The following is a 57,671-nucleotide window of genomic DNA, read 5'->3' as shown; positions in this document are numbered from 1 at the left end:
CCCACATTGTCGAGGTCATTGTGCTTGCCGCCGGCGCGCACACATTTCTGTGCCGAGGTGGCGCGTTTGTAATCGCGATGCTCAACCCCGGTGAACAGGTTCTTGAACTGAACCATGCCAGCATTGGTGAACATCAGTGTGGGATCATTGCGCGGCACCAGCGGGCTGCTGTCCACGACTTCGTGGCCCTGCTTGGCAAAATAATTCAGGAAGGTCGATCGGATGTCGTTCAACGTGGGCATTGCATGTCTCTTGACGGGCTATGGGGGTGGCCGGGAAATCCCGTTTGCGCAGGTTTATCCCCCCACCCGGGCACTGTCCACCGCCCTCGCGCCGGGCAAGATGCAAACAGGGCGCGCCATCTGGCACGCCCTGTTTGCATCTGCAGTCGTTTTGGCCAATACTGCGGGGAGGATCCCCCCACCGGGTCAGGCCTCCAGAATATCTTCGCCGCCCTCGTCGCGCGCGGTCAGGTCGAAGTCGAGCCCATGCGAGGCGCGGATCTTGTCCTCGATCTCCAGTGCAATGGGCTCATGCTCGCGCAAGAACACCTTGGCGTTTTCGCGCCCCTGGCCGATCCGTTCATCGCCATAACTGAACCAGGAGCCGGATTTGTTCACCACCCCGGCCTTGACGCCCAGATCCAGCAATTCGCCGGTCTTGGAAATACCTTCGCCATACATGATGTCGAATTCCACCTGCTTGAAGGGCGGCGCCACCTTGTTCTTGACTACTTTGACCCGGGTGGCATTGCCAACGACCTCGTCGCGGTCCTTGATGGCACCGATGCGGCGAATATCCAGCCGCACCGAAGAGTAGAATTTCAGCGCATTGCCGCCGGTCGTGGTTTCCGGGCTGCCGAACATCACACCGATCTTCATCCGGATCTGGTTGATGAAGATCACGATGCAGTTGGAGCGGCTGATCGAGCCGGTCAGCTTGCGCATCGCCTGGCTCATCAGCCGGGCCTGCACGCCGACGCTGGAATCGCCCATGTCGCCTTCAAGTTCGGACTTGGGGGTCAGCGCGGCGACCGAATCGACCACCACCATGTTCACCGCGCCGGAGCGCACCAGCGTATCGGTGATTTCCAACGCCTGTTCGCCGGTGTCGGGCTGGGAAATCAGCAACTCATCCAGATCCACCCCGAGTTTGCGCGCATAGAGCGGATCGAGCGCATGTTCGGCATCAACAAAGGCGCAGACACCGCCCTTTTTCTGCTGCTCGGCGATGCAATGCAGGGTCAGCGTCGTCTTGCCCGAGCTTTCCGGCCCGTAAATCTCGACGATCCGACCCATCGGCAATCCGCCGATGCCAAGCGCGATATCCAACCCCAAGGACCCGGTTGAAGTCGACTCGATCTCAGGCAGCGGATTGTCGCCCCCCAGTTTCATGATCGATCCCTTGCCGAACTGCCGTTCGATCTGGGCCAAGGCGCTGTCCAGTGCTTTTTGCTTGTCTGCGCTGTTCTTGTTTTGCTTGCTGCTCATTGTCAGAAGATCCGCCATAGCCCCGTTCACCTTCCTTAGTGTCACACCCGATCCCGGGCGGCAATCATCGGTTTGTTCCCTACCTGTTCTTTATGAGATCAAAAAGAGAACATATCAATCGAAAACTTGCGCCTCCAACCCTTTCGCAATTGAGTTAAATTTGAGTTTACGGCAGTCTTGGCTTGGCTGGGACAGGAAGGTAAAAGTCTAAATGCTTGTTTTCTATAAAGAACGACTGGTGTTCCTCTCGGTGCCGAAAACCGGAACAACCGCGTATGAAACCGCCCTGCGGGATCGCGCCGACATCGTCGTTTCCGATCCGCCCGAGCTGAAGCACGCGCCGGTCTATCGCTACAACAGATTCTTTCGCCCGATGTTCGAAAAGGCCTGCAAGACCGAGATGGAGACTCTCGCCGTGATGCGAGAGCCGATCAGTTGGCTGGGCAGTTGGTACCGCTATCGCCGCCGCCCCTTCATGGCGGGCAAGCCCAACTCGACCCATGACATCAGCTTCGATGCCTTTGTCGATGCCTATCTCAAGGGCGAGCGCCCGGGCTTTGCGAATGTGGGCAGCCAGGCGAAGTTTCTCGAACCGCGCCCCAACGGGCTGCGCGTCACCCATATGTTCCGCCATGAGGCACCGGACAAACTCAACCGCTTTCTCGAAGAGCGGCTCAAGACCCGGATCGAGACCGCGCGCGAGAATGTCTCGCCGGAAATGGTGCTGGAACTGTCCGCCAAGACCGAGGCCCGCTATCGTCGCAAATGCGCCGAGGAATTCGCGCTGTACGACAGCATCGACTGATGCCGTCGTCAGTGCATCTGCTGAAAGTCAGTGCATCTGCTGAAAGACCGTCTCGGCCAACTGTGTGAGAGAGAAGGGTTTGGGCAGGAAGACCGAATTCGGAACCTCTGGTTCGGCCTCGCCAAAGGCGCCCTCGGCATAACCCGACACGAAAACCACCCGCACCTCGGGCCGGTCCTTGCGGGCCGCGCGCACCCAACTCGGCCCATCCAAGCCTGGCATCACCACATCGGTGACGAACACATCCACCAGCAGCGCCGGATCTTCCAGCATTTTCAGCGCATCCTCGGCTGATTCGGCCTCCAGCACCGTATACCCGCGCAGGCGCAACGCACGGGCGGCAAAGGCCCGTACCGGCGCCTCGTCTTCGACCAACAGGATCACCCCGTCGCCCTGAAGCGGGGGCCCCTTGAGCGGTGCGGCGACGGGCCGCGCGGTCTCGCCCGTCTGCTCAAAGACCGGCAGAAACAGGGTGAACTCCGTCCCGCTGCCCTCGACGCTATCGACAAAGATGAACCCGCCGGTCTGCTTGATGATGCCATAGGCCGTCGACAGGCCCAGCCCGGTGCCCTCGCCGGTGCGCTTGGTGGTAAAGAACGGCTCGAACACCTTTTGCAGATCGTCCTGCGGGATGCCGGTGCCCTCGTCACACACCTTGACGGTCACATATTCCCCCGGGGGAACCGTCGCGCGGTCGCGTTGCAGGGTCGCGTCCAGCGTCACCACCTCGGTTTCGATGCGAATCTCGCCGCCCTGTGGCATCGCATCCCGCGCGTTGACCACCAGATTCATCAACACCTGTTCCAGCTGCCGCTTGTCGGCCCGGATCGGGCGCAGCACCGGTTCATGGCTCAAGGTCAGGGTCACTTTTTCGCCCACCAAACGGTTCAGGAGATGGGTCAGATCCGACAGCGTATCGCGCAGATCCAGCACCTCGGGGCGCAGCGTCTGCTTGCGCGAAAACGCCAGCAATTGCCCCACCAGAGAGGCCGCGCGATTGGCATTCTGGCGGATCTGTTCAAGATCTCTGAAATCCTGATCGCCGCGATCATGACGCAACAGCAACAGGTCGCAATGCCCCGAAATAGCAGTCAGCAGGTTGTTGAAATCATGCGCAATACCGCCGGCGAGTTGACCGATCGCCTGCATCTTCTGGCTTTGGACGAACTGCGCCTCCAGCGTCTTCAATTCGGTCGCGTCATTCAGCACGGCGATCATGATCGGCTCGCCCTGTTCGACCACGCGGCTCAGGGTGACCTGAACGAAAACCTCCCTGTCCTTGCGGGTCAACCGCAGGAATTCCGAATTCTTCCCGATCTTGCCCTGCGCCGTCTCGCGCAGCCAGTCCATGATCGGACGACCCAGCCCCTGCATCAGCGACTCGAGCGTTGCCTCCGGATCCGGAGCCGCGCCCAACAGGCCGGCCGCCTGCCGGTTTGCCGACAGAATGCGCCCGGTCGCCGCCACCTTGAGCATCGCCACCGGCAAGGTATCAAAGCCCGACGCGCGCCCGCCCCCCTCCTGCCCGTCCACCGGTAGGCAGAACAACTCGCGCCGACCGGCACCACCGTCGAACTCGGATACCAGCACATCGCGCAGCCCGTCCTTGGTCGAAATCACGTTGACCTGCCCCGCTCGCAGCGGCAGCGCCGGGAACAGACGGTCCAGCGATTTCACCCGCTGCCCCACAAGCGAGCGGGCCGCCTCATTCATGAACAGCACCGTGCCCGACCGCCCCAGCGAGATCAGCGGCACCGGCAGCGCCGCGCCGCTTTGGGCTGCTTGCGGCCGCTCGGACATATCCTCGACCCGCCACAAAAAGCCTTGCCGCCCCATCTGATGCACCGCCAACCGCACATGGCCGCGCCGCGTCACCACATCTTCATAGGTCGCACCGTCTTTTTCCGCGTGCATCTGCAACCGGTACAGCAGCGCCGAGGGGTTGGCAAAGATCGAGCGTAGCGTCCCGGCCAGGGTATCGCTCGCGGTTTCGGGAAACAGCGCCTCTGCGGCGGCGTTGCGCGCAAGAACGCTACCATCGGCATCGGTCACGAAACTTGCCGAGGCATCCTTTTCGATGAACCCTTCCAACAGTTCGTTGGCCACGTCCAGCCCGCGCCGCATCACCAGACGGCGCAGCGCCATCCCCACGAACACCAGCCCCAGCGTCGCGCCCGCCGCGATCATCCCCAGCGACGCCAGCCCGGCCGGCGCCAGCCACACACCGCCGACGACCAGACTGATTTCCAGCAGCAAAACCGCAGCAACCCGCGCACGGGCAGGTGCCGGAACCGGCAACAAGGATTTCACGGTGATTGGGCGGCTTGTGATCGGGCGGCTTGTCACGTTTGGGGGCTCCGTCCGCAGGGGGAATCGCTACCGCCCATTTCGCGGCATAGCGGTTAAGCCCGCATTAACGCTCTGATTTTCCACCCAAGAAAGATTATGACGGCGTGGGATCGCGAGTCAACTGCGCCGAAAAGAACCCATCGGTTCCCGCCACGACAGACCAGGCGTGTTGCCAACTGTTGTGCCAGCCTGAGTGCCGGGCGAGGAAGGCGGCGATCTGATCGCCGTTCTCGCGCGCCAGCACGGAACAGGTGGCATAGGCTAGCACACCGCCCGGGGCCACCAGCGTGGCGGCCCGGTCGAGAATCTCGGCCTGGGTCTGGATCACCTCGTCCAGCGCCTGTGGCGTCAGTCTCCATTTGCCCTCGGGCGCGCGCCGCCAAGCCCCGCTGCCGGAACAGGGCACGTCACACAGAACCAGATCAAACGGGGCCGCGCCCTCCAGATCTTCCGGCTCCAGAATATCAACCTTCAGCCCTGCCCGCGCGGCACGTTCGGGCAGATCCTGCATGCGGTGCGGCAAGGCGTCATGGGCAAAAAGCGCAACCTCGGCCCGCGCGCCGATGGCCAGCGTCTTGCCGCCCCCGCCGGCGCAATAATCCAGCACCCGCATCCCATCGGTCAGCGGCAACGCGGCAACCACGGCCTGACTGGCCGCATCCTGCAATTCCACCAACCCGTCGCGATAGGCCACGCTGTTGCGGATGCGCCGCGCGCCTGTCACCACCTCAAGCGCGGTGTCGGCCGCCGGATGGGGACGGGTTTCGATCCCCTCCTCGGCCAGCGCCGCAACCGCACCGTCTACCCCGCCTTTACCCAGATTCACCCGCAGATGTACCGGCGCACGCGTTTGCAGGGCCCGGGCCGCCGCCTCATTGCTGTCGCCCAGACTGTCGCGGAACGCGGGCCAGAGCCAATCGGCGATATCCAGCGCCTCGGCCCCCGGTTCCGGGTCACGCCCCGCCGCACGCTCTTCCGGCGTGAGGGCGGGCGGACCATAGGCCACCCCGGAGAACAGCAGGTCAGGATCGGTGCCATCGCGGCGGCAGGCGCCTAGCATCAGCCCGCGCCCGGTCTCGCCCCCGCCCAGAGCGGCCAGCGACCGGCGTGCGCGCACCGCGTCAAAGACATGATCGCGCACCGCGGCCCGGTCCTTGGACCCGGCGAACCGGCTATGCCGTGCCCAGCCGGTCAGCGCCTGTTCGACAGGTTTGCCGGCCAACACCTCGTCCAGAATGTCGATCGCTGCGGCGACGCGGGCTGCCGGGGTCATGAAGGTTCTCCGTTTATCTCGTTATCAAGCGGGCCGCCCTGATCGAGCGGTCCGCCCGGGTTCATCCGATGCGGTAGTTCGGCGACTCGCGGGTGATCTGAACGTCGTGGACGTGGCTTTCGCTCAGCCCCGCGCCGGTGATCTTCACGAAATTGCAGTTCCGGCGCATCTCTTCGACGGTGCCGTTGCCGGTATACCCCATCGCCGCACGCAGACCGCCGACCAGTTGGTGAATCACGGTGCCCGCCGTCCCCTTGTAGGGCACCTGCCCCTCGATCCCTTCGGGCACCAGCTTGTCGCTGGCGGCATCCTTCTGGAAGTACCGGTCGGCGGAGCCGCGCGCCATCGCGCCAAGCGACCCCATGCCGCGATAGGATTTGTACGAGCGCCCCTGATACAGGATCACCTCGCCCGGGCTCTCGTCCGTGCCGGCGATCATGCTGCCCACCATGGCGCAGGAAGCCCCGGCGGCGATCGCCTTGGCGAAATCGCCCGAAAACTTGATCCCGCCATCCGCGATCACCGGCACGTCACCGGCGGCTTTGGAACAGTCCATGATCGCAGTCAGTTGCGGCACGCCGACACCGGCAACCATCCGCGTCGTACAGATGCTGCCCGGTCCGATCCCGACCTTGACCGCATCGGCCCCGGCATCAATCAGCGCCTTGGTGGCCTCGCCCGTCGCGACGTTGCCGGCGATGATCTGAACAGTGTTCGACAGCGACTTGGCCCGCGTCACCGCCTCAAGCACACCGGCGGAATGGCCATGCGCCGTATCAATCACGATGATGTCCACACCGGCATCGACCAGCGCACCAGAGCGTTCGTACCCAGCATCGCCCACCGAGGTCGCCGCAGCGACCCGCAGACGGCCCAGTTCATCCTTGCAGGCGGTCGGGTTCAGCACGGCCTTTTCGGTATCCTTCAGGGTCAACAGCCCCGTCAGCTTGCCATTGTCATCGGTCACCAGCAGCTTTTCGATCCGCCGCGACTTCATCTTGCTGATCGCCTCGTCGCGATCGGCCGGTTCGCGCAGGATCGCAAGGTTTTCGGTGGTCATCATCACATGCACCGGCGTCGCATCGCTGGTGGCAAAGCGCATGTCGCGGTTGGTGACGATGCCGACCACGCGGCCCTGCTCATCAACCACCGGAAAGCCGGTGAAGCCATAGCGAACACACAGCGTCTTGGCATCGGCCAGCGTCTGGTTCGGGGTCAGGGTGATCGGGTTGTAGACGATGCCGCTTTCAAACCGTTTGACGCGCCGCACCTCTTCCGCCTGCGCCACGATATCCAGATTCTTGTGGATCACGCCCATGCCGCCGGCCTGTGCCATGGCAATCGCCATGCGCGACTCGGTGACCGTGTCCATTGCGCTGGACAACAGCGGTATGTTCAGTCTGATTGTTTGGGTCACCTGCGTCGAGGTATCCGCCATGGACGGTAGAACCGAGGACGCCCCCGGAACAAGCAAAACATCATCGAAGGTCAAAGCCTCACGAATCTCCATCGGATATCTCCTGCGGTGGCATCGTTTGGCGCTTCCCTATTTCATGGAACTCCGCGAGAGAAAAGGTCAATTCGGCCCTTGTCGCTGCGACGCATTGGCCGCAGCCTGAGGACCAGACAGGACCAGCACCGGCCCGACACGGGGAGAGCCGAGCACACTGCCAAGCCGCGATCATGACTTTGGCAAGCGACCCTAGTTCAGAACTGACCGGCGATTGACGCCGATCTCGCACTTCCGGGCGCGCGGGTCTGGCCACATGACGCGCGCGGATCGAAAACTGCCGCATCCGCCCTTTCGCCTGCGCTGTAAACGTCTAAGTTGCCCCAGCGCGAACAACAATGATCCAGGCACATCATGAGCACAGATCCCCACGTCGATCCCCTCGTCGTCTTTACGCCCTCTGGCAAGCGCGGACGCTTTCCAAAGGGCACCCCGGTTCTGACCGCCGCCCGTCGGTTGGGTGTCGACCTCGATTCGGTCTGCGGCGGGCGCGGCATCTGTTCGAAATGTCAGATCACCCCCTCCTATGGGGAATTCCCCAAACACGGTGTCACCGTCTCCGAGGGGGCGTTGTCAGACTGGAACGCGGTCGAGCAACGCTATGACGACAAGCGCGGGCTGAAACCGGGCCGCCGGCTGGGCTGTCAGGCGACCGTTCAGGGCGACGTTGTCATCGACGTGCCCCCCGAAAGCCAGGTACACCGCCAGGTCGTGCGCAAGGCCGCCTCGGTCCGCGCCATCACCATGAACCCGGCCACAAGGCTCTATTTTGTCGAAGTGGATCAACCCGACATGCATTCGCCCACCGGCGATCTGGAGCGGCTGGAACGCGCCCTGCGCGAGCAATGGCAGATCGACGGCATCACCGCCGACCTGACCCTGCTGTCGAAACTCCAGCCCACCCTGCGCAAGGGCAACTGGGGGGTTACCGTCGCCCTTTTCCGCGACCATGCAGGTGGTGCCGCCCGCCTGACCGAAATTTGGCCCGGCCTGCATGAAAGCGGGCTTTTCGGCCTCGCCATCGACCTTGGCTCGACCACCATCGCGGCGCATCTGACCGATCTGGACACCGGCGAGGTTGTCGCCTCTTCCGGCATCATGAACCCGCAAATCCGGTTCGGCGAGGATCTGATGAGTCGGGTGTCCTACGCGATGATGAACCCCGGCGGCGACCGCGAGATGACGGCCTCGGTGCGCGAGGCGATCAACGATCTGATCCGCTCCATCGCCTCCGAGAGCGGCATTGATCCCAACCTCATTCTTGAAACCGTCTTTGTCTGTAACCCGGTGATGCACCACCTGTTGCTCGGGCTCGACCCGGTTGAACTGGGTCAGGCACCCTTCGCGCTGGCCACCTCCGATTCCATGCGCCTTGGCGCGTTGGAGATGGGGCTCGACGCGATGAATCCACGGGCGCGGATCTATCTTCTGCCCTGCATCGCGGGACATGTCGGGGCCGATGCCGCCGCCGTGGCACTGTCGGAACAGCCGGGCAAATCCGAGGATCTGGTGTTGATTGTCGATGTCGGCACCAATGCCGAATTGCTGTTGGGCAATACCGAACGCGTGCTGGCCTGCTCGTCGCCCACCGGCCCGGCCTTTGAAGGGGCGCAGATCAGCTCGGGACAACGCGCTGCGCCCGGGGCACTTGAACGGGTCGAGATCGACCCCGAGACCAAGGAGCCCCGCTTTAAGGTGATCGGCTGCGAGTTGTGGTCGACAGAGCCCGGCTTTGACGCCGCCACCGCGACCACCGGAATCACCGGCATCTGCGGCTCTGGTATCATCGAGGCGGTGGCGGAAATGCGGATTGCCGGGCTGGTCGATGCCTCTGGGCTGATCGGGTCCGCCGAACAGACCGGCACGCCGCGCTGCATCCCCGAAGGGCGCACGCATTCCTATCTGCTCCATGATGCCAGCGCCGAGGGCGGCCCGCGCATCACCGTGACACAAGGCGATATCCGCGCCATCCAGCTTGCCAAATCGGCGCTCTATGCCGGGGCGCGGCTGTTGATGGACGACATGGGCGTGGACAAGGTGGATCGCATCGTGCTCGCCGGGGCTTTTGGCGCCCATATCTCGACCAAACACGCCATGGTTCTGGGCATGATCCCCGATGCGCCGCTCAACAAGGTCACCAGCGCGGGCAACGCCGCCGGCACCGGTGCGCGCATCGCGCTGTGCAATATCGACTCGCGTGCCGAGATCGAAGCCACCGTGCGCGAGATCACCAAGGTGGAAACCGCGATTGAGCCGAAATTTCAGGAGCATTTCGTCGCCGCCAACGCCATCCCGCACAAGACCGACCCGTTTCCGGAACTGTCCAAGGTGGTGACGCTCCCCGATGTGTCGTTCAACACCCGTGGTGGCGAAGGCGAGACCGGCGGTCGACGGCGGCGGCGCAAGAGCAGCTGAACCGCCCGCCCGGCGGCAGCAAACAAACCGACAGTCCGGGCGTCTTCCCCCCTTGACGCCCGGCGGCGTCGCGATTATCCAAACGCTCCAGAGCGCGGGTATGGTGAAAAGGTATCACGCGAGCTTCCCAAGCTTAAGTTACGAGTTCGATTCTCGTTACCCGCTCCAAAACCTCCGAAACTTTGACATACCGTGACCCAATGCCGCCACTGCGCGGTAGCCGTTACGCGATGATCAATGTCAGCCCCTAAATCCATCCAGACACAAAAAAAGCGCCCCGTGGGGCGCTTTCTGGTCTGACACGCAGGGCAAGGGGCCAGTGGCCCCCTGCCCGGTCTTTGGCTGGCTTAGCCCACCAGTTCGGTGCCAGCGAAGAAATAGGCGATTTCGACAGCGGCGGTTTCCGGTGCGTCCGAGCCATGGACCGAGTTTTCGCCAACCGACTCGGCAAAATCGGCACGCACAGTACCGGCGGCCGCGTCTGCGGGGTTGGTGGCGCCCATCACTTCACGGTTCTTGGCGATGGCGTTCTCGCCTTCCAGAACCTGCACCACGACCGGACCGGACGACATGAACTCGCACAGTTCGTCATAGAACGGGCGGTCCTTGTGTACGCCGTAGAATTCGCCGGCCTGTGCCTTGGTCATCAGGATCCGCTTCTGCGCGACGATGCGCAGGCCGGCATCTTCGAACTTGGCGTTGATCTTGCCGGTCAGGTTGCGGCGGGTGGCGTCGGGTTTGATGATCGAGAACGTGCGTTCCAGTGTCATTGAAAATGCTCCTTGAGTACCCGTCCCAGCGGGGCTGCGGGACGGTGCTGACATTGCGCGCCGCCTAGCACGGGCAGGCGCGATTGAAAAGCCTTCCGCACCACGTCGCACCACGGCGCGCGCAAGGCACCCTCAGTTCAACGGTGGCAAGGGATCGCGCTGATCAACCCAACGCACGTAAAGCGCCGCGAGCAGCCCGAGGATGCTGGTCACCAGCATGATCGACAGCACGATATAAGGCGCGTGTTCCGGCGTCACCAAGGCCCCGGTAATGCTGGTCATCACCGCCCCCAGCCCCACCGTCATCGCCCCCGACAGACCCGAGGCACTGCCCGCCAGCCGCGGGCGCACCGACATCACGCCGGCGCTGGCATTGGCATTTGTCAGCCCGTTGCCGAATCCCACCACGATGGCCGAGCCGAAAAACACCCAGAGCGTCCCCATCCCGGACCAGAACAGCGCCAGCCCCGCCACCGGCCCCACGGTGGCAAAGATACGCCCGGCCAGAACCATGGTCACCAACTCGCTGCGTGCGCCGATCCGGCCAGAGACGAAATTGCCCGCCATGAAACCCAGCGTGATGATCCCGATCCCCAGCCCCAGCGCCGCGGGGCTCAGGTTGTACCACGCCGCCGCCACCAAAGGTGCCCCGGTGATGAAGGAAAAGAACCCCGCCACGGCAAAGGCGTAACACAGGCTGTACCCCCAGAACCGGCGCGAGCGAAAAAGCTCGGGGTAATCGCGCATCTGATCACGAAAACTCAGGCTTGCGCTGGTGGGATTTGTCTCGCCCAGATCGCCCCAAAGGATCACCAGCATGAAGGTGCCCAGCACCGCATACAGGACAAAGGAGGACCGCCAGCCAAAGGCCATGTCCAGCCCGCCGCCCAGCATCGGCCCCAACATCGGCGCCAGCGCCATCGCCATGGCAACATGGCCCAGCATCTTTGCCGCCGCCTTGGGTTCGTGCAGGTCCCGGATCACCGCCCGCGACAGCACCTGGCCCGACACGATCCCCGCCTGCAGCATGCGAAAGCCCAAGAATACCCAAATATCCTGCGCCAACGCACAGCCGACCGAGGCCCCGGCGAAAATCGCCGTGCTGATCAACATCACCGGGCGCCGCCCGAACCTGTCCGACAGCGGCCCCATGATCAGTTGCAGGATTGCCGAAATCGCCAGATATCCCGCCACCGACAGATTCACGAGGCCATAGTCGGCCTGCAGCGCCTCGGCCATCTTGGGCAGCGAGGGCAGGAACATGTTCAGTGTCAGGACAGAAAGCGCATTGGCCAAGATCAGGGTCAGCAGATGCGGCGGGGTCTGGGCTGGGCGCATGGTCAGGATCTGTCCGGAAGGAACTTAACAAGTTCGGCGCATACCATAGGGGGGCAGCCTTGACCATCCAGCGCCAGGACCGGGTGCGCCAAAACGCCCCCTCGCCTTACCTGACTTTTTTAGTATGACTTCAAGCGCACGCAAAACCAACATCGAAAGGCCGCACCGATGTCCCTGAAATATCCCCTCTCCGCCCTTGTCTTGGCGCTGCTCGCCCTGCCCGCTTTGGCACAGGACCCGCAGCCCCTGACCTATGCCATGTTCGAAGCAGCCGTTCCTCATGTCGATCTCGAAACATGCCCCGACAGCCTGCCGCAGCAAGACAGCTTCTGTCGGGCATCGGTGAAGCACTCGGAAATCCACGTTTTCGCGTTTTCCGAGTATGGCGACAGCCCGATGATCGGTTTTGCCTCATTCCCGGCAGATCAGCTGGGATTGCTGTTGAAATAAGCCGCGGGAGCGATTGACATCGACCGGGCGCTGCGACAGTGGTCCGTCCATGCTACGGATCAAAAACATATCATATGCGGTCGCAGGCCGCCCGCTCTTCGACGGCGCCAGCGCCACCATTCCCAATGGTCACAAGGTTGGCCTGATCGGACGCAACGGCGCGGGCAAAACCACGCTGTTCCGCCTGCTCCGGGGCGAGCTGGCGCTGGAGTCGGGGTCCATCTCGCTGCCGTCGCGCGCCCGCATCGGCGGCGTCGCGCAAGAGGCCCCCGCCTCGGACGTCTCGCTGATCGACACCGTGCTCGCCGCCGATACCGAGCGTGCCGAGCTGATGGAAGAAGCGACCCATGCGACCGACCCCACCCGCATCGCCGAGGTGCAAACCCGGCTGGCCGATATCGACGCCTGGTCGGCCGAAGCGCGCGCCGCTTCGATCCTCAAGGGGTTGGGCTTCAGCAATGCCGACCAGCAACGCCCCTGTTCGGACTATTCCGGCGGCTGGCGGATGCGGGTGGCCCTAGGGGCGGTGCTGTTCTCTCAGCCAGATCTGCTGCTGCTCGACGAGCCGACCAACTATCTCGATCTCGAAGGCGCGCTCTGGCTGGAAAACTATCTGGCGCGCTACCCACATACCGTCATCATCATCAGCCACGACCGCGGTCTTCTGAACCGCGCCGTCGGTGCGATCCTGCATCTGGAAGACCGCCAGCTCACCCTCTATAACGGCCCCTACGACCAGTTCGCCCGCCAACGCGCCGAACAGCGCGCCCTGCAGGCGGCAGCGGCCAAGAAACAGGACCTGCGCCGCGCCCATCTGCAAAGCTTTGTCGATCGCTTCAAGGCCAAGGCCAGCAAGGCCAAACAGGCGCAGTCGCGGGTCAAGATGCTGGAAAAGATGGAAAAAATCACCGCGCCCGAGGATGTGGCGCGCACGGTTTTCACCTTTCCCGAACCCGAAGAGCTGTCGCCGCCGATCATCTCGCTTGAGGGCGCGTCGACCGGCTATGACGACAAGGTGATCCTGCGCAACATGACCCTGCGCATCGATCAGGACGACCGCATCGCGCTTTTGGGCCGAAACGGCGAGGGAAAATCGACCCTCTCCAAGATGCTGTCGGACCGGTTGGCGCTGATCGACGGCAAGATCACCCGGTCCAACAAGCTGCGGATCGGCTTTTTCGCCCAGCATCAGGTCGACGAGCTGTATATCGACGAAACCCCGCTCCAGCACCTTCAGCGCGCCCGCTCTGGCGAACAACAATCCCGTCTGCGCGCGCGACTGGCCGGTTTCGGCCTTGGCGCCGATCAGGCCGACACCGCCGTGGGCCAGCTTTCGGGCGGACAAAAGGCGCGGCTGTCGCTGCTGCTGGCGACGATTGATGCGCCGCATCTGCTGATCCTCGACGAACCGACCAACCACCTCGACATCGAAAGCCGCGAGGCGCTGGTCGAGGCGCTGACCGCCTATACCGGCGCTGTCATTCTCGTCAGCCACGACATGCACCTTCTGTCGCTGGTGGCCGACCGGCTGTGGCTGGTTTCGAACGGCACCGTGACCCCCTATGAAGGCGATCTCGAATCCTACCGCTCCTTCCTGCTTTCGGCGGACAAGCCAGCCGGAAAACAAGCGGCCAAGGCCGAGGCGGCCAAGCCCAAAAAGGCCAGCCGCGATGCCGTTCTGGCGCTGCGCGGCGAGGTTCGCAAGGGCGAGGCACGGGTCGAAAAACTGAACCAGATGCGCGACAAACTGGCCTCCAAGCTCTCCAATCCGGCGCTTTACGAAGACGGGAAGCTGGGCGAAATGGAAGTCTGGCAGCGTAAATACGCCGAGGTAATGGAGGCGTTGGACCGGGCCGAAGCCCTCTGGATGCAGGCGCAGGAAAAGCTAGAGGTCGCCCAAGGCTGACCGCCGGGCGAGACCGCTGTGGGGCAAATCGTTCAGGGGGGCAAGGCGGCACTTGCGTCGCCTCCTGATCCGCGCCTCTTTTCCTTTCACCCCAAATATCCCCTTTTGAGACCCTTGCCTCAAAAGGTCCATTCATCCGCCGACACGCTCACTTCTTCTTGCGCGCGGCCTTTTCTTCCTTGGTCAGCTTGTTGTTCCAGGAATTGTTGCTCAAACCCAACTCGCTTGGAAGGGGTTTGGTCTTCCCGACGCTGACCTTGCCGCCTTTGTTCAGGAACTCCTGAATAAGCGCATCATCTGTGGTTTCTTTGGGGACATGTTTCATGAGCACAAACATACCCGATCGGTCGCAGTCGTGTCACGCCCCATCTGGTTAAAGATCGCACGGCTCGCTCCTCCTTCTTTGGCAAAATCAGTCACGCTCTGGCGCAGCAGGTGTCGAATGGGTTGCACTGAAGGGGCGATACATGAAATTGCGGGATCATCGCCAGAGGGGATTGCGACATGATAATCTATGGATTGAACACCTGCGCAGTGTGTCAAAAGGCCCGCAAGGCGTTGGAAGCAGCGGGCAAGGAGGTCAGCTTCCGCGATGTCCGGGCTGACCCTTTGAGCGAAGTTGAATTGGCTGAACTGATTGCAGAGTTCGGGGATCGGTTGGTGGATGGCAAGTCGAATGACTACCGCGGGCTCAATGTTTGGCTGAAAAATTCAGAGGCAGAAGCGCAGATCGCGGCCCAACCCAAGGTGATGGCACGCCCGGTCATCCGTGATCGGGATATGCTTTACCTGGGTTGGGACGAGACGGTTCAAAAAGCATTGCTTCCGGGGTGATATCTCGAACCGGGATATGTGCTCGAACGACCAAAGCCCGGTTGAACCTCTGCAAGCCACGAAAACGGCAAATGTCCGAAAGCAGCGCTGCGGCAAAGGCCGATGTTACGAGCACGCTATGACACGCGGCGAAAGGTGGGATTGGGCCGGTTTCGCCAACTGTCTATGCGCGTGCCCCGCACTTGAAACAAGTGACAGGGGGCTCGGCTTGCGCGTCCCCGCCCCCCTCGTCCATTTTGGGAAGGGTGACCCTACGTCACCTCGACGGAAGCGCCGGCGTCCGTCGTATCACTTACATTGTTCGAAAGTTTCTGCCCGAAAGGCCCTTAGCCCATGAAAACGATACGCATCTTGGTTCCGCTCGTCTTGGTGGCGGCGGTGGTTGGCGGCTGGTTCTATTTCACCGGCAGCGAAAACGCGGCGCCCCCGACCACGGCGACGGTCACGCGCGGCACGGTCGAGGAATCGGTGCTGGCCTCGGGCACGATGGAGGCCAAGCAGTTGGTCAGCGTTGGCGCCCGGGTCTCGGGGCAGATTGAAACGCTGGCGGTCGCACTTGGGGACGAGGTCAAGAAAGGCGAACTGATCGCGCAGATCGACAGTCAGGACCAACAGAACGATGTGCTGACGGCAAAGGCGAACCTGGCCAATATCAAGGCCCAGATCGCCGCAAAGAAGGCCAGCTTGATTAAGGCCGAACGGACGTTGGCGCGGCAAACAAAATTGATCACCTCGGATTACGTTTCGAAGGAGGATCTTGAGACGGCGCAAGCCGATGTGGACGTCTACAAGGCCGAGCTTGACGCGCTGGACGCGCAGAAAGCAAGCGTCGAGGTCACGGTTTCGACCGCGCAGATTGCGCTGGATCGGACCAAGATCACCGCACCGATCTCGGGCACCGTGGTGGCGATCGTCAATGACGAGGGCCAGACGGTGAACGCCACGCAAAGCGCGCCGACAATCGTCAAGATTGCCGAGCTGGACAAGATGGTGGTGAAGGCCGAAATATCCGAGGCCGACGTGGTGCATGTGAAACCCGCGCAGCAGGTGCTGTTCACCATTCTGGGCGAACCTGATCACCAGTTCACCGCCACCGTGCGCGATGTCGAACCCGCGCCGTCGGAGATCGAGGACAGCGACACGATTTCAAGCGACGAGGCGATTTATTACAACGGCTTGCTGGAGGTGGACAATCCCGATCATCTGCTGCGTATCGGCATGACCGCCGAAGTCTCGATCATTCTCGACCGGGCGGAGGATGTGCTGACCGTGCCCTCCTCGGCGCTGTCCAAGCGGCCTCAGGGCTATACGGTGAAGCTCTACGATCCGGCCAGCGGCACCACCAAGGTGCAGCCGGTCGAGGTCGGGCTGAACAACAAGGTCGTGGCCGAGATCAAATCCGGGCTGAGCGAAGGCGACAGGGTGGTCACTGGCACCACCGTCACCGCCGCCAAGACAACGCGGGACACCCCTCCGCGCATGCCGCGGGGGATAGGGATGTGACATGAGCGATCCCCTGATTTCCGCGCGCGGCATCTCGCGCAGCTTCCAGGCCGGCGACGAGACGGTCACCATCCTGCGCGATGTCGACATCGACATCTGGCCGGGCGAACTGGTGGCGATCATCGGCGCATCGGGTTCGGGCAAATCGACCCTGATGAACATCCTTGGCTGCCTCGACCGGGCAAGTTCGGGCAGCTACAGGTTTGCCGGGCAGGATGTCAGCCAGCTCGACCCGGATCAGCTCGCCCAGTTGCGGCGCGAGCATTTCGGCTTCATCTTCCAGCGCTATCAGCTGCTGCCTGATCTCGACGCGGTGGGCAATGTCGAGGTGCCCGCGATCTATGCCGGGGAAAGCCGCGCGGACCGACATGCGCGGGCCTCTGACCTGCTGGGCCAACTCGGCCTGGCAGAGCGGCTGGACCACCGGCCCGGCGCGCTTTCAGGCGGTCAGCAGCAGCGGGTCTCGGTGGCGCGCGCACTGATGAATGGGGGCGAGGTGATCCTTGCGGATGAACCGACCGGGGCGCTGGACACGAAAAGCTCAAAAGAACTGATCGATTTGCTGCTGGATCTGAACCGCAAGGGCCACACCATCGTCATGGTCACCCATGACCCGGAGGTCGCCAAACACGCCCATCGCACGATCGAAATCAGCGACGGGCGGATCGTCTCGGATACCAAGACCGATACGAAAACCGCCCCCGAACACGCCGCAGGTGTCAAACGGCTGCAGCGCACGCCCGTGAAACCGGGTGCGGGGGCGGCGCTGTTGCGGCTGCGCGAGGCCTTTGACATGTCGCTCAAGGCGCTGCTCGCGCATCGGGTGCGCTCGGTGCTGACGATGCTCGGGATCATCATCGGCATTGCCTCGGTGGTGCTGGTGGTGGCGCTTGGGACCGGGACGCAACAGAAGGTGCTCGACAACATCTCCTCGCTCGGGACCAGCACGATCACCGTTCGCTCTGGCACGGGGTTTGGGGCGCGCGGCGCCAATAAGGTGCAGACGCTGAAGCCGTCGGATGCCGATGCGCTGGCGCTGCAACCCTATGCCGACAGCGTCTCACCCTCGGTCGCCGCCCCCCGGACGGTGGTTTATCGCAACACCTCCTCGGAGGCTTCGATCAACGGGGTGAGCGGGGATTACTTCCAGGTCCACAACTACGTCACCGTGACCGGCGCCACCTTCGGCCCCGAAGATGTCATCAACCGCGCCCAGGTCGGGGTGGTTGACGAGGACACGCGAAACACCTTCTTTGACGCCGATGTTGACCCGGTGGGCAAGGTGCTGATGCTGGGCGGCGTTCCGGTACGGGTGATCGGCGTGGTGCGCTCAAGCGGGGCAAGCTTCGGGCCGGAATCGCTCAATGTCTGGGTGCCCTATACCACGGTGATGGCGCGGATTTCGGGGCAGAACCACCTCGACAGCGTAGAGGTGCGGGTGAGCGATGATTACGACACCGCGCTGGCCGAGCAGGAGATCTCTGATCTGCTGAGTACCCGCCACGGCACCAAGGATTTCTTCCTGATCAATACCGACACCATCCGCGACACGATAACCTCGACCACCGAGACACTGACCCTGCTGGTGGCGATGATCGCGGTGATCTCGCTGATCGTCGGCGGGATCGGGGTGATGAACATCATGCTGGTCTCGGTGACCGAGCGCACAAAAGAGATCGGCGTGCGCATCGCGATCGGGGCGCGGCGCTCGGATATCGTCGCGCAATTCCTCATCGAGGCGGTGCTGGTCTGCCTGACCGGCGGCGTGCTGGGGATCGCAGTGGCGCTGATCGGCGGGCAGATGGTGGGGTATTTTTCCGCCGATATGCAGTTGAGTTTCTCGGCCACCGCAATCGTAGCGGCCTTTCTGTCCTCGACCCTGATCGGGATTACCTTCGGCTTCCTGCCTGCACGTTCGGCGGCCAAGCTCGACCCGGTGGTGGCGCTCAGCCGCGAGTAAGCGACAGCGGGCGACGGGGCGGATCTTGCGCAAACCTGCAGGGATGGCGCGTGAGGATGTGACCGCCCGCGCCGGAGGCACGCCACATAGACGCGCCCGCCACCTCACCGCCTCACCCGGGGGTTTATCTTTGCGGATCGCCGGGCCATTCTGCGGCGAGGTCAACACAAGGACAGCCATGGACACCGCGTTCCTGATCACCACCTTCGTCACGCTTTTCGTGATCATGGACCCGATCGGTCTGACCCCGCTTTTCGTGGCCCTGACGCAGGGCATGACCCAAGCGCAACGCCGGGCCATCAGCCTGCGCGCCTGCTTGACGGCGGCGGTGCTGCTCACGCTGTTTGCAAGCTTTGGCGAGGCGGTTCTGGGCTTTGCCGGCATTTCCATGGCCGCCTTCCGCATCGCTGGGGGCATCCTGCTGTTCCTCACCGCGCTTGACATGCTGTTTGAACGCCGCAGCAAGCGGCGCGCCGGGCAGGCCGAAGAAGCCGACGAGGAAGACGACGGTCAAGATCCTTCGGTCTTTCCACTGGCAATCCCGTTGATCGCCGGGCCCGGCTCTATTGCGTCCGTTATCCTACTGGCGGGCCAGAAACCGGGGCTGGCCGGACTGGCGACGGTCGTGGGGGTCATGCTGGCGGTTCTGGCCCTGTTGTTCCTGCTGTTTCTCTCGGCCGGGTTGTTTGAACGCGCCATGGGCAAGACCGGGATCAACGTCATCTCGCGCCTACTCGGCATGCTTCTGGCGGCGCTTTCGGTGCAGTTCGTGTTGGATGGGTTGCGCACATTCGGGCTGGCCAACTGGTAACCGCGCCGGCACGGCTTACATGTCCTGAAAGAGGTTTCGGAGGTCACCGGTATGAGCAGTTGGGATCTGGGCAGTCTGGTCTATCTGGGGCTGTTGGGCAGCGTTCTGATCGTCTGGATGATTGTGTCCAATCGCCAGACGCTCGGGCGCACCTTGCAACAGGCGATGGGCTGGGTGCTGATCTTTCTTGCCGTGATCGCCGTCGTGGGGCTGTGGGACGATATCCGGCGCACGGCCATGCCGGGCCGCGCCGCCGTGGCGACCGAGGGCCGGATCGAGGCCACGCGTGCACCGGACGGGCATTTCTATCTCACGCTTCTGGTCAATGACGCGCCGGTGAATTTCATGGTCGATACCGGCGCCAGCGCCGTTGTTCTCAGCACCAAGGATGCCCGCAAAGCCGGGATCGACATCACAGATCTGGCCTATACCGGGCGGGCAAATACCGCCAATGGCATGGTGCGCACGGCGGCGGTGCAATTGAAGCGGATCGGCCTTGGCCCGGTCACCGACCGCAATATCCGCGCCTGGGTGCATCAGGGCGAAATGGACCAGTCGCTTTTGGGCATGTCCTATCTGGAACGCTGGGGGCGGATTGAAATCACCGGTCGCACTCTGGTGCTTGAACGCTAGCGCCCGCGCGACCGGGGGCCGCGCCCAAGAACCGCCCCCCGACACAGGGCTCAAAGCCCCATCCCCTACTTCTCGGCCTTTTTCTCCCAGCGACCGGAGTCCTCGGACCAGTACTGCGCCGAACAGCCCGCAGTAGTCAGCGTTTTCCACTGGCCGCGGGCCCGGTTCAGCGCTTCGGGATCAAAGCCATCGAACAGGATACAGACCCGCTCCAGCGCCGTCACCTCCTCCGGCGTCACCTCGGCCCCGTCCACCGTCATCAGACAGGCAGGCGAATTGGGCGACTGCGCCGCTGTCGTCAACAAGATCGGCTGATCCGCGTCATGCGGCCCGCCCGCGCGCCCATGCGGCAGGAACCCGTCTTCGGCCCCCTGCCACAATTTTTCGTCAAGCCAGTCCAACCGGCCCGCATCCGAGCCGCGCACCACGATCCGCCAGCCCGCCGCGCGCGCCTTGTCCAGCAGCAGCGGCAGGGTTTGCTCCAGCGGGCGGCGGGTCAGCTGATAGAAATACGCGGCGCCCATGATCTCAAGCGGCTTCGAACCGGTCCCGAACCAACCGGTCCAGCGCCATGACGCCCCAGCCGGTCGCCCCCTTGGGCGCCAGATCCGTGCCCTCCTTGATCAGCGCCACACCGGCGATGTCGAGGTGAATCCACGGCGTGCCCTCTTGTACAAAACGCTGCAGAAACTGTGCAGCGGTGATCGACCCCGCCGGGCGCCCGCCGACGTTCTTCACATCCGCGATGCGCGATTTCAGCATATCGTCATAGGCCTTGCCCAGCGGCATCCGCCAAGCCCCCTCGCCCTCTGCCGCGGCCGCCTTGAGGAAATCGCCGCACAGCGCGTCGTCGTTGGAAAAGACCCCGGCATTCTCATGCCCCAGCCCGATGATGATCGCACCGGTCAGCGTTGCCAGATCGATCATGCCGACCGGCTTGAACCGCTCCTGCGCGTACCACATCACGTCACAGAGCACCAAACGCCCCTCGGCATCGGTGTTGATGATCTCGACAGTGTCACCCTTCATGGATTTCACCACGTCACCCGGACGGGTGGCTGTGCCCGAGGGCATGTTCTCGACCAGTCCGACAACGCCCACCACGTTGGCTTTCGCCTTGCGCAGCGCCAGCGCGCGCAAGGTACCGGCCACCACGCCCGCGCCGCCCATGTCCATGGTCATGTCTTCCATGCCGGCGGCGGGCTTGATGCTGATACCACCGGTGTCAAACACCACGCCCTTGCCGATCAACGCCAGCGGCGCGGCATCGGGGTCGCCCCCCTTCCACTGCATCACCACCACCTTGGTCGGGGTGGCCGAGCCCTGCCCGACGCTCAGAAGTGTGCGCATACCCAGCTTTTCCAGCTCCGGCTCGTCTAGAACCTCGACCTCGAGCCCCAGCGTGCGCATCTCTTCCAGCCGCGCGGCGAATTCGGTGGTGGTCAGCACGTTGGACGGCTCATTGACCAGATCGCGGGTCATGAACACCCCTTCGGCCACTGCCAGCAGCGGCGCCGCCTGCGCTTTCAACTCGTCGGACTTGGGCGACATCACCGTGATCTCGCCTGCGGGGGCCTTGCCCTCGGGCGCGGTCTTGTGCACGTCAAATTCATAGCCGCGCAGGGCCATCCCCTGCACCAGCGCCGCCGCCTGCCGATAGCCAGCCCCCAGCGCCAGCAGCACCGACGCGCCCCCAGCCTGTTTCGCCAGCGCCGCGCCGCCCTTGCGCGCGGCCACCGCGTCGCCGCCACGCGACAACACCAGAATGTCCAGCGCCTCGGCCACCATACCTGCCGGCCACGCCAGTGAGATCACCTCGCCGCTGCTCACCTTCTGGAACCCTGCGCTTTCGACCAGCCGCGCCAGCGCGCCCTTGCTCAGACGGTTCACACGCCGCGCCGCAGGGTCCATTTTACCCTCGGGCGTTATGGTCACAGCCACCCGCCCGGCAGCCCCGGCCAGGCCATCAAGATCAAGTTCGGCAAAGCGGATTGGTGTCGGGCGTGTCATGCGGTTCTCCTGAATTTTCCGGGCTTGGACATAGGTAACGCGCAGGTCGCGCAATGACCAGATAGCAGTTTTCCCCGGCTGGCAATTGGATTATGGTCCGTCCAAAATCAAGGCCAGCTCCGGGGGGATTGCAGTGCCAGTACGTGACAGCGGCACTATGCCGTCGCCTGATCTGCTGTCTGTCATGACGGGTGCCAAAGGGGCGCCCGCATGATTCTCGACCGCTATTTCGCCCGGCGCTTTCTGCAGGCCTTTGCCGTCATCGCGACCGTCTTTCTGACGCTGATCCTGCTGATCGACCTGATCGAACAGATTCGCCGGTTCGAGGGGCTGGATGTGGGCGCAGGCCAGTTGATCCGGCTGACCCTGCTCAGCGCCCCCGGTGCGATGAGCCAGATGCTGCCGCTGCTGATGATTCTCTCCACCATCGTGCTTTTTGTCGGGCTGGCCCGCAGCAGCGAACTGGTGATCACCCGCGCCATCGGACGCTCTGGCCTGCGCGCGCTGGCCGCGCCCGTCGCCGTCGCACTGGTGATCGGCGGGCTGACCGTGACCACGCTCAATCCGATCGTCGCCGGCACATCGAACCGCTACAACCAGCTGTCCGAGCGGTTCCACGGCAGCGGCCTGTCGGTGCTCTCGCTCAGCGGCGAGGGGATATGGCTGCGTCAGGGCAGCCCGCAAGGCCAATCCGTGATCCACGCGACCGGCCATGGCGGCGATGCGGTGACACTCTATGATGTGACGATCCTGACCTATGCCCCGGAGGGCAGCCCGGTGCGCCGCATCACCGCCGAAAGCGCCCAGTTGCAAGGAACGGACTGGGTGCTGAGCAAGGCCAAGGTCTGGCCGCTGGCCGCCGGGCTCAATCCCGAGGCCTCTGCCGCCCGTCACGACACCCTGCGCATCCCCACCACACTGACCCCTGCACGCATTCGCGACAGCCTGGGCCGGCCGGCCGGCGTGTCGATCTATGCCTTGCCCGCGACCATCCGCCAACTCGCCCTCGCCGGGTTTTCGACCCGCCGACACGAGGTCTGGTATCAGGTTGAACTGGCCCGACCGCTGTTTCTGGTGGCGATGGTGCTGGTCGGCGCCGCCTTCACCATGCGCCACACCCGCTTTGGCGGCACCGGCTTGGCGGTTCTCTCGGCGGTGCTGCTGGGGTTCGCGCTTTATTTCATCCGAAACTTTGCCCAGATTCTGGGCGAAAACGGACAGATCCCCGTTGCGCTGGCCGCCTGGGCCCCACCCTTGGCCGCGCTGTTCCTGTCTCTTGGCCTTCTTTTGCATGCGGAGGACGGGTGAAACCACGCGCTTTCATATCTGCCCCGGTCTCGGGAACTTCCTTGAGGTCTGTCTCGGGAACTGTCTCGGCGTCCCTCGCGGCGCTGGGCAATAGTTTTGTTTGGGCCTTTGTCTGCACCCTCGGCCTGAGCTTCGCCGGAGCGGCGCGAGCCCAGCCGATCCTGCCCGGAGCAAGCGAAACCGAACTCGCCCCGCCAGCGATGCTGGTGGCCGACCGCGTCTTTATCAGCCGTGATCGCACATTGGTGGCCGAGGGCAACGTCGAGGCGTTTCAGGGCGACACCCGCCTGCGCGCGCAGCGCATCACATTTGACCGCGGATCAGGAAAGCTCTCGATCGAGGGGCCGATCCGCATTGATCAGGGCGACACCATCACCGTGCTGGCCGATGCCGCCGAAATGGACCGTGACCTGAGCAACGGACTCCTGCGCGGGGCCCGCATGGTGTTTGACCAGCAGGTGCAACTGGCCGCGCTGCAAATGGTCCGCGTTGGCGGCCGCTATACCCAGCTTTACAAGACCACCGTCACCTCCTGCCATGTCTGCGAAGACGGCCGCCCGCCGCTCTGGCAGATCCGCGCCAGCAGCGTGATCCACGACCAGCAAGAGCAGCAACTCTATTTCGAGAACGCGCAATTGCGGGTGCTTGACGTTCCGGTGTTCTACTTTCCGGCGCTGCGCCTGCCCGACCCCTCGCTTGAACGCGCCACCGGCTTTCTGGTCCCGACGATCCGCACCACTTCGCAGCTGAGCACCGGCATCAAGGTGCCCTATTTCTTTCGCATCGGCGATCACAAGGATCTGACCGTCACCCCCTATCTGTCGTCGCAGACCAAGACGTTGGGACTGCGCTATCGTCAGGCCTTCCGCCGCGGCAAGATCGAGCTTGAAGGCGCCTTTACCCGCGACGAGCTGATCCCCAGCGACAATCGCGGCTATTTCTTCGGCACCGGCAGCTTTGATCTGCCCAACCGGTACAAGCTCAGCTTTGACGTCAAGACCGCCTCGGACAATGCCTATCTGTCGGACTATGGCCTGACCGATTATGACCGGCTGAAAAGCGCGCTCGAGCTGACGCGGACGACACGCGACACGTCCTTCCACTCGGCGGTGATCCATTACGATTCCCTGATCGACGGCGAAGACGAGTCGCTTTTGCCGACACGGATCGCAGAGTTCGCTTTTGAACAGCGCCTCTTTCCCGAGAATCTGGGCGGCGAACTGCGGCTGGGGGTCGACATGCGCGGCTATCGGCGCACCTCTGAGGCAAACATCGTCGGGCGCGACGTGACCCGCACAACCGTCGAAGCTCAATGGCGGCGCAACTGGATCTTCAATTCCGGTTTGCGGGCCGACTGGCTCATGGGCGTCTCGGCCGACTGGTTCAAGATCGGCGACGACACCACCTATCCCGACACAATCAGCCGCAGCACGCCAGAGGCCGCGCTGTCCTTGCGCTATCCGATGACGCGCAGCGGCGCGGGCGGCGTCACCCATTTTCTTGAACCGCTGGTCCAACTCGGCTGGAGTGACGTCAACGGTGACGCGGCCCCGATCGACGAAAGCCGCTTTGTCGAGTTCGATCAGGGCAATCTGCTGTCGCTCTCACGCTTCCCCTCATCCGATACGCGCGAGGATGGCACAGCCCTTGCCGTCGGGATGAACTGGGCGCGCTACGCTACCTCTGGCTGGCAAGCCAGCGCGACGGTGGGACAGGTCTTTCGCGGGCTGGCCGACCCGAATTTCTCGACCACGTCGGGCCTGTCTGGCACAACCTCCGATTTTCTGCTCGCTGGCCAACTGCTGATCGGCCAGGGACTGTCCCTGACCGGACGCGGCCTGCTGGACAACTCGTTCAACATTTCAAAGGCCGAACTGCGCGGCAACTGGTCCAACAAACGCACCAGTCTCAGCGGGTCCTATCTCTGGCTCGGCATCGACGCCGCCGAGGCCCGCACCGCCGAAGTGTCCGAATTCTGGTTCGACGGCAGCTATCAGGTCAACCCGAACTGGACGGCCAGCGCCAATCTGCGCTACGACATTGCCGATGATACCGCCTCAAGCGCGGGCGTCGGCCTTATCTATCAAAACGAATGCGTGACAGTCGACCTTTCGATCGACCGGGACTATACCTCGTCAACAAGTGTCGAGCCTTCGACCGATTTCGGCTTTACCATCACCCTCAGCGGCTTCGCCGTCGAGAGTGGAACAGTGAAATACAGGCGATCATGCGGAAAATCCTGACCCCCCTGCGACATATCATGAACCGGCACACGCGCGCCGCAACCGGCCTGCTGGCAATGCTCGGGCTGATCCTGATTGCGACGTCTCCTCGTCCCGGCCTTGCCCAAGGGCTGTTCTCGCCGGTCATCACCGTAAACGGTGACGCCATCACCCGGTACGAGTTGGAACAGCGCGCCCAGCTTCTGCGCCTGCTCAACGCTCCGGGCAATCATGGCGAACTGGCCCGCACGGCACTGATCGAGGATCGGCTGAAACAACAAGCCGCCAAGGCCGTCGATATCGAGCTCACCCCGGAACAGATCAAGGCTGGCATCGACGAATTCGCCGCGCGCACCAAACTGAGCACAGATGAGGTCCTCCAGGCCCTGGCCGAGGGTGGCGTGTCGCGCCAATCGCTGCGCGATTTCGTCAAGATGAACCTGCTGTGGCGCGACTATATCGCCGCCCGATTCGGCGCACGCGCTCGGCCGTCCGATGCCGAGATCGACCGTGCCATGAGCCGTGGCAGCGCCTCGAGCGGCATTCAGGTCTTGCTGTCCGAGGTGATCATCCCGGTGACACCGCAGACCGCAGCCCAAGTCGGCGGACTGGCCGAGCAGATCGCTCAGGTCAATGGCTATGACGCGTTTTCCGCCGCCGCGACCCAATACTCCGCCTCCGACAGCCGCACCCAGGGGGGCCGGCTCAGCTGGATGCCGCTCTCGCGCCTGCCTGCGCCGCTGCAACCGGTGATCCTGGGCCTGCAAAAAGGCGAGATTACCGCGCCGCTGACCCTGCCCAATGCCGTCGCCCTGTTCCAGATGCGTGGCATCCGCGAAACCGGGGTGGGCGAACCGCGCTACGCCGCACTTGACTATGCCAGCTACATGATACCCGGTGGTCGCTCGGCCGAGGCCCTGACCAAGGCGCGCGCGATCTCCGATCAAATCGACACCTGCGACGATCTCTATGGCATCGCCAAGGACCAGCCACCCGAGGTGCTGGAGCGCAAGACACAGGCGCCACGCGAAATTCCCCGCGACGTCGCGTTGGAACTGGCAAAGCTCGACACCGACGAGATCTCCACCGCGCTGACCCGCAACAACGGGCAAACGCTTGTGCTGCTCATGCTCTGTGGCCGCACCGCCGATTCGGTGGCCGAAGCCAGCCGCGACCAGATCGCCAACGCCCTGATCGAACAGCGTCTGCAAAGCTTTGCCACCAGCCATCTGGAGCAACTTCGCGCCGACGCCCTGATCGTCGAGAAATGACCCGCCCCATCGCGCTCAGCTGCGGCGAACCTGCCGGGATCGGCCCGGAAATCGCCGCGCGCGCTTGGGACATCCTGCGCGCCGACTGCCCGTTCGTGTGGATCGGCGATCCGCGCCACCTGCCCGCCGGCACGCCGATCGTCGAACTCGACGATCCCGCGCAGGCCGCCAGCGTCTGCGCCACCGCGCTCCCGGTGCTGTCGCACCCGTTCGCCGCCGTGAACACGCCCGGACGGCCTGATCCGGCAAATGCGCGCGGTGTGATCACCGTGATCGAACGCGCGGTGGCGCTCACCCAGTCCGGCCAAACCTCGGCCGTCTGCACCGCGCCGATCCACAAGAAGGCGCTGATCGACGGTGCCAGGTTCGCCTATCCCGGCCATACCGAATTTCTTGCTGTCCTTGGCGGGGTGGAGCGGGTGGTGATGATGTTGGCGAGCGACACCCTGCGCGTGGTGCCCACCACCATTCATATCGCGCTGGCCGAGGTGCCGCACCGCCTCACCCCCGACCTTCTGCGTGAGACCATCGAGATTACCGCCAGAAGCCTGCGCACGCAGCTCGGGATCGCGCACCCGCGACTCGCCGTGGCGGGCCTCAACCCCCACGCCGGTGAAGGCGGCGTCATGGGTCGGGAAGAAATCGACTGGATCGCCCCGTTGCTGGAACAGATTCCACAGGACAGCTTTACCCTGACCGGTCCGCACCCGGCCGACACCATGTTCCACGCCGCCGCCCGCGCCCGCTATGACGCCGCGATCTGCATGTATCACGATCAGGCCTTGATCCCGATCAAGACGCTGGATTTCGACCGTGGCGTCAACGTCACGCTGGGGTTGCCGTTCATCCGCACCTCGCCCGATCACGGCACCGCCTTCGATATCGCAGGCCAGGGCATCGCCACCCCCACCAGCCTGATCGCGGCCCTGAAACTGGCCCAGACAATGGCGACAGTTCCATGACCTGCGGATGTTTTCTGGCCGAAAATACTCCCGCCGGAGGCGGAAAACCCAACTCCCGGAGCAGTGGATTTCAGGCCTCCGGCGGGGATATTTGCGGTGAAAGGAAGCAATGAGCGTCATCGATACCCTGCCGCCGCTGCGTGACGTGATCGCCAACCACCAGCTTTCGGCGCGCAAGGCACTGGGGCAGAATTTCCTGTTGGATCTCAACCTCACCGCCAAGATCGCCCGTCAGGCCGGCGATCTGTCGCAATGTGACGTGCTCGAAATCGGCCCCGGCCCAGGCGGGCTGACCCGTGGGTTGTTGGCCGAGGGGGCACGCCGGGTGCTGGTAATCGAAAAGGATGCCCGCTGTCTGCCCGCGCTGGAAGAGATCGCGGCGGCCTATCCGGGCCGGTTGCAGATCCTCACCGGTGACGCGCTGGAAATCGACCCGCTGGCGCATCTCACGCCGCCGATCCGGGTGGCGGCCAACCTGCCATATAACATCGGCACCGAATTGCTGGTGCGCTGGCTGACCCCGGCAGAATGGCCACCGTACTGGCAAAGCCTGACGCTGATGTTTCAGCGCGAAGTGGCCGAGCGGATCGTCGCGCAGCCCGGCTCCAAGGCCTATGGCCGCCTTGCGATCCTTGCGCAGTGGCGCAGCACCGCGCGCATCGTGATGAGCCTGCCGCCCGAGGCCTTTACCCCGCCGCCCAAAGTTTCGAGCGCGGTGGTACATCTGGAAGCCCTGCCGGCCCCGCGCTATCCGGCGGATGCGGCGGTACTTTCGCATGTGGTGGCCACCGCGTTCAACCAGCGTCGCAAGATGCTGCGTGCCGCGCTCAAGGGGCTGGCCCCGAATATCGAAGAGGTCCTCGAGGCCGCTGGCATCCCCCCCACGGAACGGGCCGAACAGGTCAGCCTTGAGAGGTTCTGCGCGCTGGCGCGCGCGCTAAAGGCCTAGTCCCCCGACGGGGCGGCGATCAGATCCCGGATATGGCGCGCCGGGACGCCCAGATTGGAGCCGCCGAATTCCGGCATGATCGCGGTATTGACCGCGGTCACCGCCCCCTCCAGCGTCAGAACCGGCCCACCGCTGCCGCCGTGGGTTGTCTCGGCGTCATAGACCACCGCGGCATCGGTGGCCTGTCCGACAATGCCGCGACTGGCCAGGGGCGAAATCAACCCGGCCTCGGCCAGTTTCGCGGCGACCCGCCAGAAATCAGTATCCCCGCTCGCCTGCAACTCCGCCACGAAGTCTGCGCCTGATTGCGCCAACAACGACATCAAGCCTGTGGGATACCCCATCACGATCACCCCGTCGCCCGGGGCTGGCGGCTCAGGCGCCAACGGCAGACCGGGGGGCAACGTCTCGTCGCTCTCGGGTTCCAGCAGGGCCAGATCACGGGTCTCGCTCACCAGCAAAAGACGCAGCGCCACCGGATCAACTCGTCCCGGAAAATAGGCGATAAAGCGGATCATCACCGGTTCCAGCGCGGCCCCGCCCAAACGCAGCCCCGGCGCATCGTCCCAAGGCCGGGCCACGTGCCGGTTGGTCACCAGCAAGGGGGGATCGCGCAGCACGAAGCCGGTGCCACTGACCTGTACTTCCGCCACCCGTCCTTCTCCCGTCAGCGACAGGACCGGTTGGCCGCTGGGCTGCAGCAACGCCACCCCGTCCGCGTTCACCACATGACGCAGCATCCGCCCGCTGCTGATGTCGCGCAGCCCGTAGCCGCCCTGAAGAAAGGCCACCGCCGGGCGCGCCGCACCGATCACCCGGCGGGCCGCTTCCGAGCGCGCCTCCAGCGTCTCCAGCCGCGCAGTGGTGCGGCCCAACCGGTTTTGCAGATCGGCGCGCAGAGCATTGAGATCCCCCTGTCGGATCACGTCACGCCGGGCTTGGGCCATTTCGGCCGAGATCGCCTCGACCTGAAGACCGCCGCTCTCGATCTCGGCCCGCAGGCGCTTGTCGGTCCGATACTGCAGCACCACCGCGACGCTGAGCAGTGCCAGAATCATCAGCACCGCCCCCCGAAACAGCACTGTCGTCTCGCGCAGCAACCGCCGGGTCAGATCACCCGAAGCATGCGCCGCCCGCGCCGCCAACGGGCGGCGGCTGGCGCGCAGATAAGAAAACGTATCGCCCATGATTTCGCCCAAAGACAGGTTGGGCCGGTGTTGCTTGTCATAGACCCGAATGCGCACGATCGGCCCGGTCTCACCAAACTCGATCACATCGCCGGTGCGCAACCGCACCTGTTGAACCGCCACGCCATTGACCCACAATCGCGCCTCGTCGGGGGCCTCGATATCAAACTCTGCCCCGCTGCGTGCCAATTGCGCGGCGGGCATCGCGCCCGTCGGCGGGGTGTTTTCCTCTCCGGTGGGGACAAGTCGACCGTCTCCGGTCAGCCACAGGCCGATTCGGGCACCGGTGATCCATGTCACCTCGCCGCGGCATCGGCCGGTCAAATGCTCCAGCGCCGCGACGACGGGGCTGGCAGTCAGATCTGTCATGCCCCTATGGCATGCGCAATGTCCGGATCTGTCAACGATTTTCGCACAGTTTCAAACCCGGCTTCAAACCCGGTTTCAAACCTGAGCGCCACTCAGCGCCCTTCGAACTTTGCCACGCGCTTTTCGGAAAAGGCCACAACCCCCTCCTGGAAATCGCGAGTGCGCCCGCATTTACCCTGAAGATGCGCCTCGATCGCGAGCTGATCCTCCAGGCTCTGGTCGAAACTGCCGCGCAGCGCCGTTTTCACCGCCCCGAAGGCCACCGTAGGCCCCTCGGCCAGATAGGTCGCGCGCTTGCGCCAATGGGCGTCGAAATCCTCCTCTGGCACCGCTTCCCAGATCATGCCCCAAGCCTCGGCCTGTCGCGCCGGGATGCGGTCGGCAAACAGCGCCGCCCCCATCGCCTTGGCCAGACCCATTTGCCGGGGCAGGACCCATGTTCCACCGGCATCCGGGATCAACCCGATCCGGGTGAAGGCCTGCAGGAAATACGCGCGCTCGGAGGCGATCACCACATCCGTCGCCAGCGCCAGGCTTGCCCCCGCCCCGGCCGCCGGACCATTGACCGCCGCCAAGGTCGGCACCGGGCAGTCATTGATCGCCCGCAGCATCGGACCATATTCATCGCGCAAGACGCGCTCCAGATCCGGGGCACCGCCGCCAGCATCGCCCAGATCCTGCCCGGAGCAAAAGGCCGTCCCGGCGCCGGTCAGCACCACGGCCCGCGCCTGCTGCGCCACTTGCCCCATCGCATGGGTGATCTCGGCGCGCATCTGCCGCGACATCGCGTTCATCTTGTCGGGCCGGTTCAACGTCAGAACGGCAAGCCCGTCCTCGATCGCAAGCGTGATGGTCTGATAGTCCATGGCCCTGTCTCCCGTTGGCTTTGTCTGGCTTAGCCGCCCTGTCGCGGTGACAGTGGCGCAGGCCAGAACCGAGGGAAAGGGCGACTAGGCGTCACTCCTCAAGGATATGGCGCAGGCGCTCCTGTTCGTCCTTAGTCAGGGCGCTTTCCTGTGGCCGCGCCGCGCTGGATCGGCCGCGCAGATAGAACCACGCCATCACCAGCGCCATCACCAGCATCAGCGGACCCGCCGCCCAAAGCAGCCAGTTCGCCCCGATCGTGGTCGGGCGCAGCAGCACATATTCGCCATAGCGATCGACGATAAAGGCGACGGTTTCGGTGTTGCTGTCGCCCGCCACCAGCCGTTCGCGCACCAGAATGCGCAGATCGCGGGCCAGTTCGGCGTTGGATTCGTCGATATTCTCGTTTCGGCACACCAGACAGCGCAGATCCTTGCTGATCTCGCGCGCCCGCGCTTCCATCGCCGGATCGGCCAGAATTTCATCCGGTTGCACCGCGCCCACGGGCCCCGAGAGCATCAGGACCAGCACCAGAAGCGCGCCGCGAAACAGGTCTGCGACGCGCCTCATTCTGCCGGCACCGTCTGCTGGACAGACTTGCGCGCGCCAGCGGCCACGCGAAAGCGCCGATCGCTCAGGCTCAACAGCCCGCCCAGGGCCATCAGCAACGCACCACCCCAGACCCAGTTGGCAAAGGGCTTGATATAGGTGCGCACGGTCCAGCCGCCATTATCCTGCTGATCCCCGATCACCACATAGACATCGCGGGTCACCCCGTTGTCGATGGCCGCCTCGGTCGTCGGCATCTGCGCCACCGGATAGACCCGCTTTTCCGGATGCAACTGCGTCAGAACCTTCCCATCGCGCGCCAAGACCACCGTGCCCATGGTCGTGAAGTAATTGGGCCCGCGCAGCTGCTCGACCCCGGTCAGGGTCAGCTCATACGCCCCCACCGTGAATGGCTCATCAAGCTGGACAACACGAATGTCCTCCTGCTCCCAGGCCGTCAGCCCGGCAATCGCAAAGATGGTGATGCCAAGACCGGCATGGGCCGCTGATTTGCCCCAATCGGCGCGTGGCAACCGCACAAGCCGCTTCAGGCGTCCACCAGATCGGCCGGTCCGCGTCCACAGATCCAACGCGGACCCGGACACGACCCAAGTCCCCAGGAACACGCCCACCGGCCCCAGCGCACTGCGCCCGGTTTGCATCGCCCAGACCAACAAAGCCAAGGCCACCGCCAGCGCAAAGGCATAGCGCAGCGACCAGATGACCCGCCCCAGCCGCGCCCGCTTCCATGGCAGCATCGCGCCGATCGGCAGGACCAACCCCAACACCACCATGAAGGGTGTGAAGGCCGAGTTAAAGAAGGGCGGTCCGACGCTGAGTTTGCGATCAAATGCCATCTCGGCCACGATCGGCCACAGCGTTCCGAAGAACACGACAAAGCTCGACACCGCCAGCAGGATATTGTTGACCACCAGCGCGCTTTCGCGACTGACCATGCTGAAGACGCCACGCGCCTCCATCACGCTGGCCCGTGCGGCAAACAGCACCAGTGCGCCGCCGGTAAAGACCGCCAGAATGATCAGGATGAACACCCCCCGCTCGGGGTCGGTGGCAAAGGCATGAACCGAGGTCAGCAGGCCAGAGCGGACGATGAATGTCCCGATCAGCGAAAAGCCAAAGGCCAAGATCGCCAACAGGATGGTCCAGCTTTTCAGCGCCTCGCGCTTTTCCACCACGATGGCCGAATGCAACAGCGCCGCAGCCAGCAACCAGGGCATGAAACTGGCGTTCTCGACCGGATCCCAAAACCAGAACCCGCCCCAGCCCAATTCGTAATAGGCCCACCACGATCCCAGCGCGATGCCAATGGTCAGGAAGATCCAGGCCGCCAGCGTCCAGGGCCGCACCCAGCGCGCCCAAGCGGCATCCACCCGGCCCTCGATCAGGGCGGCGACGGCAAAGCTGAACGACATGCTCAGCCCGACATAGCCAAGGTACAGAAACGGCGGGTGAAAGGCCAAACCCGGATCCTGCAACAGCGGGTTCAGATCCTCACCGTCAAAGGGCGGCACCGCGAGGCGCAAAAACGGGTTCGAGGTGAACAGGATAAAGCCATAGAACGCGACGCCGATCGCCGCCTGCACCGACAACACCCGCGCGCGCAGCGTCGGCGGCAAATTGCCGCCAAACCAGGCCGCCATCGCGCCGAACAGCGACACGATCAGCACCCAGAGCAGCATGGACCCCTCGTGGTTGCCCCAAAGCCCGCTGATCTTGTATAGCATCGGCTTGGCCGAATGGCTGTTCATCGTCACCACCCGCAAGGAAAAATCCGAGGTGACAAAGGCATGCATCAGCGCCGCAAAGGCAAAGCCGGTCATCAGCAATTGCAACGTCGCGGCAGGTTCTGCCACCGACATCCAACTGGACCAGCGTTTCTGGGCGCCCACCATGGGAACGACCATTTGAACAATCGCTGCCATAAAGGCGAGCACGAGGGCGAAGTGACCGAGTTCTGTAATCATGCCCCGTTGTTAATCCATGCACGATGCCATAGCCAATCACTTTCGGGCCTGCTGAGCGATCAGATTGTCGCATCCCGATGGCAGCTTATCTGCCTCGTTTTATCAGCCGCGTTTCGTCAGCCACGTTTTGCCCGCCATTCCGCAAGCGCCGGGTTGGGCTCGGACCGTGTTGACGAGAGCGCCAGTTGCGCGTCTCCACGGGTATCAGCCGCCCCCGGCGCCTCGCCCCGCATCCGCCCAAGTGCGGCAAGGTTGTCCATCACCTGCGGTATCCGGGTCAGCGTGGTTGCGATCTCGCGCTGAAAACTCTGGTGCTTCACCTGATAGCGCGCCCCGAAATAAAACGAGACGATAACCCCCAGCAGCCACCACAAGGGCTCGGGCACCAACGTCAACCCCTGCATGCGCGCGGCAAACCACAGTGGATCGACCATCGCCGCCACGAACAAGCCCAACGTCCCCAGCGCCAGCGCCGGGCGCGGCAGCCGATTGACCGCATCCATCACCCGGTCGAACAGGCCCGGAGACGGTCGGGCAAACTCGGCCCCCAGCTGCGTCAGGGCTTCGGTCCGCATCTGCGCCCCGCGCTGCGCCCCCGCCTCGGAATTCTCGCGAAAAACTTCAACAGTTTCGCGTAACCCATTGCGTCCATTTCCGAACATAAGAGAAAGTAGATCGACGATCATCCCCATGCGGACACCCTTTCGTGAAACTCTGCGCCGCTCAGATGATAGCGCGACGACAGGAACGTCTCGGCCCGTTTGATCCAGCCGCCCTTGCCGCCAGTCCGGGTGCGGGCATATTTCCGGCTCGCCGGGCGTTGATCCGCCAGTCGGAAATAGTAGGTGCGCCGCGCCACCCCATAGGCGTCGCGCAGCGCCACCGGGTCAGGCTGCGCCGCATCCTGTGCCGCGGCAATGGTCTGCGGCCCGATCACCCCGTCGACCGCGACCTCATAGCCCATGTCGCGCAGCAACCGCTGCAGGATCTTGACCGCGTTTGACCCCGCGTTCACATACATGTCGAACAGGGCCGGTTGCAAAGCGCCCGGCATCTCGGCGATGCGTGGCCGGGTATAATAGTGGCGAATGAAGATCTCGACCGCCTGCGCCCGGCTCAAGGCCCGCAGGTCCGCGACCCCAACCAAACCATCGCCGGTCAGATCCAGCCCCAGCCGTTGCAGCGTGTGGATCGTCACCCCGTGATTTGTCGCCCCGCCGGGATCGTCGGGATCGTTCACGAACCCGCCTTCACGATCCACGATCTCTTCAGCGATCTGCCGCACGTCCTGCATCCGCGCCCTCCTGTCGAAACACGGGGGAAACGCTGCAACAAAAGGATTAACACCGGCTCATAGCACCGTGCGCCACATGAAAAAGGCCGGGCAATGCGCGCCCGGCCTTCTCTGTATCTTGCTCAAACGGCTCCGCCCATTAAGGGTCAGAGGCGGCGCGACGCGGCCACGATCAACTCTCGCCCGGCTCCACGTAGACGCCCTGTTCCTTCAGCGCATCGACGACCTCTTTCGGCATATAGGTCTCATCATGTTTCGCAAGGATTTCAGTGGCTTCGAATACACCGTTCACGTAACTCCCGGTGCCAACCATCCCCTGTTTCTCGTCAAACAGATCGGGCAGCACGCCGGTAAAGACGACCGGGATCGTGGCACCGCCATCGGTCACCGAAAACCGCACCGTCTTGCCCTGTCCGCGCATCAAAGAGCCTTCCTCGACCAGCCCGCCAATGCGAAACACCTCGTTTGGCGACGGCGGTTCGGCCACGATCTGGCTGGGGGCGCGGAAGAAATTGATGCCGTCGCGCATCCCATAGCCGATCAGCGCGGTCGAGGCCGTCAAGGCAACGGCGGCCAACACGATGACCTGAATACGACGCTTTTTCTTCAGATTTCTCATTGCCACCCTATCCCGATATCTGCCCCTACGGGAACAGCGGGGCCATGGTCAGCCCCTCCTCTTCCTTCTCACCTAACATCAAGTTGGCATTTTGCAACGCCTGACCGCTGCTACCTTTTGTCAGGTTATCCAGCGCGGCAAAGACGATGGCACGGCCTTCAATGCGATCCGCCGCCACCCCGATATGGCAGTAGTTCGACCCGCGCACATGATGCGTGCTCGGCGCCTCTCCAAACGGCAGCACCTGAAGAAAGGGCTCATCGGCATAGGCCACCGCCAGCGTGTCATGGATCACCTGCGCGTCGCCCTTGACATAGACGGTGGCCAGAATCCCCCGGTTCACCGGCATCAGATGCGGCGTGAACTGCACCTTGACGGGTCGCCCGGCCAGCTTGGAAAACTCCTGATCGAACTCGCCCAGATGCCGGTGCGTGCTGCCGATGGCATAGGCGTTATAGCCCTCGCTCAGCTCTGCATGCAGCAGGTTTTCCTTGAGCGAGCGCCCAGCACCGGAGACGGCGCATTTCAGATCCAGAATGATCTCGTCCAGATCAATTACCCCGGCGCTGATCAACGGGCGCAGGGCAAACTGCCCGGTCGCGGCGTTGCAGCCGGTTCCGGCCACCAGCCGCGCGCCCCGGATCTCGTCACGGTAGAACTCGGTCAGCCCATAGACCGCCTCGCCCTGCTGCGCCAAAGCGGCATGTTTGTTGCCGTACCACTTCTCGTATTCGTCGGGATCGCGCAGCCGGAAATCGGCGGACAGATCGACGATCTTGAGATCCTTGGGCAGCGCCGCGATCACCTCTTGGCTGGTCTTGTGCGGCAGCGCGCAAAAGCACAGGTCGATCTGCGAAAAGTCGATCTCGTCGATCTTGCACAGGATCGGCAGATCCATATGGCGCAAATGCGGGAACACATCGGCCATGGCCATGCCAGCCTTGCGCTCGCCCGACAGGGCTTTGATGTCGATATTGGGGTGCTGGGCGATCAAGCGGACCAGCTCGGCCCCGGTGTAACCGCTGGCCCCGAGAATGGCGACGTTATGGGTCATCTTCGCCCTCTTACCTATTGTATATAAAGTGTTTCATCTCGAACGTGTTGGCGAAAATAGCTTCGCGCATCACGCCTGCTCAAAGGTGATCGGTCGTCGCAGGAACTGGGCGGCATGGTCGCTTACCCGCGCAGGATTGCCGGTGGTCAGGAAACCGCTGGCGCCATCGCCCTGCATGTTGGGGTGTCGGTTCAGATAATGCGCCAGACTACTGGCCACCAGATTGGCCTGACTATACACCGTCACATCCGGCCCCAGTGCCTGCTGAAACACCTGCTGCAACAGCGGGTAATGGGTGCAGCCAAGGATCGCGGCCTCGGGAAGCGGCATCTTGCGTTTCAGCGCTTCCACATGCGAACGCACCAACGCCTCGGCGAGGATCATGTCACCCTCTTCGATGGCATCCACCACGCCGCCGCAGGCTTGCGCCTCCACATCGACGCCGATGGCGCGAAAGGCCAACTCGCGTTGAAAGGCGCGGCTCGCCACTGTCGCGGGCGTGGCGAACAGCGCCACGGTCTTGACCGCCACTTCACGCGGAGGCGAATTGTCGCCCCACTGCCGTTCGGTGAGGGATTCGATCAGCGGCACGAAGACACCGAGCACCCGCTTGCCCTTGGGCACGCCCGCCTCCTGCATCCGGCGCAGGGCGGCGGCGCTGGCGGTGTTGCAGGCCAGAATCACCAGATCACAGCCCCGGCTCCACAAGTTCTCGACCGCGGATTTGGTGAGCTGATAGATGTCCTCGGCATCACGCACGCCATAGGGGGCGTGGGCGCTGTCGGCGAAATACAGAAACTCCACCTCGGGAAGATGTTTCTGCGCGGCGTCCAGGACGGTCAGCCCGCCCAGTCCGGAATCGAAAATGCCTACTGCCATGGTGTATCAGGCGCGATGCCGTTCCTCGAATTCAAAGCCGTAATCGTATGATTTCAGCGGTTCTGGAGACAGCTCATACGTCGCTTTGCGCAGGAAATCCATCATCATACGCGTCTCCCCCGCCATCGGGTCGAGGATGTCGCGCCCAATGGGGGCGCCGATGACCACCCGAACCGGCGTATCGACCCGTTTGCGAAACTCCTTGAGCAGTAATCCCATACGCAGCGTGCTGTGCAGGTGACTGGCAATCTGGAACAATCGGCTGGTGTGGCCATCAAAAAACACCGGCACCACGGTGGCCTTCGATTTGCCCACCATGCGCGCGGTAAAGCCGCGCCAGCCCGGGTCCATCGGATGCGAAAACGGTTTCGCCCCCGTGCTGACCGTGCCGCCGGGAAATATCCCGACTGCCCCGCCCGTGCCCAAATACTCCAACGCCGTCTTGCGGGTTGCCAGATTCTCGCGCATCGCCTCGCGGGTGTCGTCAAAGCTGATTGGCAGAATCGCGCGCTCGATATCCTCGGCGCGGCGGAACACGCTATGGGCCATGATACGGAAATCGCCCCGCACCCGGCTCAGGATATGCCCCATCATCAGCCCGTCAAGAATGCCATAGGGGTGATTGGCGATCAGGATCAGCGGCCCCTCGCGCGGGATATTCTCCAGCGATCCGCCCACCACATCCAGCGTCAGCCCATAGCGCTCCACCATCACCGACCAGAAATCCTGCCCTGCCGCGACAGCACTTTCATAGCCATCGGCGCGCCGGATCAGGCGCAGCCGACCGGTGGTGTTCTCCATCAGGCGGATCACCGCCCGCCCGCCACGCGTGGCGGCGGAATGGGCATAGGTGATATCGCGGGCGATATGACGACGCGAGGTCACGAGGGGCGAGGACATGAGAAGCGCTCCGAACCGGTCAGCGTGAGATTACGCTGATTGACGGTTTTGCATAGGACCGGTGACGCTTCTGTGACACCTCTATTCCGCCGCCGCCTTCATCTCTGGCCCGCCTTGGCGAAAGGCCGCCAACAGCTCTTCCCGCCGCTTGGCCGCCTTCTGCTCGTTCGCCAGTTTCACCGGGCCAAAGCCCCGGATCTGCAACGGCAGCAGCGCCAGCGCCACGACGATATCGCGGGTCTCGGGCGTGATCTTGGCCAAGACCTCTTTCATGTCCCGCTCGTATTGCTTGATCAGCGCCCGCTCCATCTTGCGCTCGGCGGAATAGCCGAACAGGTCAAGCGGCGTGCCGCGCAGCCCCTTCATCCGCGCCATCAGCTTGAGCGGCCCCAGCATCCATTCGCCGAATTCGCGCTTTTTCGGCCGCCCATCGGCGTCCTTGCCGCCCAGAATCGGCGGGGCAAGGTGAAAGGTAAGCTTCAAATCGCCGTCGAACTCGGCCGCGGCCTTGTCCCGGTTCATCAGCATCAGCCGCGCAACTTCGTATTCGTCCTTATAGGCCAACAGCTTGTGATAGCCCTGCGCGACCGCCTCCTTGAGCCCCTTGTCCTCGATCCCATCGAGCATCCGACCATAGCGCTTGGCCAACCGCTTGCCCTGATAGGCCAGCAGATGTTCGGCGCGATAGGCGATCTTTTCATCCAGCGATTGCGGCAGCTCGACCACATTGGGGGTCAACAGCGCCTGCGCCTCTTTCGGATGCAACACCGCCCAGCGTCCGATCTCAAAGGCGCGCAGGTTGCGCTGCACCGCTGCGCCGTTCAGCTCGATCGCCTGGGTGATCGCCTCATGGCTGACCGGAATCAGCCCCCGCTGCCAAGCGCCGCCAAACACCATCATGTTGGAATAGATCGAATCCCCCATCGTGGCCCGCGCCAGTTCCGAGGCATCGAACAGCGACACCCGATCCTGAAGCCGGGCCTCCAGCGCCAGCGACAGCCGGTCGGTGGGGATGGTGAATTCGGTGTTGCGGGTGAAATCGCCGGTAATGATCTCGTGGTTGTTGACCACCGCGCCGCTGCGCCCCGTGGTCATCAGGCCAAGCGTCTTGGCCCCCGCGCTCACCACCAGATCGCCGCCGATCAGCGCATGGGCCTCGCCGGTGGCGACCCGGATCGCGCTGATATCCTCTGGCTTCTCGGCGATGCGGCAATGGATATGCACCGCGCCGCCCTTCTGGGCGAGCCCGGCCATCTCCATCATGCCTGCGCCCTTGCCGTCGATCTGGGCCGCTTGCGCCAGCACCGCGCCGATGGTCACCACCCCAGTGCCGCCAACCCCTGTGATCACCACGTTATGGGTGCCCGAAATCTGCGGCAGTTGCGGCAGTGGCAGATGCGGCAGGTCAAGATCGGTGGTCGCTTCCTTGCGGATCTTGGCCCCCTGCACCGTCACGAACGACGGGCAGAAGCCCTTGATGCACGAAAAGTCCTTGTTGCACGATGATTGATCAATCGCCCGCTTGCGCCCCAGCTCGGTCTCTTTCGGCACGATCGAGACACAGTTGGACTGCACCCCGCAATCGCCGCAGCCCTCGCAGATGTCGGTATTGATGAACACCCGCTTGTCCGGGTCGGGAAAGGTGCCACGCTTGCGACGGCGGCGTTTCTCGGCGGCGCAGGTCTGGATATAAACGATGGCCGAGACCCCCTCGACCTCGCGCATCTTTTCCTGCACCTGCATCAGCTCGGCGCGCTCATGGGTCGGCACGCCTGCGGGCAGCGCCTTGAAATCCACGTCTTCCTTTTCATCATAGACAACGGCAAGGGTCTTGACCCCCATCGCCTTGAGCTCGTTCACGATGCGCGCCGCGGTCAGGCCGCCCTCGTTGTCCTGCCCGCCGGTCATGGCGACCGCGTCATTGAACAGGATCTTGTAGGTGATGGTCGTTCCGGCAGCGAGCGCTGCGCGGATCGCCTGAACGCCAGAGTGGTTATAGGTGCCATCGCCAAGGTTCTGGAACACATGTTTCGTGTTGGAAAACGGCGCCTCACCGATCCAGTTGGCCCCCTCGCCGCCCATATGGGTGAACCCCAGCGTGTTGCGGTCCATCCATTGCACCATGAAATGACAACCGATGCCGGCATAGGCGCGGCTGCCCTCGGGAATCTTGGTGCCGGTGTTATGCGGGCAGCCGGAACAGAAATAGGGCAGACGACTGGCGATCTCTTCGGCGTTGTCGTTGCGGCGCGCATCGCTCAGCGCCTGCAGCCCGGCGCGGACGCCATCGGTCTCGCGCCCCTCTTCGATCAGGATTCCGCCCAGTTTTTCAGCGATCATGATCGGGTCAAGCGCACCACGGGTCGGGAACAGCTCTTCGCGGTGCATGCCGCCAGCGCCGCCCTTGTACCAGCCATAGACGCGCCGACCACGGCGGTCGTCAAAGATCGCCTCCTTGACCTGCACCTCGATCAGCTTGCGCTTTTCCTCTACGATCACGACCAGATCCAGATCCTCGGCCCAGTCGTGGAACCCCTTCATGTCCAGCGGAAAGACCTGCGCGATCTTGTAGGTGGTGATCCCCAAACGCTCAGCCTCGGCCTCGTCGATATTCAACAGCGACAAGGCGTGCTGCAGATCGAGCCAGTTCTTGCCCGCCGCCACCAGACCGATCTTGGCCCCCGGCTTGCCCCAGACCCGCTTGTCGATCTTGTTGGCATGGGCAAAAGCCTCGGCAGCAAAGCGCTTGACGTCGATCAGCCGCTGTTCCTGGATCGTGCGCTCATCGACCAGCCGGATATTCAGCCCATCCGCCGGCATGTCGAACTGCGGCGTGACAAGCTGCACCCGGTCCGGGGAGCCATCAACGACCGAGGTCACCTCGATGGTGTCCTTCATCGTCTTCAAGCCGACCCAAAGACCGGAAAACCGCGACAAGGCAAAGGCATAGATGCCAAGATCCAAGATCTCCTGCACCCCGGCCGGGCTTACGATCGGCACATAGGCATCCATCAATGCCCATTCCGACTGGTGCAACACGGTCGAGGACTCCCCCGTGTGGTCGTCCCCCATCGCCATCACCACACCGCCCAAGGGCGAGGTGCCCGCCATATTGGCATGCCGGATCACGTCGCCAGAGCGGTCCACCCCCGGCCCCTTGCCGTACCACAGGCCAAAGACACCGTCGTATTTGCCCTCACCACGAAGCTCGGCCTGCTGCGCGCCCCAAAGCGCGGTCGCCGCCAGATCTTCGTTCAGACCGTATTGAAAGGTCACATCGCTCGCGGTCAATTGCTTGGCGGCGCGGCTCATCTGCAGATCAACGGCCCCCAGCGGCGAGCCACGATACCCGGTGACCAGCCCGGCGGTATTGTGCCCGGCCGCCGCATCGCGCGCCTTTTGCATCAACATCAACCGGACCAGGGCCTGTGTCCCATTCAACAGGACCGGAGATTTCTCCAGGTCAAAACGGTCGTTGAGTGAAATCTTTTGCGTACTCATTCGGCGCCTCCCAACGTCTGATCAGTTTGCAACATTTACATCTATAATAGGTCAAGAACATTGACCTGAACAGAGTTTTCCCACCAATCTGTTACCAAAGATCTGTTACCAAGGACGAGAGGGCGTGTTAGACGCCGCGGAATTACTCATAGCGCGCGAGCCTGCGAACGAAAGTGACGGATATGGACTGGGACAAGCTTCGAATATTTCATGCGGTCGCAGACGCGGGCAGCCTGACCCATGCCGGCGAACGGTTGAACCTGTCGCAATCGGCCGTCAGTCGGCAAATCCGCGCGCTGGAAGAATCACTGAACAGCACGCTGTTCCACCGCCACGCGCGCGGGTTGATTCTGACCGAACAGGGCGAACTGCTGTTCGACGCCACCCGCGCCATGAGCAAACGGCTAGAGGCGGCCTCGGCCCGCATCCGCGACAGCGAAGAAGAAGTGTTCGGCGAACTCAAGGTGACCACCACCACCGGATTCGGCACCCTGTGGCTGGCACCGCGCCTGACCAAACTGTACGAGAAGTACCCCGATCTCAAGATCGACCTGATGCTGGAAGAACGCGTGCTCGACCTCCCCATGCGCGAGGCCGACGTGGCCATCCGCATGAAGGAACCCAGCCAGGCCGACCTGATCCGCAAACGGCTGATGACCGTACAGATGCAGCTTTATGCGTCGCGGGATTATCTGGAACGCAACGGCATGCCCGAAGATATCGAAGATATGTCCGATCACCGGTTGGTTTGCCAGAACCCGAACGCCCCACAAGTTGGGGCCGGGGCCTCGCTGGTCCAGCAATTGATGGCGAACAACCCGCACTCCATGCTGATGGTGAACAACTATTTCGGCGTGTTGCAGGGGGTGCTGCACGATCTGGGCATCGGCGCCCTGCCCGATTACCTGACCGAGGACTTCCCGCATCTGGTGCGCGTCCTGCCCGAAATCGAGTCCGCCGATGTGCCCGTTTTCCTCGCCTACCCCGAGGAGCTGCGCCATTCCAAACGCATTTCCGCCTTCCGCGATTTCGTGCAGGACGAGATAATCTCGCACCGCAAGCAGCTCCGGCAACTTGGGAAAATCTAAGCCATGCGCCAAGCGCATAGCCGATTTTCAACCGTCACGACATAATTGCGCTTGAACGTACATAAAGCGATCCCTAAATCAGCACTCGAAGGCGATGGTGCTTAGTTGCTCATCATCTTCATACCTCCCTGTTGGACTTGGGCCGAGCTTAGTGCTCGGCCTCTTTTTTTGTCCCACGGCATCTGGCCCTGCGCGATCACGAGACGCGCGACACGCTAGACCCTTTCCCCCAACCTGCCGTTGCCCTATTAGGGCGCAAACGACGCCATGCGGGGATGCACCAGCGATGCAAGAGCCAAAAATCACTCCGGACCTGATCAAAAGCCACGGCCTGAATTCCGACGAATACAACCGCATCCTCGACACCATCGGGCGCGAACCGACGTTTACCGAGTTGGGCATCTTCTCGGCGATGTGGAACGAACACTGTTCCTATAAATCCTCCAAGAAATGGCTGCGCACCCTGCCGACCTCTGGCCCGCAGGTCATCTGCGGCCCGGGCGAAAACGCTGGCATCGTCGATATCGGCGACGGTCAGGCGGTGGTGTTCAAGATGGAAAGCCACAACCACCCGTCCTATATCGAACCCTATCAAGGCGCGGCGACCGGGGTTGGTGGCATTCTGCGCGATGTCTTCACCATGGGCGCGCGTCCGATTGCCGCGATGAACGCGCTGAGCTTTGGCGAGGTGGATCACCCCAAGACCAAGCGTCTGGTGCATGGCGTGGTCGAGGGCGTCGGGGGTTATGGCAACTGCTTCGGCGTACCCACCGTCGGCGGCGAGGTCCGCTTTCATGCCGCCTATAACGGCAACTGTCTGGTCAACGCCTTTGCCGCCGGTCTGGCCGATACCGACAAGATCTTTTACTCCGCCGCCAGCGGTGTGGGCATGCCGGTGGTCTATCTCGGCGCGAAAACCGGGCGCGACGGCGTCGGCGGCGCCACCATGGCCAGCGCCGAATTCGACGACACCATCGAGGAAAAGCGCCCCACCGTTCAGGTCGGTGACCCCTTCACCGAAAAACGCCTGATGGAGGCCACGCTGGAGCTGATGCAAACCGGCGCGGTGATCTCGATTCAGGATATGGGCGCGGCGGGTCTGACCTGCTCTGCCGTCGAGATGGGCGACAAGGGCGATCTGGGCGTGCGACTGGATCTGGAAAAGGTCCCCTGCCGCGAAGAGAACATGAGCGCCTATGAAATGATGCTGTCGGAAAGCCAAGAGCGCATGCTCATGGTGCTGCGCCCGGAAAAAGAGGACGTGGCGCGCGCGGTGTTCGACAAATGGGATCTCGACTTTGCCATCGTCGGCGAAACCATTGCCGAGGATCGCTTTCTCGTCATGCACAACAACACGACAATGGCCGACCTGCCGCTCAAGGCGCTGTCGGGCACCGCGCCGGAATACGACCGGCCTTGGGTGGAAACACCGGCGGCCGAACCGCTGGCCGACGTGCCCCAGATCGACCCGATTGACGGGCTGCGTGCGCTGATTTCTTCGCCTAACTATGCGGCGAAACAATGGGTCTACGAACAATACGACACCATGGTGATGGCAGACACGGCCCGCAATCCGGGGCTTGGCGCTGGCATCGTGCGGGTGCATGAAACTGGAAAGCTGCTGGCCTTCACCTCGGACGTGACGCCGCGCTACGTGCGCGCCAATCCGGTCGAAGGCGGCAAGCAGGCGGTGGCCGAGGCCTATCGCAACCTGACCGCCGTTGGGGCCACGCCACTGGCCTCGACCGACAACCTGAACTTTGGCAACCCCGAAAAGCCCGAGATCATGGGCCAGCTTGTCGGCGCCATCAAAGGCATCGGCGCCGCCTGTCTGGCACTCGACATGCCGATCGTGTCGGGCAACGTGTCGCTGTATAACGAAACCGACGGTGAGGGCATTCTGCCCACCCCCACCATTGGCGCCGTGGGTCTGATCGCCAGCGAAGCCGATGTCATCGGCACCACCGTGCGCGAAGGCCATGTTACCCTGCTGGTGGGCGAAACCCATGGCCATCTGGGCCAGTCCGCCCTGCTGGCCGAGGTCTTCAACCGCGAAGACGGCGATGCCCCCACGGTTGATCTGGACGCGGAAAAGCGTAACGGCGATTTCATCCGCGCCAACCGCGCGCTGATCACCGCCTGTACCGACCTCTCTGACGGCGGTCTTGCGCTGGCCGCGTTTGAACTGGCCGAAGGCTCTGGCGTTGGCGTACATCTGGACATGGGCGCGACCGAGACCCTGTTCGGCGAGGATCAGGGCCGCTACCTCATCGCCTGCAATTTCGATCAGGCCGAGGCGCTGATGATCGAAGCGGGCAAGCTCGGGGTGCCGATTGTCTCGGTTGGGCGTTTCACCGGTGAAAATGTACGTTTCGACAGCTCCGAAGCCCCGCTGGCAGAGCTGTCTGCGATCTACCGCAGCAGCTTTGAAAACGCTCTGGGGTGATCTCTTTTTCCCGAACCGGGATGCGCGGCTGCGTCTTGCGCGCCAGCCGCCATCGCCCTACATCTGGTCCAACACCAACAGGAGTTTGCCCCGAATGGCGATTCAGGCCCACGATATCGAAGCGTTGATCCGCACCGCCTTTCCCGACGCCAAGATCACCATCACCGATCTGGCGGGCGACGGAAACCACTATGCCGCCGAGGTGATCGACGAAGGCTTTCGCGGCAAGAACCGGGTACAACAGCAACGCGCCGTCTATGCGGCGCTCAAAGGCAAGATGGACGGCGCGAATGGCGAACTGCACGCGCTGGCGCTGACCACCAAGGTCCCGGACTGATCCTGTCCGAGCCCTCTCCAGCCCCCCCTCCCGAACGGAGATCTAGACCATGACCGACGCAACAAACCGCATCCAGAACACCATCACCGAAAACGACGTGGTGCTTTACATGAAGGGCACCAAGGACATGCCGCAATGTGGCTTTTCCAGCCGCGTGGCCGGTGTCCTGAACTACATGGGCATCGACTATGCCGATGTGAACGTTCTGGCCGACGATGAGATCCGTCAGGAAATCAAGTCGTTTTCCGACTGGCCGACCATCCCCCAGCTTTACGTCAAGGGCGAATTTGTCGGCGGCTGCGACATCATCACCGAGATGATGCTGTCCGGCGAGTTGGACCAGTTGTTTGAGACCAAGGGCGTCACCTATGACAAGGACGCCGCAGAAAAGATCCGGGAAGCCAACGCCTGATCGGGCGCGCCATCCCGCAAGACGACACGATCCCAAAAGACGAAAAGGGGGCCGCGCGGCCCCCTTTTTTGTTGCTTATTGTTGCGCGGACGAGGCCCCGCCAGACCCACGCCGGTCTGCAAGGACATCGCCAGAATGCGCGCGGAGCGCCTTACTCCACCGTCTTTTCCTCGACCTCGGCAGCCAGCGCCTCGGCGCGCGCGGCCAGTTCGGCCAGCGTTTCGGTGACCGAATGCGGAACCACCGGCACCTCGATCCGTTCAGGCTCCGGTGCGGGGGCGGAGCGGATCTGGGCCAACTCGCCCTCCCGTTCGGCCAGTTGCGCCTCGACCTCCTTGATCCGGTCTTCAACCGCCGCCGTCTTGTCCGCCAGCATCAGCCCGGCCATCAACAGCATCCGCCCTTCGGGCATGCGCCCGATCTGGTTTGACAAGACCCGCGCCTCGTCATCGAGCATCTTGGCGGCCGAGTGCAGAAAGCTTTCCTCGCCCTCCTGACAGGAGACTTCAAAATCGCGCCCGCCGATATGGATCGTGACCTCAGGCATCATTCATCCTCCCCTTTTGGCAGGCTCACGGCATTGGCCAGCAATGGTTCCAACCGGGCCAGAATCGCGCCGGCCTCGGCCGCATCGGTTGCGCGGATTGCGCGCAACCCCTCCAACTCGGCCAGCATGGCCTTGTTGATCAGGGCGGGTTCGCCCACTGCGGCTTGATTTGTCTCGCGCAGGGTCGCGTTGACCTCGCGCAATTGGTCGTTGGACTGGCGCAGGCGCTGCACATCCATGTCAAGCCGCGCTGCGGTCTCGGCCTGCTTGGCCAGTTGCGCCTGCAGCGCCTCTGTCGCGGCCACGTCGGACTGATCGCGTTCGGCAAGCGCAACGGTCAGCCGCGCAACCTCTTGCTTCAGCTCAACAACCTCGCTCGTATCGGCCAGCAGCGCCTTCAAGTCCTCGTTCTCGGTGCGCAAGGCCTCGGCCTCGGTGCGCAGGGCCTCCGCCTCGCCAGCCCCGGCGATCTGCGCTTCCAGCGCCGCGATCTCTTCGCCATGCTTGGCCTTGATCTGTTTCAGCCGCTCTTCAAGCTGGGCCGTGGCAAGCTTCTCCTCCTCCAGCGCTTCGGCCAGCGCCTCGGCCCGTGCAACATCCTCTTGCGCCGAGTCCTTGTCAGCCGTGGCAAGACCCGACGCTAGATCGGACGCCTGTTCGGACATGCGATCAGACAACGCCCCCAGACCCGCCTGAATCCGCTCCATCGCGGCCGTGATCCGGCTCTCTAATTCATTTAACTGGCTCATGCCCCTTACCTTCTCATGCGGTTGGTTCCACCACGTCGCCGGGTCCAGACCGGGCAGCATTTGCCGCCCCGAATCGCATCGGTTGCCGGTTGCCGTCCAGTCTAGCGAAACCGAGGGCAAAATACCCCCCCTTTGGTTTCAAGCACTTGGGCCATGGACCTGACCTATACCACGCGATGGGCTGCCCCCAAGCTTGATCTTTGGCCCCCGGCTGCTATTGAGCGGCCTATCTGCCCGCAACGCCAGAGGAAACACTCGTGGATTTGACCGCCCTGCGCACCGCCCATCCCGATCACTGGAACAAAGCCGCCGCCATCCGGACACTGACGCTGGATGCGGTCGCCGCCGCCAATTCGGGCCATTCCGGCATGCCGATGGGCATGGCCGACGTGGCCACCGTCCTGTATGAAAAACACCTGAAGTTCGATGCCTCGGCCCCGAACTGGGCCGACCGCGATCGCTTTATCCTGTCGGCGGGCCATGGCTCCATGCTGCTTTATTCGCTGCTCTATCTCACCGGCTATCCGGAGATGACGCTGGAGCAGATCAAGAATTTCCGCCAATGGGGCGCGATCACCGCCGGCCACCCGGAATACGGCCACGCACCGGGGATCGAAACCACGACCGGCCCGCTGGGTCAGGGCCTTGCCAATTCCGTCGGCTTTGCCATGGCCGAGGAAATCCAGCGCGCCCGCTATGGCCGCAAGGTCGTGGATCACCACACCTATGTGATCGCCGGCGACGGCTGCCTGATGGAAGGCATCAGCCAAGAGGCCATCGGCCTCGCCGGGCGCTATCGTCTGGGCAAGCTGATCGTGCTGTGGGACAACAACAATATCACCATTGACGGCACCGTGGATCTTTCTGACCGCACCGACCAGATCGCGCGCTTTCGCGCCTCGGGCTGGCACGTGCAGCAGATCGACGGCCACGACCCCGAGGCCATTGATGACGCGATCACCAAGGCCAAGGCGACAAAGAAACCGTCGATGATCGCCTGCAAGACCCATATCGCTCTGGGCTCTTCGGCGCAGGACACCTCCAAGGGCCACGGCGCGCTGACCGATTCGAAACTGATCGAGGATGCCAAGGCCGCCTATGGCTGGACCGCGGCCCCCTTCACCATTCCCGACACCATCAAGCAGGAATGGGAGCGTATCGGCCAACGCGGTGCGGTGGAGCGTGCCAATTGGGAGGTCCGCTTTGCCGGCCTGTCCGAGCGGCGCCAGATCGAATTCAACCGCGCCTATGCCCGCGACGTGCCCAAGCGGCTTGGCGCAACCATCCGCGCGCTGAAGAAGCAGGCCAGCGAATCCCAGCACAAGCTGGCCACCCGCGCCAGCTCGGAAATGGTGCTGGAACTGGTCAACCCCTTGATGCCCGAAACCGTGGGCGGCTCGGCCGATCTGACCGGATCGAACAACACCAAAACCGCCGATCTTGGCATCTTCACACCGGAAAACCGCAAGGGCCGTTATATCCACTGGGGCATCCGTGAACATGGCATGTCGGCGGCGATGAACGGCATGGCGCTGCATGGCGGCGTGCGCCCCTACAGCGGCACCTTCATGGCCTTCACCGACTATGCCCGCCCGGCGATGCGGCTGGCGGCGCTGATGCGCATTCCGACCGTCTTTGTCATGACCCATGACAGCATCGGGCTGGGCGAAGATGGCCCGACTCACCAACCGGTGGAACATCTGGCTATTTCGCGCGCGACGCCCAACACCTATGTGTTCCGCCCCGCCGACACGGTGGAAACCGCCGAGGCCTGGGAACTTGCGCTGTCCTCGAAGGAAACGCCCAGCGTGCTGTCGCTGACCCGTCAGGGGGTTCCCACCGTGCGGCTCGAGCACAAGATGAACAACCTGACCGCGCAGGGTGCCTATGTTCTGGCCGAGGCCGAGGGCAAGCGCGAGGCGATCCTGATCGCCACCGGCTCTGAGGTCTCCATCGCGATGGTCGCGCGTGAGCTGCTGCAATCCGCAGGCATCGGCACCCGTGTGGTCTCCATGCCCTGCATGGAGCTGTTCGCCGAACAGGACGAAGCCTATCGCCGCAAGGTGCTGCCAGCGGGTCCGGTACGCGTCGGGATCGAGGCCGCCGTGCGCGCCGGGGGCTGGGATCGCTGGCTGCTGGGCGAACGCGGGCGCGAGGCCAAAGCCGATTTCGTCGGCATGAAGGGCTTTGGCGCCTCGGCACCGGCCAATGTTCTGTACGAAAAATTCGGCATCACCGCCGAGGCCGTGGCTGGCAAAGTCAAGGCGCTGCTCGGCAAGTAAGCCAGCGCACATTAACGCATGAGAGAGGGGCCCGAGCGGCCCCTCTTTTCGTTCACGCGCTTTTCATTTCATACGCTGAGTGACCCGCCGCCCTCTTCAAACCGGCTTGCGCGCCACCAGATCGACCAGCGCCGAACGTCCGGAGTGTCCCGGCCCCTCGTCAATTTCGCGGTCATAATCTGCCAATCGCAGGATCTCCCAACCCTCAAACGCCTGGCGCAACAGCGCCTCGGTATACAGGTTTTCGGGCACCCCCGGTCCGCCGGTGCCATAGCCCACTTGTCGCGGCGCATAGCCGTGCAGCATAACCCGCCCGCCCGGCACCACCGCTTGTGCCATCCAGCCGAACAGACGGTCGCGCAGATCCGGCGGCGCGAACTGGATGAAGACACCGACCACGGCGTCATAGGTCTGGCTCCAATCCCAGTCTTCGATCCTCGCGTGGTGGAAGGCGACCGAAACGCCCCGGTCCGCCGCCAGCGCGCGGGCCTTGTCCTGCGCCACGACAGAGGCGTCAAAGGCCGTCACATCATGTCCGAGCCCGGCAAGATGCACCGAATTGCGCCCCTCGCCATCGGCCAGACACAGCACGCGGGACCCCGGCGCCAACCCCCCGGCCTGTTCGCGAACGAACTCCGCCGGCTCTGTCCCGAACAGATAGCCGTCCCGTTGATAGCGCTTATCCCAAAACGACATCCCTGCCCCCCGATCTTCAGTCCGCATACACCCCGTTGCATAAGGATGTGGCCCCCGCGCCGCCAAGGATCAAGACGCCGGATCAAAACAGCGACATCTGGTCCCCCGGTTGCGGTGGCACGGCGAACAGATCGCAGCGCAGCGGCAGCGTCGCAGCGTCCAGCCCGACCCGCCGCGCCGCCGCCTTGAACCGCTGTGCGATCATCTGCGCATATTCCCCCTCGCCGCGCATCCGGTGGCCCCAGCGCGGATCATAGTCGCGCCCGCCGTGCATCTCGCGCAACCGCGCCATCACCTTTTCCGCCCGCCCCGGTTCATGTTCAGCCAACCAGTCCTGCCACAACTGCGACACCTCGCGCGGCAAGCGCAACATGATCCAACTGGCCGCATCTGCGCCCGCATCGCGCCCGGCCACCAGCAACGCCTCGACCTCGTGATCGGTCAGCCCCGGCACGATGGGCGAGATCATGATCCGCACCGGCACCCCCGCATTGGTGAGCCGACGTATCGTCTGCAACCGCCGCGCCGGGGTCGGCACCCTCGGCTCCATCCGACGCGAAAGCCCCGCGTCCAGCGTCGTGACCGAGACCCCGACCCGCACCAACCCCTTGGCCGCCATCGGCGCAAGCAGGTCCAGATCACGTTCGATCCCGGTGCCCTTGGTGACGATCGCAACCGGATGATTGAACGCGGCCAGCACCTCCAGCACCGCGCGGGTGATGGCACGGTCTTTCTCCAACGGCTGATAGGGGTCGGTGTTGGTGCCGATGGCGATCGGCGCCACCCTGTAGCGCCGCGCGCTCAACTCCTGCGCCAGCACCTCTGGCAGGCCGGGCCGCGCCAGCAGTCGGGTTTCGAAATCCAGTCCCGGCGACAGCCCAAGATAGGCATGGCTTGGCCGCGCGAAACAATAGACACAGCCGTGTTCGCAGCCGCGATAGGGATTCACCGAGCGGTCAAAGGGCAGGTCCGGCGACCGATTATAGCTGATCGCGGTCTTGACCACCTCGTCGCGCACCTCGGTGCGGATCGACGGTTGCGGCTCCTCCCCGACGTCCCAACCGTCATGCGTCTCGCTGCGGGCCAGATCGAACCGACCGGAGGGGTTGCTGGCCACACCGCGCGCTTTGCGCCGGGCCGGATCAATGGGAGTTTCACAGCTCATGCCTCCGGGTTAGAACATAAAGGGAACAAATGCAATCTCCCCATGTTCTTCCTGCGAAATGCTCATTATCAATTCCGCATTTTTCCCCCTATGGTCGGTTGCAGGGCCGCGGGTGTCGCAAATATCGAAGTGCGCGCGCACTCATCTGGCAAGAAAGAGTAAAACGGACCAACCGGGATCATCCCGCCAGTCAAGGAACCGCATCGCATGTCCGAAGAAGAAGAAGACATCATCCTGAGCGAACTCGACGACGACGAACTCGTCCAACAGATGTTCGACGACCTTTACGATGGTCTCAGGGAAGAGATCATGGAAAGCGTGAACATCCTGCTTGGGCGCGGCTGGGCCCCGTACCGGGTTCTCACCGAGGCGCTGGTCGGCGGCATGACCATCGTCGGCAATGATTTCCGCGACGGCATCCTGTTCGTGCCCGAGGTTCTGCTGGCCGCCAACGCGATGAAGGGCGGCATGTCGATCCTGAAACCGTTGCTGGCCGAAACCGGTGCACCGCGCGTGGGCAAGATGGTGATCGGCACCGTCAAGGGCGATATCCACGACATCGGCAAGAACCTCGTCGGCATGATGATGGAGGGCGCCGGGTTCGAGGTGGTTGATCTGGGCATCAACAACGCGGTCGATGGCTATCTGGAGGCGCTGGACGCCGAAGGGGCCGACATCCTTGGCATGTCCGCGCTGCTGACCACGACGATGCCCTACATGAAAGTCGTGATCGACACGCTGATCGAACAGGGCATCCGCGACAATTACATCGTTCTGGTGGGCGGCGCGCCGCTGAACGAAGAATTCAGCAAGGCCATCGGGGCCGATGCCTATTGCCGCGATGCCGCTGTCGCGGTGGAAACCGCCAAGGACCATATCGCGCGCCGGCATAACGCGATGAGCGCCTGACAATGGTGCGGCGGCGCTCTGTCGACCGCCCCACGCGGCGGCCCTATGCGCCGCCGCGCGCCACCACCGGCCTTTCGGATCAGTCCCTGACCGACTCCGGGCTTGCTGCGCCAGAGCGCAAACTCGCGCGCAAACCCGGGCGCGTGCTGTTGCTGGCCTGCGGCGCGCTGGCGCGCGAGATCCTCGACCTCAAGGCGCAGAACGGCTGGGACCATATGGATCTGGCCTGCCTGCCAGCGATTCTGCACAATCACCCCGAGTCCATCCCCGCAGCGGTCGAGGCGGCCATCACCGAGCACCGCCGCAGCTATGATGATATCTATGTCGTCTATGCCGATTGCGGCACCGGTGGGCGGCTCAAATCCGCCTGTGACCGGCTCGGGGTCAAGATGGTCGAAGGGCCGCATTGCTACTCCTTCTTTGAAGGCAACGCGCGTTTCGCAGCCCATGACGAGGCGACGGCGTTTTACCTGACCGATTTTCTGGTCCGCCAGTTCGATGCCTTCGTCTGGAAACCGCTCCGGCTGGACCGACACCCGGAATTGCTGGAGCTGTACTTCGGCAACTATACCAAGCTGGTCTATCAGGCGCAGACCGATGACCCAGCGCTGACGCAAAAGGCCCGCGACTGCGCCGAAAAGCTTGGCCTGATCTTTGAGCGGCGATTCACCGGCTATGGCGATTTGGACACGACGCTGCGCGGCTGGGCAAAGCGCCCGACACCCTCACCCTGACAGGCCGGTCCCGCAGACCGAAAAGCAGGCAACGGCCCGCCCTGCCCAGGCCTCAGACGTGTTCGGCCGCGACCTTGCGAATCCGTTCGATCATCGAGCGCACCCCGTTCGAGCGCTGCGCCGAAAGATGGTCATTCAGCCCGAGGCGGGCCATTTCGGCGCGGGCGTCGACCTTTAGCACCTCGGCCAGCGGCAGCCCGCTGTAAAGCTTGCGCAAAACCGCGACCAACCCGCGCACGATCATCGCGTCACTGTCGCCGTCAAAGCGAAACACTCCATCCTCGATGATCGGGTGCAGCCAGACCTGACTGGCGCAGCCATCCACCTTGGTCGCGGGCACCTTGAGCGCGTCATCCAACGGGGGCATCGCCTTGCCCTGTTCGATCACATGGCGATAGCGATCCTCCCAATCCTCGAGAAATTCAAAATCCTCGACAATCTCTTCAAATGCGGGTGTCGCCATCTGATGCTCCTGGGATTGCAGCCTGCCCCTGACCTATGCCGCACCTGCGGGGCTGTCCAGACCCGGCTTGCGGCTTTTCAACGGCGCGCGGATGCGGTAACCGGGGTGCACCGATTTAGAACGAGACTGGGTATGATGCAAAAACCTCTGACCGTCCTGCTGGTCTCCAGCATGTTGCTCGCCAGTTGTGGCAGCTGGAGCGGCTCGCGCCTCAACCCCGGCAACTGGTTTGGCAAAAGCCGCTCCGAGCGGGTGCAGCCGGTCGAGGAAACCAACCCGCTGATCCCCGCGACCCAGCGCGGCATGTTCTCGCGTCCCGAAAAGGTGGATATGACCGTCCCCATCGCCGAGGTGACCGAGCTGCGGGTCGAACAGACCAGCACCGGCGTCATCATCTATGCCGAGGGGCTGGCAACACGTCAGGGCCCCTATGAGGTAGAGCTGCGCCCGGTCACCACCCCGGAGGAAGAGGCCGAGGGCATCCTGTCGCTGTCGTTCCGCGTGGTCTATCCTGAACGGCCAACGCGGGTCGGCACCGACTTTTCGCGCACCGTGCGCGCCGCCCATTCGATGACCAAGCAAGAGATTGGCGACATCCGCGAGGTTCGTGTCGCCGGTGAGGCCAATGTGCGCAGCACGCGGCGACGCTAAACGCGCCGCCGCAGAAGAAACCTTCGCTAAAGTTCGATGACTCGGGCTGTCTGGGCTAAAGCTCGATAACCCGAACGGTCTGGCCCTTGGCCGCAAGGGCGACCTTGCCCTCGCACAGGCGCAGCGCATCGGCGCCGAACACCTCCTGCCGCCAGCCTTTCAAGGCCGCGACATCGCGCTGCCCCGCCGCGATGGAATCCAGATCGCTGCTCGGCGCGATCAGCTTGGCCGCAACCCCGGCGCTTTCGGTCTTGGCCTTGAGCAGCACCCGCAGAAGATCGGCCAGCGCCGGGTTCACCTGCAGCTTTTCCCGGCTGCGGTCCGGCTGCGGCATATCGGCGGTCGGGCAATCGATCCCGCGTTTGACCGCGGCGAGGATACCCTCAGCGATCACCCCGCGCCGCGCCTCGCGCAGCAGCAGGCGCAGACCGCCCAGATCCGCATGGGTCTGTGGCTTGACCGAGGCCAGTTCAACCAAGGCATCGTCCTTGTACACCCGGTTGCGCGGCACGTTGTTTTCCTGCGCGTAGGTCTCGCGAAAGGCCGCAAGTTCGCGCACGATCGCCAGAAACCTTGACGAACTGGTGCGCGTCTTGACCCGCCGCCAGGCGTCCTCCGGGCGAACGTTATAGGTCGCCGGATCGGTCAGGATCTGCAGCTCTTCGGTCACCCAATGGCTGCGACCCGATTTATCCAGCTCCTCGGCAAGATACTCATAGACCCGGCGCAGATGGGTCACATCGGCCAGGGCATAGGTCTTTTGCGCATCGCTCAACGGTCGGCGCGACCAATCGGTAAAGCGCGAGGTCTTGTCCACCGGCTGGTGCACGATCTTGCGCACCAGGGTTTCATATCCCGCCTGTTCGCCGAAGCCGCAGACCATCGCCGCCACCTGCGTGTCAAACAACGGTTTCGGGAACACGCCCGCATCGACCCAAAAAATCTCAAGATCCTGCCTTGCAGCGTGGAAGACCTTGACCACGCTTTCATCGCGAAAGAGCTCGTACAAGGGCTCAAGCGACATCTCTCCGGCCAGCGGATCAACCAGAACCGCATTTTCGTCGGTGTCGCCCGGCATCGCCAGCTGCACCAGACAGAGTTTGGAGAAATACGTTCGCTCGCGCAGAAACTCGGTGTCGACGGTCACGTATGGGTGGGTCCGGGCCGTATCGCAAAAGTCTTGCAACTCCTGCGTCGTGGTCAGCGTTTTCATCAAGGGCGCTTCTTATGTTTTTTGTCGATAATTGAGAGAGCGCACGACGAAGCAGCCCCCCTGCCCGCTCACGGGGCAAGGCTGTGATACGCCCTTCGTCGCGGCTTTGCAAATGGACGCCCGCAGGCCCGGTTCAGGCCCCGGTCAGGTCAGAAAAATCGGGGAATGGTCGCCCGCGGCAAAGCGGCGCAGAACCGCAGGGTACAGGCGATGTTCCTGCACCAGAACCCGCGCCGCCAGATCCTCGGGGGTATCGCCGGGCAGAATCGCCACCCGCGCCTGACCCAGAATCGGTCCATCGTCCAGCGCCGGGGTCACCTCGTGCACGGTGCAGCCATGTTCGCCGTCCCCCGCCTCCAGCGCGCGGGCATGGGTGTGCAGCCCCTTGTATTTCGGCAGCAACGAGGGATGGATGTTCAGCATCCGACCCTGCCATTGGGCTACGAAACCGGCGGTCAGAACCCGCATGAACCCGGCCAGACAGATGATGTCCGGCTCGGCCTCCAACAGCGGTTTCATCAACTCGGCCTCGAACGCGGCGCGGTCGCCCTTGAACGGGCGGTGATCCACCGCCGCCGTGGGCACCCCGCGTTCGGCCGCACGGACAAGCCCGCCCGCCTGCGGGTCATTCGACAGCACCAGACAGGGGCGCGCGGGATGATCGCCGGTCATGCTGTCGACCAGCGCGACCATGTTCGATCCGCCGCCCGAAAGCAGCATCGCCACACGCTTGTGACTCACAACAAGGCCCCGGTGTAGCTCACACCCTCCCCGGCCGTCACGGTACCCAGACGCGACACGCCCTCGCCAGCCTGTGTCAGCAGATCTTCCAGCGCGGCGGCCCGATCGGCGGCGCAGACCACGATCATGCCAATGCCGCAGTTGAAGGTCTTGAGCATTTCGGCCTCGACCATGCCGCCGGTCTGGGACAGCCAACGAAACACCGGAGGCAGCTCCCAAGCGTTCAGATCAATCTCGGCGCCCAGCCCCTCGGGCAGGACGCGCGGCAGGTTTTCGGTCAGCCCGCCGCCGGTGATATGGGCCAGCCCGTGCACGCCGCCCGCACGCACCGCCGACAGCGCCTGCGTCACATACAGCCTAGTCGGCGTCAGCAGCGCCGCGCCAAGGCTTCCCTCGGCGAAGGGGCAGGCATCCTCCCAGCCCAGCCCCGAGATCTCGACCAGTTTGCGCACCAGCGAATAGCCATTGGAATGCACCCCGTTGGAGGCCAGCCCCAGCAATACATCGCCCTCGGCCACCCCATCAGGCAGCGCGGTGCCGCGCTCCATCGCGCCGACCGCGAATCCGGCAAGGTCGAAATCGCCTTTCGGATACATGCCCGGCATTTCCGCCGTCTCGCCACCGATCAGCGCACAGCCAGACTGCACACAGCCCTCGGCGATGCCCTCGACGATGCGCGCCGCGCTCTCGGTTTCCAGCTTGCCGGTGGCAAAATAGTCGAGGAAGAACAGCGGTTCTGCCCCCTGACACACCAGATCATTGACGCACATGGCCACCAGATCGATGCCGACGCCGTCGACATTTCCCGTGTCGATGGCGATCCGCAGCTTGGTGCCCACCCCGTCGGTGGCCGCCACCAGAACCGGGTCGCTGTAGCCCGCCGCCTTGAGATCGAACAGCGCGCCAAAGCCGCCCAACCCGCTCATCACGCCGGGGCGGTCGGTCCGTTTCGCGGCCGGTTTGATCCGGTCGACAAGGGCATTGCCCGCGTCGATATCCACGCCCGCTTCGGCATAGGTGATGCCGTTCTTGCCTGTCGTCATCGGACGGTCCTTTCGCTGGTTGCGCGCGGGGTAGTCGATTGCGCCGCCTTGTGCAACGGTTTGACGATGGTTTGATCCCGGTTTGGCCCCGGTTTGACGTTAGTGGGTCTTGACGCGGGCGGCGATCATGATACCCAAACACGCAGGCGGGCCTGTAGCTCAACTGGTTAGAGCAGAGCGCTCATAACGCTTTGGTTGCGGGTTCAAGTCCTGCCGGGCCTACCA

At 63.5% G+C, this 57,671-nt stretch carries 51 protein-coding genes and 2 tRNA genes (1 of these 53 running past the window's edge); 24 read left to right on the top strand and 29 right to left on the bottom strand.

The window, feature by feature from the left end; genetic code table 11:
- Both alaS and recA read right to left on the bottom strand, forming a co-directional pair.
- A protein-coding gene (gene alaS / locus E1B25_RS17820) for an alanine--tRNA ligase (RefSeq protein WP_132830949.1) crosses the window boundary here: on the bottom strand, positions 1-242 show its 5' end (the start). 2,419 nt of this gene lie to the left of the window's left edge; 242 of the gene's 2,661 nt are visible here — the first part of the coding sequence; it begins with the start codon at positions 240-242; its stop codon lies beyond the left edge, outside the window.
- Between the two features lie 186 nt (positions 243-428).
- Positions 429-1,508 (bottom strand): recombinase RecA, encoded by a 1,080-nt coding sequence (gene recA / locus E1B25_RS17815; protein WP_132830948.1) that lies wholly within the window; start codon positions 1,506-1,508, stop codon positions 429-431.
- Between the two features lie 193 nt (positions 1,509-1,701).
- Here recA and E1B25_RS17810 point away from each other — a divergent pair, with 193 nt between their 5' ends.
- Entirely contained in the window at positions 1,702-2,295 is a 594-nt protein-coding gene (locus tag E1B25_RS17810) for a gamma-glutamyl kinase (RefSeq protein ID WP_132830947.1), read from the top strand.
- Between the two features lie 27 nt (positions 2,296-2,322).
- On the opposite strand, the gene E1B25_RS17805 is transcribed toward E1B25_RS17810, so the two are convergent.
- From E1B25_RS17805 to guaB, 3 genes are all read right to left on the bottom strand, one after another.
- Entirely contained in the window at positions 2,323-4,626 is a 2,304-nt protein-coding gene (locus tag E1B25_RS17805) for a hybrid sensor histidine kinase/response regulator (protein WP_425358945.1), read from the bottom strand.
- A 112-nt stretch (positions 4,627-4,738) separates the two neighbouring features.
- Entirely contained in the window at positions 4,739-5,917 is a 1,179-nt protein-coding gene (locus E1B25_RS17800; RefSeq protein WP_132830946.1) for an RsmB/NOP family class I SAM-dependent RNA methyltransferase, read from the bottom strand.
- 61 nt (positions 5,918-5,978) lie between these two features.
- Positions 5,979-7,427 carry an IMP dehydrogenase gene (gene guaB, locus E1B25_RS17795; protein WP_132830945.1) on the bottom strand — a complete coding sequence of 483 codons (1,449 nt, stop codon included), beginning with the start codon at positions 7,425-7,427 and terminating at the stop codon, positions 5,979-5,981.
- Positions 7,428-7,781: 354 nt separating this feature from the next.
- Between guaB and E1B25_RS17790 the strand changes: the two genes are divergently transcribed.
- Both E1B25_RS17790 and E1B25_RS17785 read left to right on the top strand, forming a co-directional pair.
- Complete coding sequence (locus E1B25_RS17790; RefSeq protein WP_132830944.1) at positions 7,782-9,842, top strand: ASKHA domain-containing protein; 2,061 nt, start codon at positions 7,782-7,784, stop codon at positions 9,840-9,842.
- A 94-nt stretch (positions 9,843-9,936) separates the two neighbouring features.
- Positions 9,937-10,010: transfer RNA gene (locus tag E1B25_RS17785), tRNA-Gly, on the top strand.
- Positions 10,011-10,189: 179 nt separating this feature from the next.
- Here E1B25_RS17785 and ndk read toward each other — a convergent pair.
- Complete coding sequence (ndk, locus tag E1B25_RS17780) at positions 10,190-10,612, bottom strand: nucleoside-diphosphate kinase (RefSeq protein ID WP_132830943.1); 423 nt, start codon at positions 10,610-10,612, stop codon at positions 10,190-10,192.
- 132 nt (positions 10,613-10,744) lie between these two features.
- Positions 10,745-11,950: a multidrug effflux MFS transporter gene (locus E1B25_RS17775; protein WP_132830942.1), complete on the bottom strand. Its 1,206-nt coding sequence runs from the start codon at positions 11,948-11,950 to the stop codon at positions 10,745-10,747.
- A gap of 201 nt (positions 11,951-12,151) precedes the next feature.
- On the opposite strand from E1B25_RS17775, the gene E1B25_RS17770 reads away from it, so the two are divergent.
- Both E1B25_RS17770 and E1B25_RS17765 read left to right on the top strand, forming a co-directional pair.
- On the top strand, positions 12,152-12,400 hold the full coding sequence (locus E1B25_RS17770; RefSeq protein ID WP_245510755.1) for a hypothetical protein: 249 nt from the start codon (positions 12,152-12,154) through the stop codon (positions 12,398-12,400).
- Between the two features lie 49 nt (positions 12,401-12,449).
- Positions 12,450-14,306, top strand: coding sequence for an ABC-F family ATP-binding cassette domain-containing protein (locus E1B25_RS17765; RefSeq protein ID WP_132830940.1), 1,857 nt, complete (start codon positions 12,450-12,452; stop codon positions 14,304-14,306).
- Positions 14,307-14,454: 148 nt separating this feature from the next.
- Here the strand turns inward: E1B25_RS17765 and E1B25_RS17760 are convergent, their stop codons facing one another.
- Entirely contained in the window at positions 14,455-14,643 is a 189-nt protein-coding gene (locus E1B25_RS17760; protein WP_132830939.1) for a hypothetical protein, read from the bottom strand.
- 167 nt (positions 14,644-14,810) lie between these two features.
- Between E1B25_RS17760 and E1B25_RS17755 the strand changes: the two genes are divergently transcribed.
- From E1B25_RS17755 to E1B25_RS17735, 5 genes are all read left to right on the top strand, one after another.
- Positions 14,811-15,140 carry an arsenate reductase family protein gene (locus E1B25_RS17755; RefSeq protein ID WP_132830938.1) on the top strand — a complete coding sequence of 110 codons (330 nt, stop codon included), beginning with the start codon at positions 14,811-14,813 and terminating at the stop codon, positions 15,138-15,140.
- 333 nt (positions 15,141-15,473) lie between these two features.
- Positions 15,474-16,643 carry an efflux RND transporter periplasmic adaptor subunit gene (locus E1B25_RS17750; protein ID WP_132830937.1) on the top strand — a complete coding sequence of 390 codons (1,170 nt, stop codon included), beginning with the start codon at positions 15,474-15,476 and terminating at the stop codon, positions 16,641-16,643.
- 1 nt (position 16,644) lies between these two features.
- A complete protein-coding gene (locus tag E1B25_RS17745; protein ID WP_132830936.1) occupies positions 16,645-18,603 on the top strand; it encodes a MacB family efflux pump subunit in 1,959 nt (652 codons plus the stop codon).
- 178 nt (positions 18,604-18,781) lie between these two features.
- Positions 18,782-19,414 carry a MarC family protein gene (locus E1B25_RS17740; RefSeq protein WP_132830935.1) on the top strand — a complete coding sequence of 211 codons (633 nt, stop codon included), beginning with the start codon at positions 18,782-18,784 and terminating at the stop codon, positions 19,412-19,414.
- A gap of 51 nt (positions 19,415-19,465) precedes the next feature.
- On the top strand, positions 19,466-20,047 hold the full coding sequence (locus E1B25_RS17735; protein ID WP_132830934.1) for a retropepsin-like aspartic protease family protein: 582 nt from the start codon (positions 19,466-19,468) through the stop codon (positions 20,045-20,047).
- Between the two features lie 65 nt (positions 20,048-20,112).
- On the opposite strand, the gene E1B25_RS17730 is transcribed toward E1B25_RS17735, so the two are convergent.
- Positions 20,113-20,571, bottom strand: coding sequence for a DNA polymerase III subunit chi (locus tag E1B25_RS17730; protein WP_132830933.1), 459 nt, complete (start codon positions 20,569-20,571; stop codon positions 20,113-20,115).
- 4 nt (positions 20,572-20,575) lie between these two features.
- Entirely contained in the window at positions 20,576-22,057 is a 1,482-nt protein-coding gene (locus E1B25_RS17725) for a leucyl aminopeptidase (protein ID WP_132830932.1), read from the bottom strand.
- A gap of 210 nt (positions 22,058-22,267) precedes the next feature.
- Here E1B25_RS17725 and lptG point away from each other — a divergent pair, with 210 nt between their 5' ends.
- The 5 genes from lptG (at position 22,268) to rsmA (ending at position 28,769) form a co-directional block, all read left to right on the top strand.
- Complete coding sequence (gene lptG / locus E1B25_RS17720) at positions 22,268-23,365, top strand: LPS export ABC transporter permease LptG (protein WP_132830931.1); 1,098 nt, start codon at positions 22,268-22,270, stop codon at positions 23,363-23,365.
- An 83-nt stretch (positions 23,366-23,448) separates the two neighbouring features.
- The gene (locus E1B25_RS17715; protein WP_425358944.1) at positions 23,449-25,608 is read left to right on the top strand and encodes an LPS-assembly protein LptD; all 2,160 of its coding nucleotides are present in this window, start codon (positions 23,449-23,451) and stop codon (positions 25,606-25,608) included.
- A 17-nt stretch (positions 25,609-25,625) separates the two neighbouring features.
- Positions 25,626-26,858, top strand: coding sequence for a peptidylprolyl isomerase (locus tag E1B25_RS17710; protein ID WP_132830930.1), 1,233 nt, complete (start codon positions 25,626-25,628; stop codon positions 26,856-26,858).
- A complete protein-coding gene (gene pdxA, locus E1B25_RS17705) occupies positions 26,855-27,820 on the top strand; it encodes a 4-hydroxythreonine-4-phosphate dehydrogenase PdxA (RefSeq protein WP_132830929.1) in 966 nt (321 codons plus the stop codon). The genes E1B25_RS17710 and pdxA overlap by 4 nt, the downstream gene beginning before the upstream one ends.
- Positions 27,821-27,929: 109 nt before the next feature.
- Positions 27,930-28,769: a 16S rRNA (adenine(1518)-N(6)/adenine(1519)-N(6))-dimethyltransferase RsmA gene (gene rsmA / locus E1B25_RS17700; protein ID WP_132830928.1), complete on the top strand. Its 840-nt coding sequence runs from the start codon at positions 27,930-27,932 to the stop codon at positions 28,767-28,769.
- On the opposite strand, the gene E1B25_RS17695 is transcribed toward rsmA, so the two are convergent.
- The 11 genes from E1B25_RS17695 to E1B25_RS17645 form a co-directional block, all read right to left on the bottom strand.
- Entirely contained in the window at positions 28,766-30,325 is a 1,560-nt protein-coding gene (locus E1B25_RS17695) for a trypsin-like peptidase domain-containing protein (RefSeq protein ID WP_132830927.1), read from the bottom strand. The two genes, rsmA and E1B25_RS17695, sit on opposite strands and share 4 nt — an antisense overlap.
- A gap of 92 nt (positions 30,326-30,417) precedes the next feature.
- Positions 30,418-31,191: an enoyl-CoA hydratase-related protein gene (locus E1B25_RS17690; RefSeq protein WP_132830926.1), complete on the bottom strand. Its 774-nt coding sequence runs from the start codon at positions 31,189-31,191 to the stop codon at positions 30,418-30,420.
- A gap of 91 nt (positions 31,192-31,282) precedes the next feature.
- Complete coding sequence (locus tag E1B25_RS17685; RefSeq protein ID WP_132830925.1) at positions 31,283-31,759, bottom strand: cytochrome c-type biogenesis protein; 477 nt, start codon at positions 31,757-31,759, stop codon at positions 31,283-31,285.
- Positions 31,756-33,723, bottom strand: a complete 1,968-nt coding sequence (locus E1B25_RS17680) for a heme lyase CcmF/NrfE family subunit (protein ID WP_132830924.1) — start codon at positions 33,721-33,723, stop codon at positions 31,756-31,758. The genes E1B25_RS17685 and E1B25_RS17680 overlap by 4 nt, the downstream gene beginning before the upstream one ends.
- A 116-nt stretch (positions 33,724-33,839) precedes the next feature.
- Positions 33,840-34,415: a holin family protein gene (locus E1B25_RS17675; RefSeq protein ID WP_132830923.1), complete on the bottom strand. Its 576-nt coding sequence runs from the start codon at positions 34,413-34,415 to the stop codon at positions 33,840-33,842.
- On the bottom strand, positions 34,406-35,017 hold the full coding sequence (locus E1B25_RS17670) for a holin-associated N-acetylmuramidase (protein WP_132830922.1): 612 nt from the start codon (positions 35,015-35,017) through the stop codon (positions 34,406-34,408). Before E1B25_RS17670 ends, E1B25_RS17675 begins: the two co-directional genes overlap by 10 nt.
- Positions 35,018-35,189: 172 nt before the next feature.
- The gene (gene ccmE, locus E1B25_RS17665; protein WP_132830921.1) at positions 35,190-35,636 is read right to left on the bottom strand and encodes a cytochrome c maturation protein CcmE; all 447 of its coding nucleotides are present in this window, start codon (positions 35,634-35,636) and stop codon (positions 35,190-35,192) included.
- 25 nt (positions 35,637-35,661) lie between these two features.
- Positions 35,662-36,690: an N-acetyl-gamma-glutamyl-phosphate reductase gene (gene argC / locus E1B25_RS17660; protein WP_132830920.1), complete on the bottom strand. Its 1,029-nt coding sequence runs from the start codon at positions 36,688-36,690 to the stop codon at positions 35,662-35,664.
- 69 nt (positions 36,691-36,759) lie between these two features.
- The gene (gene murI, locus E1B25_RS17655) at positions 36,760-37,569 is read right to left on the bottom strand and encodes a glutamate racemase (RefSeq protein ID WP_132830919.1); all 810 of its coding nucleotides are present in this window, start codon (positions 37,567-37,569) and stop codon (positions 36,760-36,762) included.
- 6 nt (positions 37,570-37,575) lie between these two features.
- The gene (locus E1B25_RS17650; RefSeq protein WP_425358943.1) at positions 37,576-38,469 is read right to left on the bottom strand and encodes a lysophospholipid acyltransferase family protein; all 894 of its coding nucleotides are present in this window, start codon (positions 38,467-38,469) and stop codon (positions 37,576-37,578) included.
- An 81-nt stretch (positions 38,470-38,550) separates the two neighbouring features.
- Positions 38,551-41,970 carry an indolepyruvate ferredoxin oxidoreductase family protein gene (locus E1B25_RS17645; RefSeq protein ID WP_132830918.1) on the bottom strand — a complete coding sequence of 1,140 codons (3,420 nt, stop codon included), beginning with the start codon at positions 41,968-41,970 and terminating at the stop codon, positions 38,551-38,553.
- Between the two features lie 182 nt (positions 41,971-42,152).
- On the opposite strand from E1B25_RS17645, the gene E1B25_RS17640 reads away from it, so the two are divergent.
- The 4 genes from E1B25_RS17640 (at position 42,153) to grxD (ending at position 46,253) form a co-directional block, all read left to right on the top strand.
- Entirely contained in the window at positions 42,153-43,058 is a 906-nt protein-coding gene (locus E1B25_RS17640) for a LysR family transcriptional regulator (RefSeq protein WP_132830976.1), read from the top strand.
- 286 nt (positions 43,059-43,344) lie between these two features.
- Complete coding sequence (purL, locus tag E1B25_RS17635; RefSeq protein ID WP_132830917.1) at positions 43,345-45,504, top strand: phosphoribosylformylglycinamidine synthase subunit PurL; 2,160 nt, start codon at positions 43,345-43,347, stop codon at positions 45,502-45,504.
- Between the two features lie 94 nt (positions 45,505-45,598).
- Positions 45,599-45,841 (top strand): BolA/IbaG family iron-sulfur metabolism protein, encoded by a 243-nt coding sequence (locus tag E1B25_RS17630; RefSeq protein ID WP_132830916.1) that lies wholly within the window; start codon positions 45,599-45,601, stop codon positions 45,839-45,841.
- A gap of 49 nt (positions 45,842-45,890) precedes the next feature.
- Entirely contained in the window at positions 45,891-46,253 is a 363-nt protein-coding gene (gene grxD / locus E1B25_RS17625) for a Grx4 family monothiol glutaredoxin (RefSeq protein ID WP_132830915.1), read from the top strand.
- Positions 46,254-46,404: 151 nt separating this feature from the next.
- Here the strand turns inward: grxD and E1B25_RS17620 are convergent, their stop codons facing one another.
- Both E1B25_RS17620 and E1B25_RS17615 read right to left on the bottom strand, forming a co-directional pair.
- Positions 46,405-46,800 (bottom strand): cell division protein ZapA, encoded by a 396-nt coding sequence (locus E1B25_RS17620; RefSeq protein WP_132830975.1) that lies wholly within the window; start codon positions 46,798-46,800, stop codon positions 46,405-46,407.
- Entirely contained in the window at positions 46,800-47,549 is a 750-nt protein-coding gene (locus tag E1B25_RS17615) for a coiled-coil domain-containing protein (protein ID WP_132830914.1), read from the bottom strand. The genes E1B25_RS17620 and E1B25_RS17615 overlap by 1 nt, the downstream gene beginning before the upstream one ends.
- Positions 47,550-47,806: 257 nt before the next feature.
- On the opposite strand from E1B25_RS17615, the gene tkt reads away from it, so the two are divergent.
- Positions 47,807-49,831: a transketolase gene (gene tkt, locus E1B25_RS17610; RefSeq protein ID WP_132830913.1), complete on the top strand. Its 2,025-nt coding sequence runs from the start codon at positions 47,807-47,809 to the stop codon at positions 49,829-49,831.
- Positions 49,832-49,927: 96 nt separating this feature from the next.
- Here the strand turns inward: tkt and E1B25_RS17605 are convergent, their stop codons facing one another.
- Together E1B25_RS17605 and E1B25_RS17600 are read right to left on the bottom strand one after the other, a co-directional pair.
- On the bottom strand, positions 49,928-50,527 hold the full coding sequence (locus E1B25_RS17605; protein WP_132830912.1) for an SAM-dependent methyltransferase: 600 nt from the start codon (positions 50,525-50,527) through the stop codon (positions 49,928-49,930).
- 82 nt (positions 50,528-50,609) lie between these two features.
- A complete protein-coding gene (locus tag E1B25_RS17600; protein WP_132830911.1) occupies positions 50,610-51,692 on the bottom strand; it encodes a PA0069 family radical SAM protein in 1,083 nt (360 codons plus the stop codon).
- A gap of 207 nt (positions 51,693-51,899) precedes the next feature.
- Between E1B25_RS17600 and E1B25_RS17595 the strand changes: the two genes are divergently transcribed.
- Both E1B25_RS17595 and E1B25_RS17590 read left to right on the top strand, forming a co-directional pair.
- Positions 51,900-52,601: a corrinoid protein gene (locus E1B25_RS17595; protein ID WP_132830910.1), complete on the top strand. Its 702-nt coding sequence runs from the start codon at positions 51,900-51,902 to the stop codon at positions 52,599-52,601.
- Between the two features lie 2 nt (positions 52,602-52,603).
- Entirely contained in the window at positions 52,604-53,335 is a 732-nt protein-coding gene (locus E1B25_RS17590) for a DUF1638 domain-containing protein (RefSeq protein ID WP_132830909.1), read from the top strand.
- A gap of 52 nt (positions 53,336-53,387) precedes the next feature.
- Here E1B25_RS17590 and E1B25_RS17585 read toward each other — a convergent pair whose 3' ends face one another.
- Entirely contained in the window at positions 53,388-53,798 is a 411-nt protein-coding gene (locus tag E1B25_RS17585; protein WP_132830908.1) for a SufE family protein, read from the bottom strand.
- Between the two features lie 135 nt (positions 53,799-53,933).
- Between E1B25_RS17585 and E1B25_RS17580 the strand changes: the two genes are divergently transcribed.
- Complete coding sequence (locus E1B25_RS17580) at positions 53,934-54,449, top strand: hypothetical protein (RefSeq protein WP_132830907.1); 516 nt, start codon at positions 53,934-53,936, stop codon at positions 54,447-54,449.
- A 55-nt stretch (positions 54,450-54,504) separates the two neighbouring features.
- On the opposite strand, the gene rnd is transcribed toward E1B25_RS17580, so the two are convergent.
- From rnd to purM, 3 genes are all read right to left on the bottom strand, one after another.
- The gene (rnd, locus tag E1B25_RS17575; RefSeq protein WP_132830906.1) at positions 54,505-55,662 is read right to left on the bottom strand and encodes a ribonuclease D; all 1,158 of its coding nucleotides are present in this window, start codon (positions 55,660-55,662) and stop codon (positions 54,505-54,507) included.
- A 144-nt stretch (positions 55,663-55,806) separates the two neighbouring features.
- Complete coding sequence (purN, locus tag E1B25_RS17570; protein WP_132830905.1) at positions 55,807-56,403, bottom strand: phosphoribosylglycinamide formyltransferase; 597 nt, start codon at positions 56,401-56,403, stop codon at positions 55,807-55,809.
- Entirely contained in the window at positions 56,400-57,446 is a 1,047-nt protein-coding gene (gene purM, locus E1B25_RS17565) for a phosphoribosylformylglycinamidine cyclo-ligase (protein ID WP_132830904.1), read from the bottom strand. The genes purN and purM overlap by 4 nt, the downstream gene beginning before the upstream one ends.
- A gap of 148 nt (positions 57,447-57,594) precedes the next feature.
- On the opposite strand from purM, the gene E1B25_RS17560 reads away from it, so the two are divergent.
- Positions 57,595-57,671: transfer RNA gene (locus E1B25_RS17560), tRNA-Ile, on the top strand.

Source organism: Antarcticimicrobium sediminis, from assembly GCF_004348975.1.
Taxonomy (GTDB): domain Bacteria; phylum Pseudomonadota; class Alphaproteobacteria; order Rhodobacterales; family Rhodobacteraceae; genus Antarcticimicrobium; species Antarcticimicrobium sediminis.
The sequence above is the reverse complement of the archived record's forward strand: the minus strand, read 5'-3'. Positions and strand labels throughout refer to the sequence as shown.

Bases quoted from the DNA above. Each gene is read 5' to 3' on its own strand.
- purL (WP_132830917.1), top strand. From the start codon at position 43,345: ATGCAAGAGCCAAAAATCACTCCGGACCTGATCAAAAGCCACGGCCTG.
- E1B25_RS17640 (WP_132830976.1), top strand. From the start codon at position 42,153: ATGGACTGGGACAAGCTTCGAATATTTCATGCGGTCGCAGACGCGGGC.
- E1B25_RS17605 (WP_132830912.1), bottom strand. From the start codon at position 50,527: ATGTCGTTTTGGGATAAGCGCTATCAACGGGACGGCTATCTGTTCGGG.
- E1B25_RS17650 (WP_425358943.1), bottom strand. From the start codon at position 38,469: ATGTCCTCGCCCCTCGTGACCTCGCGTCGTCATATCGCCCGCGATATC.
- E1B25_RS17595 (WP_132830910.1), top strand. From the start codon at position 51,900: ATGTCCGAAGAAGAAGAAGACATCATCCTGAGCGAACTCGACGACGAC.
- E1B25_RS17580 (WP_132830907.1), top strand. From the start codon at position 53,934: ATGCAAAAACCTCTGACCGTCCTGCTGGTCTCCAGCATGTTGCTCGCC.
- E1B25_RS17630 (WP_132830916.1), top strand. From the start codon at position 45,599: ATGGCGATTCAGGCCCACGATATCGAAGCGTTGATCCGCACCGCCTTT.
- E1B25_RS17675 (WP_132830923.1), bottom strand. From the start codon at position 34,415: ATGGGGATGATCGTCGATCTACTTTCTCTTATGTTCGGAAATGGACGC.
- E1B25_RS17690 (WP_132830926.1), bottom strand. From the start codon at position 31,191: ATGGACTATCAGACCATCACGCTTGCGATCGAGGACGGGCTTGCCGTT.
- E1B25_RS17615 (WP_132830914.1), bottom strand. From the start codon at position 47,549: ATGAGCCAGTTAAATGAATTAGAGAGCCGGATCACGGCCGCGATGGAG.
- argC (WP_132830920.1), bottom strand. From the start codon at position 36,690: ATGACCCATAACGTCGCCATTCTCGGGGCCAGCGGTTACACCGGGGCC.
- E1B25_RS17680 (WP_132830924.1), bottom strand. From the start codon at position 33,723: ATGATTACAGAACTCGGTCACTTCGCCCTCGTGCTCGCCTTTATGGCA.
- E1B25_RS17600 (WP_132830911.1), bottom strand. From the start codon at position 51,692: ATGAGCTGTGAAACTCCCATTGATCCGGCCCGGCGCAAAGCGCGCGGT.
- E1B25_RS17685 (WP_132830925.1), bottom strand. From the start codon at position 31,759: ATGAGGCGCGTCGCAGACCTGTTTCGCGGCGCGCTTCTGGTGCTGGTC.
- ccmE (WP_132830921.1), bottom strand. From the start codon at position 35,636: ATGAGAAATCTGAAGAAAAAGCGTCGTATTCAGGTCATCGTGTTGGCC.
- E1B25_RS17790 (WP_132830944.1), top strand. From the start codon at position 7,782: ATGAGCACAGATCCCCACGTCGATCCCCTCGTCGTCTTTACGCCCTCT.
- rnd (WP_132830906.1), bottom strand. From the start codon at position 55,662: ATGAAAACGCTGACCACGACGCAGGAGTTGCAAGACTTTTGCGATACG.
- E1B25_RS17730 (WP_132830933.1), bottom strand. From the start codon at position 20,571: ATGGGCGCCGCGTATTTCTATCAGCTGACCCGCCGCCCGCTGGAGCAA.
- E1B25_RS17800 (WP_132830946.1), bottom strand. From the start codon at position 5,917: ATGACCCCGGCAGCCCGCGTCGCCGCAGCGATCGACATTCTGGACGAG.
- E1B25_RS17645 (WP_132830918.1), bottom strand. From the start codon at position 41,970: ATGAGTACGCAAAAGATTTCACTCAACGACCGTTTTGACCTGGAGAAA.
- guaB (WP_132830945.1), bottom strand. From the start codon at position 7,427: ATGGAGATTCGTGAGGCTTTGACCTTCGATGATGTTTTGCTTGTTCCG.
- E1B25_RS17735 (WP_132830934.1), top strand. From the start codon at position 19,466: ATGAGCAGTTGGGATCTGGGCAGTCTGGTCTATCTGGGGCTGTTGGGC.
- E1B25_RS17670 (WP_132830922.1), bottom strand. From the start codon at position 35,017: ATGCAGGACGTGCGGCAGATCGCTGAAGAGATCGTGGATCGTGAAGGC.
- E1B25_RS17695 (WP_132830927.1), bottom strand. From the start codon at position 30,325: ATGACAGATCTGACTGCCAGCCCCGTCGTCGCGGCGCTGGAGCATTTG.
- E1B25_RS17760 (WP_132830939.1), bottom strand. From the start codon at position 14,643: ATGTTTGTGCTCATGAAACATGTCCCCAAAGAAACCACAGATGATGCG.
- E1B25_RS17755 (WP_132830938.1), top strand. From the start codon at position 14,811: ATGATAATCTATGGATTGAACACCTGCGCAGTGTGTCAAAAGGCCCGC.
- lptG (WP_132830931.1), top strand. From the start codon at position 22,268: ATGATTCTCGACCGCTATTTCGCCCGGCGCTTTCTGCAGGCCTTTGCC.
- E1B25_RS17765 (WP_132830940.1), top strand. From the start codon at position 12,450: ATGCTACGGATCAAAAACATATCATATGCGGTCGCAGGCCGCCCGCTC.
- rsmA (WP_132830928.1), top strand. From the start codon at position 27,930: ATGAGCGTCATCGATACCCTGCCGCCGCTGCGTGACGTGATCGCCAAC.
- grxD (WP_132830915.1), top strand. From the start codon at position 45,891: ATGACCGACGCAACAAACCGCATCCAGAACACCATCACCGAAAACGAC.
- E1B25_RS17745 (WP_132830936.1), top strand. From the start codon at position 16,645: ATGAGCGATCCCCTGATTTCCGCGCGCGGCATCTCGCGCAGCTTCCAG.
- E1B25_RS17590 (WP_132830909.1), top strand. From the start codon at position 52,604: ATGGTGCGGCGGCGCTCTGTCGACCGCCCCACGCGGCGGCCCTATGCG.
- E1B25_RS17740 (WP_132830935.1), top strand. From the start codon at position 18,782: ATGGACACCGCGTTCCTGATCACCACCTTCGTCACGCTTTTCGTGATC.
- murI (WP_132830919.1), bottom strand. From the start codon at position 37,569: ATGGCAGTAGGCATTTTCGATTCCGGACTGGGCGGGCTGACCGTCCTG.
- E1B25_RS17620 (WP_132830975.1), bottom strand. From the start codon at position 46,800: ATGCCTGAGGTCACGATCCATATCGGCGGGCGCGATTTTGAAGTCTCC.
- E1B25_RS17725 (WP_132830932.1), bottom strand. From the start codon at position 22,057: ATGACACGCCCGACACCAATCCGCTTTGCCGAACTTGATCTTGATGGC.
- E1B25_RS17710 (WP_132830930.1), top strand. From the start codon at position 25,626: ATGAACCGGCACACGCGCGCCGCAACCGGCCTGCTGGCAATGCTCGGG.
- E1B25_RS17775 (WP_132830942.1), bottom strand. From the start codon at position 11,950: ATGCGCCCAGCCCAGACCCCGCCGCATCTGCTGACCCTGATCTTGGCC.
- E1B25_RS17810 (WP_132830947.1), top strand. From the start codon at position 1,702: ATGCTTGTTTTCTATAAAGAACGACTGGTGTTCCTCTCGGTGCCGAAA.
- E1B25_RS17750 (WP_132830937.1), top strand. From the start codon at position 15,474: ATGAAAACGATACGCATCTTGGTTCCGCTCGTCTTGGTGGCGGCGGTG.
- recA (WP_132830948.1), bottom strand. From the start codon at position 1,508: ATGGCGGATCTTCTGACAATGAGCAGCAAGCAAAACAAGAACAGCGCA.
- pdxA (WP_132830929.1), top strand. From the start codon at position 26,855: ATGACCCGCCCCATCGCGCTCAGCTGCGGCGAACCTGCCGGGATCGGC.
- purM (WP_132830904.1), bottom strand. From the start codon at position 57,446: ATGACGACAGGCAAGAACGGCATCACCTATGCCGAAGCGGGCGTGGAT.
- ndk (WP_132830943.1), bottom strand. From the start codon at position 10,612: ATGACACTGGAACGCACGTTCTCGATCATCAAACCCGACGCCACCCGC.
- E1B25_RS17585 (WP_132830908.1), bottom strand. From the start codon at position 53,798: ATGGCGACACCCGCATTTGAAGAGATTGTCGAGGATTTTGAATTTCTC.